Annotated in this window: 38 protein-coding genes; 27 read left to right on the top strand and 11 right to left on the bottom strand. The window is 40.7% G+C overall.

The features are described from left to right. Window positions 1-388 precede the first annotated feature (388 nt). Window positions 389-562 (bottom strand): hypothetical protein, encoded by a 174-nt coding sequence (locus ACFIM6_RS03435; RefSeq protein ID WP_375611660.1) that lies wholly within the window; start codon window positions 560-562, stop codon window positions 389-391. Further along, entirely contained in the window at window positions 555-929 is a 375-nt protein-coding gene (locus ACFIM6_RS03440; RefSeq protein ID WP_375611661.1) for a hypothetical protein, read from the bottom strand. The genes ACFIM6_RS03435 and ACFIM6_RS03440 overlap by 8 nt, the downstream gene beginning before the upstream one ends. Before the next feature lie 837 nt (window positions 930-1,766). Between ACFIM6_RS03440 and ACFIM6_RS03445 the strand changes: the two genes are divergently transcribed. After that, on the top strand, window positions 1,767-1,970 hold the full coding sequence (locus ACFIM6_RS03445; RefSeq protein ID WP_375611662.1) for a hypothetical protein: 204 nt from the start codon (window positions 1,767-1,769) through the stop codon (window positions 1,968-1,970). 220 nt (window positions 1,971-2,190) lie between these two features. Here the strand turns inward: ACFIM6_RS03445 and ACFIM6_RS03450 are convergent, their stop codons facing one another. Together ACFIM6_RS03450 and purE are read right to left on the bottom strand one after the other, a co-directional pair. Continuing rightward, window positions 2,191-3,396 (bottom strand): 5-(carboxyamino)imidazole ribonucleotide synthase, encoded by a 1,206-nt coding sequence (locus ACFIM6_RS03450; protein ID WP_375611663.1) that lies wholly within the window; start codon window positions 3,394-3,396, stop codon window positions 2,191-2,193. Between the two features lies 1 nt (window position 3,397). After that, complete coding sequence (gene purE / locus ACFIM6_RS03455; RefSeq protein ID WP_375610656.1) at window positions 3,398-3,895, bottom strand: 5-(carboxyamino)imidazole ribonucleotide mutase; 498 nt, start codon at window positions 3,893-3,895, stop codon at window positions 3,398-3,400. An 819-nt stretch (window positions 3,896-4,714) separates the two neighbouring features. Here purE and ACFIM6_RS03460 point away from each other — a divergent pair. Both ACFIM6_RS03460 and ACFIM6_RS03465 read left to right on the top strand, forming a co-directional pair. Beyond that, entirely contained in the window at window positions 4,715-4,867 is a 153-nt protein-coding gene (locus tag ACFIM6_RS03460; protein WP_375611664.1) for a DUF5993 family protein, read from the top strand. A 10-nt stretch (window positions 4,868-4,877) separates the two neighbouring features. Further along, window positions 4,878-5,459, top strand: coding sequence for a disulfide bond formation protein B (locus tag ACFIM6_RS03465; protein ID WP_375610657.1), 582 nt, complete (start codon window positions 4,878-4,880; stop codon window positions 5,457-5,459). Window positions 5,460-6,213: 754 nt separating this feature from the next. Here ACFIM6_RS03465 and ACFIM6_RS03470 read toward each other — a convergent pair. Continuing rightward, window positions 6,214-6,456 (bottom strand): hypothetical protein, encoded by a 243-nt coding sequence (locus ACFIM6_RS03470; protein WP_375611665.1) that lies wholly within the window; start codon window positions 6,454-6,456, stop codon window positions 6,214-6,216. A gap of 421 nt (window positions 6,457-6,877) precedes the next feature. Between ACFIM6_RS03470 and ACFIM6_RS03475 the strand changes: the two genes are divergently transcribed. After that, window positions 6,878-7,096, top strand: a complete 219-nt coding sequence (locus ACFIM6_RS03475) for a hypothetical protein (RefSeq protein WP_375611666.1) — start codon at window positions 6,878-6,880, stop codon at window positions 7,094-7,096. Window positions 7,097-7,372: 276 nt separating this feature from the next. Here the strand turns inward: ACFIM6_RS03475 and ACFIM6_RS03480 are convergent, their stop codons facing one another. After that, window positions 7,373-7,738: a helix-turn-helix domain-containing protein gene (locus ACFIM6_RS03480; protein ID WP_375611667.1), complete on the bottom strand. Its 366-nt coding sequence runs from the start codon at window positions 7,736-7,738 to the stop codon at window positions 7,373-7,375. 745 nt (window positions 7,739-8,483) lie between these two features. Continuing rightward, the gene (locus tag ACFIM6_RS03485) at window positions 8,484-8,855 is read right to left on the bottom strand and encodes a helix-turn-helix domain-containing protein (protein WP_375611695.1); all 372 of its coding nucleotides are present in this window, start codon (window positions 8,853-8,855) and stop codon (window positions 8,484-8,486) included. A gap of 849 nt (window positions 8,856-9,704) precedes the next feature. Between ACFIM6_RS03485 and ACFIM6_RS03490 the strand changes: the two genes are divergently transcribed. The 5 genes from ACFIM6_RS03490 (at window position 9,705) to ACFIM6_RS03510 (ending at window position 14,364) form a co-directional block, all read left to right on the top strand. Then, window positions 9,705-9,902 carry a hypothetical protein gene (locus ACFIM6_RS03490; protein WP_375611668.1) on the top strand — a complete coding sequence of 66 codons (198 nt, stop codon included), beginning with the start codon at window positions 9,705-9,707 and terminating at the stop codon, window positions 9,900-9,902. Between the two features lie 768 nt (window positions 9,903-10,670). After that, window positions 10,671-10,889, top strand: a complete 219-nt coding sequence (infA, locus tag ACFIM6_RS03495) for a translation initiation factor IF-1 (protein ID WP_004857577.1) — start codon at window positions 10,671-10,673, stop codon at window positions 10,887-10,889. A 230-nt stretch (window positions 10,890-11,119) separates the two neighbouring features. After that, entirely contained in the window at window positions 11,120-11,833 is a 714-nt protein-coding gene (locus tag ACFIM6_RS03500; protein WP_375611669.1) for a Maf family nucleotide pyrophosphatase, read from the top strand. Window positions 11,834-11,854: 21 nt separating this feature from the next. Then, window positions 11,855-12,139 carry a DNA gyrase inhibitor YacG gene (gene yacG / locus ACFIM6_RS03505; RefSeq protein WP_375611670.1) on the top strand — a complete coding sequence of 95 codons (285 nt, stop codon included), beginning with the start codon at window positions 11,855-11,857 and terminating at the stop codon, window positions 12,137-12,139. A gap of 1,016 nt (window positions 12,140-13,155) precedes the next feature. Further along, a complete protein-coding gene (locus tag ACFIM6_RS03510) occupies window positions 13,156-14,364 on the top strand; it encodes an MFS transporter (RefSeq protein WP_375611696.1) in 1,209 nt (402 codons plus the stop codon). 427 nt (window positions 14,365-14,791) lie between these two features. Here ACFIM6_RS03510 and ACFIM6_RS03515 read toward each other — a convergent pair whose 3' ends face one another. Then, a complete protein-coding gene (locus ACFIM6_RS03515) occupies window positions 14,792-15,163 on the bottom strand; it encodes a helix-turn-helix domain-containing protein (RefSeq protein ID WP_375611671.1) in 372 nt (123 codons plus the stop codon). Between the two features lie 1,380 nt (window positions 15,164-16,543). Beyond that, window positions 16,544-17,575, bottom strand: a complete 1,032-nt coding sequence (locus ACFIM6_RS03520) for a DUF3472 domain-containing protein (RefSeq protein ID WP_375611672.1) — start codon at window positions 17,573-17,575, stop codon at window positions 16,544-16,546. 456 nt (window positions 17,576-18,031) lie between these two features. Between ACFIM6_RS03520 and clpB the strand changes: the two genes are divergently transcribed. Then, on the top strand, window positions 18,032-20,611 hold the full coding sequence (gene clpB / locus ACFIM6_RS03525; protein WP_375611673.1) for an ATP-dependent chaperone ClpB: 2,580 nt from the start codon (window positions 18,032-18,034) through the stop codon (window positions 20,609-20,611). 404 nt (window positions 20,612-21,015) lie between these two features. Here the strand turns inward: clpB and ACFIM6_RS03530 are convergent, their stop codons facing one another. Next, window positions 21,016-21,387, bottom strand: coding sequence for a helix-turn-helix domain-containing protein (locus tag ACFIM6_RS03530; RefSeq protein ID WP_375611674.1), 372 nt, complete (start codon window positions 21,385-21,387; stop codon window positions 21,016-21,018). A 1,017-nt stretch (window positions 21,388-22,404) separates the two neighbouring features. Between ACFIM6_RS03530 and ACFIM6_RS03535 the strand changes: the two genes are divergently transcribed. From ACFIM6_RS03535 to ACFIM6_RS03545, 3 genes are all read left to right on the top strand, one after another. Continuing rightward, window positions 22,405-22,617: a hypothetical protein gene (locus tag ACFIM6_RS03535; protein WP_375611675.1), complete on the top strand. Its 213-nt coding sequence runs from the start codon at window positions 22,405-22,407 to the stop codon at window positions 22,615-22,617. A 406-nt stretch (window positions 22,618-23,023) separates the two neighbouring features. Next, on the top strand, window positions 23,024-24,259 hold the full coding sequence (locus ACFIM6_RS03540) for an MFS transporter (protein WP_375611697.1): 1,236 nt from the start codon (window positions 23,024-23,026) through the stop codon (window positions 24,257-24,259). A gap of 644 nt (window positions 24,260-24,903) precedes the next feature. Further along, the gene (locus ACFIM6_RS03545; RefSeq protein ID WP_375610669.1) at window positions 24,904-25,299 is read left to right on the top strand and encodes a hypothetical protein; all 396 of its coding nucleotides are present in this window, start codon (window positions 24,904-24,906) and stop codon (window positions 25,297-25,299) included. A 2,032-nt stretch (window positions 25,300-27,331) separates the two neighbouring features. On the opposite strand, the gene ACFIM6_RS03550 is transcribed toward ACFIM6_RS03545, so the two are convergent. Further along, a complete protein-coding gene (locus ACFIM6_RS03550) occupies window positions 27,332-27,700 on the bottom strand; it encodes a helix-turn-helix domain-containing protein (protein WP_375611676.1) in 369 nt (122 codons plus the stop codon). A 791-nt stretch (window positions 27,701-28,491) separates the two neighbouring features. Here ACFIM6_RS03550 and ACFIM6_RS03555 point away from each other — a divergent pair. From ACFIM6_RS03555 to ACFIM6_RS03620, 14 genes are all read left to right on the top strand, one after another. Continuing rightward, window positions 28,492-28,821, top strand: a complete 330-nt coding sequence (locus ACFIM6_RS03555; RefSeq protein WP_375611698.1) for a hypothetical protein — start codon at window positions 28,492-28,494, stop codon at window positions 28,819-28,821. Between the two features lie 630 nt (window positions 28,822-29,451). Further along, complete coding sequence (locus tag ACFIM6_RS03560) at window positions 29,452-29,583, top strand: hypothetical protein (RefSeq protein ID WP_375611677.1); 132 nt, start codon at window positions 29,452-29,454, stop codon at window positions 29,581-29,583. Beyond that, the gene (locus ACFIM6_RS03565) at window positions 29,564-29,779 is read left to right on the top strand and encodes a hypothetical protein (RefSeq protein ID WP_375611678.1); all 216 of its coding nucleotides are present in this window, start codon (window positions 29,564-29,566) and stop codon (window positions 29,777-29,779) included. Before ACFIM6_RS03560 ends, ACFIM6_RS03565 begins: the two co-directional genes overlap by 20 nt. A gap of 646 nt (window positions 29,780-30,425) precedes the next feature. After that, window positions 30,426-31,787, top strand: coding sequence for a PBSX family phage terminase large subunit (locus ACFIM6_RS03570; protein ID WP_375611679.1), 1,362 nt, complete (start codon window positions 30,426-30,428; stop codon window positions 31,785-31,787). Next, a complete protein-coding gene (locus ACFIM6_RS03575) occupies window positions 31,772-33,622 on the top strand; it encodes a portal protein (RefSeq protein ID WP_375611680.1) in 1,851 nt (616 codons plus the stop codon). The genes ACFIM6_RS03570 and ACFIM6_RS03575 overlap by 16 nt, the downstream gene beginning before the upstream one ends. Window positions 33,623-34,204: 582 nt before the next feature. Beyond that, window positions 34,205-34,978 (top strand): hypothetical protein, encoded by a 774-nt coding sequence (locus ACFIM6_RS03580; protein ID WP_375611681.1) that lies wholly within the window; start codon window positions 34,205-34,207, stop codon window positions 34,976-34,978. Between the two features lie 241 nt (window positions 34,979-35,219). Then, complete coding sequence (locus ACFIM6_RS03585; protein ID WP_273791303.1) at window positions 35,220-36,338, top strand: N4-gp56 family major capsid protein; 1,119 nt, start codon at window positions 35,220-35,222, stop codon at window positions 36,336-36,338. 83 nt (window positions 36,339-36,421) lie between these two features. Further along, window positions 36,422-37,117 carry a hypothetical protein gene (locus ACFIM6_RS03590; protein WP_375611682.1) on the top strand — a complete coding sequence of 232 codons (696 nt, stop codon included), beginning with the start codon at window positions 36,422-36,424 and terminating at the stop codon, window positions 37,115-37,117. A 39-nt stretch (window positions 37,118-37,156) separates the two neighbouring features. Continuing rightward, window positions 37,157-37,333, top strand: a complete 177-nt coding sequence (locus ACFIM6_RS03595; RefSeq protein ID WP_375611683.1) for a hypothetical protein — start codon at window positions 37,157-37,159, stop codon at window positions 37,331-37,333. A gap of 120 nt (window positions 37,334-37,453) precedes the next feature. After that, on the top strand, window positions 37,454-37,588 hold the full coding sequence (locus ACFIM6_RS03600; protein ID WP_273791306.1) for a hypothetical protein: 135 nt from the start codon (window positions 37,454-37,456) through the stop codon (window positions 37,586-37,588). 79 nt (window positions 37,589-37,667) lie between these two features. Further along, entirely contained in the window at window positions 37,668-39,131 is a 1,464-nt protein-coding gene (locus ACFIM6_RS03605; protein WP_375611684.1) for a hypothetical protein, read from the top strand. 314 nt (window positions 39,132-39,445) lie between these two features. After that, window positions 39,446-39,928 (top strand): hypothetical protein, encoded by a 483-nt coding sequence (locus tag ACFIM6_RS03610; RefSeq protein ID WP_375611685.1) that lies wholly within the window; start codon window positions 39,446-39,448, stop codon window positions 39,926-39,928. Continuing rightward, window positions 39,925-41,064 carry a tail fiber domain-containing protein gene (locus tag ACFIM6_RS03615; RefSeq protein ID WP_375609349.1) on the top strand — a complete coding sequence of 380 codons (1,140 nt, stop codon included), beginning with the start codon at window positions 39,925-39,927 and terminating at the stop codon, window positions 41,062-41,064. The genes ACFIM6_RS03610 and ACFIM6_RS03615 overlap by 4 nt, the downstream gene beginning before the upstream one ends. Beyond that, entirely contained in the window at window positions 41,061-42,065 is a 1,005-nt protein-coding gene (locus ACFIM6_RS03620) for a phage tail protein (RefSeq protein ID WP_375611686.1), read from the top strand. Before ACFIM6_RS03615 ends, ACFIM6_RS03620 begins: the two co-directional genes overlap by 4 nt. The last annotated feature ends 1,367 nt before the right edge of the window (window positions 42,066-43,432 follow it).

The following is a 43,432-nucleotide window of genomic DNA, read 5'->3' on the forward strand; positions in this document are numbered from 1 at the left end:
TATCAGGTGCATGCGCCGGCTGAAATGCTTGAAGTGGGGGGAAGAGGGGACGCCGTTGGATTGTTGAAGTGGTGTGGTTTTTGTCGTTAAGGGCAAAGGGGGACTTCTTAAAACGCAAGAGGCTTGTTTGTTGCGGGCTCGTGAAGCCCTGTCAAGTGCGTGCGCCGGCTGAAATGCTTGAAGTGGGGGGAAGAGGGGACGCCGTTGGAATTGTTTCTTGTATTGGCTGTACGCACATAATATCATGCCTATAGTTTCAAACGTCCCCTTATGAAAAATCTCATACCCTCAATATGGGTCATCAATAACTGGTAATCACATTAAATACGTCTAGAAATATGAAAATAAGGATTATGGTATTTTAATACCACGTTTTTCACGACTTTTTTTATTTATTAATTTCTTTATTACATTTTTGAATTGCTAAGTTTAGTCCTGTAAGCGCTTTACGGTACAGTTTTCGATATTTAATGGTAGAATAAACAAGCCAAACGGATAATGTTATTATTGCACAACCGACAATGATCCCTAGAATGCGCCCTAATATTATAGCTTCAGTCATTTTCTCTCCTTATTATATTTTGATTAGCAACCGCTTCGTCTAGTTGTTTCATTACTTTTTTCAGTTTCTTCTTTACTATGATCCGTAGCACCAAAAAGATTGGTATCGAACCATACAGAATTAATGCGCATATCAGCCCGATTGCAGTTACTACATTCATCTGAGGTTTATCCGCACTGCCTAATATTGAGAGAAAAATGTATAAACAGACGCTTATAAAAATTATGAATATAAACTCTCTCAGGGAAACAACACCAGCCTTTAATGTTTCCTTAACTTCTTTTTGGATATCGAGGACTAAGTCCCATTGAGAAGATGTATCATTTTGTTCTTTTGGTGATGCATTTGATAGGTTTGGTTTTGTCATGTGGATATTCGTTTGTTTCTTGAAGGTTTTGTCTTTTGATAAAGCGAATAACTCAGTTTCTCAGACTATGTTTATGAAATGAAAAAAGATTTCTGTAGTTGTTAAAATGATAATACGAATGACTTGCTACGTCTGTAGCGCATCTTCCCTTTATTATTATGAGGCATGTACAATTTTTCGTGCCGCTGTATAAAAGATTCGTTTTGTGAGTACAATTATATTTTATCACTAAACTATAGGCGAAGAGGCATTTAATATTGAAGTGTTTATGCCGGTTGAATTTACTTAAGAAAAGCTTGATTGTTGATTGATCGGCACAGAAATCTTCGTCCTTGAGCGCGGTTAGGCGCGCAAATTTGAATAATGTAACTTTATAGGGGAAAGAACGAAGGCGATAGACATAACGGAGGTCACAAATATTACAAATGTTAAAGTGAGTGATATTTTAAGCGGTTGGTGTTTTAGCGTGTAAGCTAAATTTACGGTTTTCTTTCAGTGTGGAGTGTATGTACATCTGCTCTTTTAAGCCTTATCGCGAAATGAAATAAGGAGAGACGCTTCAAGCCCTAGAAAATACAACACAGGTAATATCGCCTTATGAGGGGAGAGAGGATATTGCTATGATGGATAAGCTTAGTACTGTAATTATATCTTTGACATGAAACTCAAGGGGTGGTGCGGAGCGGCGCTTGGCACTTTTGTGAAAGAATGAACACAAGAAGGGAGACTAGAGGCAATGAGAACGCATTGTTAGAATGCTCTCTATAGGCCGCAAGAGGTAAGTTTATCCTCTAAAGGTTGGAATTAAAAGGCTTAAAGATTGGCATTAAAAGAAAAATGAAGGGGCTGCGTATGTTATGGGGGAATATTTATGCTGTGGGAGGTGGAGGGGTAGTGAAGTTGGGGGCTGGTGGATTATTTTTAGCCGGGGGGATATTTTTGAGAAAAGGAAGGGGAGAAGAGCTAGGGGGTGGAGTTGAAGGGTTGGGAGCGCTTGTTGTACTGCTTGGATATTGGTGTGGAGTGAAGCTTTGTTTTTGAGGGCGGATGAGATGTTCGTGTAGGATGAAGCGGTTTGGAGGGGGAAGAGGTGATGTTTTTAAGAGAGAAGGAGCTTGTAGGAGGGCTTCACGCCCTTTCAGGGGAGAATTAAAAGGTTAGGGGCGCTTTTGAAGCCGATGGATATCGGTGTGGGGGGAGAGGTTGTTTTTTCAGTTCATTTGGGGGAAAAGTGTGAAAAAGTATTTGTATATATGTGGGCTTAAGATTTGTTGGCTGGTCCCAGTAATTGGATGATATGCCCCATTTTGCGGTTGGGGTGAACAGTGCTTTTGCCATATAAATGGATCGAGGTGCGCTCTTGCTTCAGAAAATATTTTAACGTGCTAAAATTGTTACCAATAAGATTGGTCATTTGGCAATCGCTATGGCGATAGGGACTGCCTAAGGGAAGTCCGCAAATAGCACGGATATGCTGTTCAAATTGTGAAGTTATGCATGCCTTTTGTGTCCAATGACCAGAATTATGGACACGCGGTGCTAATTCATTCACTAAAAGATGACCATTCGTTAAGACAAAAAGTTCAATACAAAGAACACCAACATAATCGAGGGCATCCATGACTGTTACACTGATTTCTTGAGCTGCTTTTTGCACGTCAAGTGGAATATGTGATGGAACAAAGGATTTATGAAGAATTCCATTTTTGTGTTGATTTTCAGGGCAGTCATAAAAAATATGTTCTCCTTGTTTTGTACGTGCCGAAAGAACCGAAATTTCCGATAAAAAAGGGACTATTTCTTCTAAAATACAAGGCTGTTCCTGAAAAGTCCTTAAGGCTTCGTCAAGGGTTTGTTCATCTGGGTGATCAAGCTTGATCTGGTTTTTTCCGTCATAACCAAAACGACGCGTCTTTAAAAGACCACGTCCGCCTAAGGTATCAAGAGCGGAAAGAAGAGAAGAAGAATTGTCAACAGCGTGCCATAACGCGGTGCCAATCCCTTGATCACGCAAAAATTGCTTCTCAAAAAGTCGATCTTGCGTGATCTCTAATGCTTTGGAAGAAGGATAAACAGGCTTACTCTTTTCTACATATTGAACCGTTTGAAGCGAAAGATTTTCAAATTCATAGCTGACAACATCACACTGAGAAATAAAATGATCTAAAGCTGATATATCGTCATAGGAGGAAACAATATGGTTGTTTGCTGTTTGAGCGGCTGGGCAATCGGCTTCAGGGCAAAAAATAACGGTTCGAAATCCTAATTCTGCGGCCGCTATGGCGAGCATCCGCGCTAATTGTCCCCCCCCGATTAAACCAATGACGCTGCCTGGAGGTAACATGGTGAAGGGAGTGGTGTTGGACGAGGTGGTGTTGGAGGGAGTGGTGTTGGAGGGAGTGGTGTTGGAGGGAGTGGTGTTGGAGGGGGTGGCGTTGGATGAGGGGGGGGTGGAAAACGGTGCCATTTTAAACCTCCGTTACAGGCGTTTGGGCGACATTGGCTGTTTGTTGTTGACGCCAATCTTCTAATCGTTGGGCGAGATCATGGTCATAAACGGCCATAACGGCTGCGGCTAAAAGGGCTGCATTAATTGCGCCTGCTTTGCCAATTGCTAATGTGCCGACGGGTATCCCTGCTGGCATTTGTACGATTGAAAGCAAAGAATCTTGACCAGAAAGAGAGTGAGAATGCACTGGAACGCCAAAAACAGGAAGAGGAGTAAGGGCTGCTAACATACCTGGAAGATGCGCTGCCCCCCCCGCACCGGCAATTAAAACTTTAAACCCTGCTTCTTTTGCTTCTTTGGCAAATTGATAAAGGCGTTCAGGAGTTCGGTGTGCTGAGACAATATGCGAACTATGAGAAATACCAAGATTCGTCAAAATATCTGCACTATGGCACATCGTTTGCCAATCCGATTGGCTCCCCATTAAAATCGCCACATCACATGATTTTTTCATCATTCTCTATCCTTTTCAAAGGTTCAATGCGATTCTTTATCATTATTTTTTTAAAGTTTTATATTCTTTTTGCAAAGCCAATTGATGACAGAGAAACAGTTATTTTTCAAATAAGGCGGAAAGCTAAAAATTTAAAGGGGATCTCGAGAGATGAAAAACTAAAGTATTGAAGGCATGAAGCACTTCTTGTGAGGGGGAGGGCAATGTCACGGGGTGGCATGGGACCCATGAGGCTGTTGAGCTTGCGGTATTGTCTTTTATTTAAGATAAGAGGGAAAACTGTATTGGGGAAAAGCCATTGATTATAAGTTTTTTTTAAAAAATGTCTTATTTTTTATTTGCTAAAATAAACAAGATCACCATATGATATAAAATCTGTTGCAATTTGAAACATTGCTTATGAGAAAAAGAGATTTTTATGTCAAAAATGTGTTGCAAAATGAGGATATTCTTTTGAGAAAAAAAGAGATGTATATCTCTCAATTTCAAAGCCTATTTATTTTGTTGTTCAAGTGATTCTTTTGTGAGTGGGGGATATAATCTTTATAGGGGATATAATCTTTATAATTGTCGATATATCTTTAACAATGGCTGATATAAGGGGAAGCGAATAATCAACGCTTTTGTGCTTTTAACGCTTTTGTTGAGATGTGCTTCTGAGCGATTATATCGTTTTTTCACTTAAATATAATGGCAATATCAATCGCGAGTGACGAATTGTGAATAATAAATCCATGGTCTCTTTTTTGCCCAATTTTGTAATATGGTGAACGCTGAAATAAATAAGAGTTAAACAACGGATGTAAAGGAGATTTAAAAGCTATGTTTCTTCCATTTTTAATCGCTTTAGGTACTGCAGTAACGACTATGTGTGGTAAAAAAAATATAAGTTATGCTTTGTGGGTAATTTTATTCGTTGTCATTCTTCTCACTTTCAATCATCACGCAACTTCTACTTTAAATTTATCTTTTTGAGAGAATAGCCATGGAACATGTTGAACAAAAAAATCCTCACTTCGTCATCTTTATGAATACGCTAGGACTCTTTGGGTTATCTATTGTCTTGGTGGTGGCTTTTTATTATCAATTGGTAAAGTTTGAGTTACCTTGTCCCCTTTGTTTGCTGCAGCGCGTTGGATTGATGCTGGCAGGTTGTGGGTTCTTACTCAATATTCACCATAAGGTGAAAAATACCCATTATGGTATGGTTATTCTTGGTTGTATGGTAACCAGTGCTGTGGCAGCACGGCAAGTGTTTTTGCATATCACACCCGATGATTTAGGATATGGTTCAACGTTCTTTGGATTGCATTTTTATACTTGGGCTTTCATTATTTCTGTCCTTTGTATCTTTGCTGTCTCATTTGTCATGATTTTAGGCGAATTGGCACACAAGTTCAAAGAATTTTCTCCTTTTCCAGCCTTGAGTAAAACGGCAAGTTTCTTATTTGTGTTTTTGATTGCGGCAAATTTGATTTCTACCATACTGGAATGTGGTGGTGGACAGTGTGCCGATGATCCTGTAAGGTATGAATTGTTATCAAATTGGTTCCCTTCACAGTCTTGAAATTTTTTAATAATCCCTCATCATAATTTTTATTGTTAAAGAGGCGGAAATATTTAAGAATCCGCTTCTTTTTTATTTATTGGGAAGACATTTCAGCAAGATTGTTCGATAATCTGATCTTTTATACCAACGCTGGCTTTTATGAGCGCTGGCGATTGATATTTTTTTAGCGAAGACTTGTACTGTGAACCTTTTATGCTGTCTTTTGAGAGAGATGAAGGGATTGATTGGCTTGGAGGCGTTTGTAGAAGAAGCCCCGGACTTTTGAACCGCGTAGGTTAAGAAGCCTCGTTTTTTAAAGGTGTATTAACGATAAAAATTTTTTGTTCTTGATTTTTCTTAACATTGTGTTAAATTGATCTTTGTATTCATTTTGGTGCTTCTAAAGCGTTTTTATTGCTTCTAGAGGGATTAATTTAAAATTTTGAAAGTTATGTGAATAATTTTCTGCAGAGGTTTGTTTATTAGAGGCAAACCTTTTTTTTTATCTAAGTTTTAGATGTTTTCTTTCAGTGTGAAGCCTTTTTTAGAAAAAGGTAAGCGTCTTGATGATGACTCTCTTCTTTATTAATATATTGATTTATAATAATAAATAACCATTTTTTTACCGTGAAGCGCGTTGCTGAATATAATAAAATTTTTCATCACCAGTTCTCTCATATTAAATCAATTAAAATTACTTGGCTTATACATCATAAGTGGTGGGGCGTGCATGTGGGTCAAAACTGTACAAGAAAGGCATGCCTTTAATGAATTATCTCTTGAACCGAAGGCTGTCTGCAACATTGGGAGCTGGCAGAGTTTTTGTGATGATGCCGGCCTTGCTCTTCCATAAGCGTAAACGTGTTTTTCCATAAGCGTAAAGATAGGGGAGGGCTGAAAGGATTTTATATCCTTCATGGGGGCTTACCATTTCTTTACGGGCGGCGTTTTGCAAAATGGGTGTGATGAGCGTTGAGAGATCTTTCTTTAAAACAAGCGCGTGAATATGCAACACAAGTCTATTCCTTTTGGTGCGTTTTGTATTACGAAAAAAATTGATTTATAAGAAGGAGTTATCGTTGTGGATGTTGAACGAGAAAAACGAAAAGCTTCTCTCATTTCAAACTTTCTTATAGTCAATTAATTAAATGTGCTCTTCTACGTTACAAAAAAGCACTGGGTGTAAATAAAAATTCTTTTAAAAGTCGTAAAATGCTTCTTATGCACTCTTTTGATCGCTAGAATTTGTCGAAAAATTTTATGCTGCTCAATACGATAATAGGGCGGTTTATATCTATGATTTAAGTGAAAATAGGGGGAGTTAGATGAAAAGGGAGGTGAGATTTTAATGACAGTTGTTGAAAACGTTATTGTGTAATGCATTTTTTACAGATTTTCTGCTTTCTGTAAATATGTAAAAGCGTAAAAACGGAAATGTGCAAAAAAGGAAGCTGGGACTTTATGCGTGGTGTATGATTTTATCATGGCATGGAATGTGGAGAGAAGATTGGGGTGTGGGGATGAAGAGTTTTATGAAGGGGGGAAGCTTGGATGAAGAGGCGGGTGTGTTGACGAGAGAGGAGAGAGGGGTGGGGAAAGTTGTTTTTGAAGTGGGATTGACCGGTGCTTTGCGTGATCTTACTTTAGGGTGGTGAAGGGGCAAGAATATTTTAAAATAGGACGTATCTGTCGCGTTTGATGCAACATTATCCTTTGTGGTGTCGTGATCTGAAATCAGCAGGGGAATTGGCTAGAGTAAGAAGCTGTATTGTTGACAAACCTATGTTTACAAAGTGGTGTGGGGGGGAATTTGAAAGTTTCATTTGGCTGCTTTCTGTAAATGTGGAGAAGCATCAAAACGTTGATCCGTAAAATAAAAACGTATATCCGTAAAATGATGCGGAGGATTTATGCTTTGTGTGCTCTTTTGCTTAATCAGAAATCAACCATAAGATTGCTTTTTGTTTTTTCGGCTGGAGCTCTCTAAAATTTTTCAAAAGGGAATGTTCTTTTTCGCTGTATGTTTCTTGATCATAGTGTGCGGCATGTGTTGAAAGATTTTCTTTTGTGGCAATATCTGCATAAAAAAAGCTTATGGGAACATCCAGTTTTTGGGCGATTTTGAGTAAACACCCTGCGCTTACACGATTGAAGCCTTTTTCATATTTTTGGATTTGTTGGAAACTGACACCTAAATAGCTTCCTAATTCTTTTTGGGAAAGTCCCATGGAAATGCGTCTATGACGAATTCTTTTGCCTATCAGAATATCGATAAAATTTGGATTTTTGGTTTGCACTTCAAGCCCCCCTCCGGTTGCGAGCGCCCTCGCATTGGTATTCCGGGAGTCAAAAATACTGAACCTAAATCAGCTTTTTGCTTTTAGTGCTCATCGCACCTGGACATAGCAAAAACTCCCGGAATTCCGGGATACCCACAAAAGTGGGATAAATTCATGTTTTAGGTTTCGGGTTTTTGATCCCCTATTGATCGTTGCGTAGACGACCAAAATTACAGTATTCATTTATAAGGCAATTTCAGAAAATTGGCAAGAGAAATCAAAATAATCTCAAAGTCTATAAGATTGGGTACTTTTTAAAAAAGTGCGAAATATGGATTATAAATCGCGTCTTTTGCTTAATCAGAAATGTCGATAAAATTTGGATTTTTAGTTTGCACTTCAAGCCCCCCTCCGGTTGCGAGCGCCCTCGCATTGGTATTCCGGGAGGTTGGATTCACTGAACTTAAACAGTCTCTTGTTTTTAGTGCTTAAAGCACTTGGACATAACAAAAGCCCCCGGAATTTCCGGGATACCCGCAATGCGGGATAAATTTATGTATTAAGCTTTCGGGCTTTTAGCTCCCTATTTGATCGTTGCGTGGACGATCAAAAACACGTGCTTATCAATAAAGTAATTTCAGGAGATTGGCAAGAAAAATCAATATCCCATAAAATGGCGTGATTTGGAGGGGTATGGAGTGCTGGTTTGAATTTGACTTAAGGGGGTATATGAATGGAATAATATTAATTGTTACTCTTTTGCTTAATCAGAAATCAGCCACAAGATTGCTTTTTGTTTTTTCGGCTGGAGCTCTCTAAAATTTTTCAAAAGAGTGTGTTCTTTTTCGCTGTATGTTTCTTGATTGTGGTGTAAGAGAGTGTCTTTTGTGGGAAGATTTTCTTTTGTGGCAATGTCTGCATAAAAAAAGCTTATGGGAACTTCCAGTTTTTGGGCGATTTTGAGTAAACACCCTGCGCTTACACGATTGAAGCCTTTTTCATATTTTTGGATTTGTTGGAAACTGACACCTAAATAGCTTCCTAATTCTTTTTGGGAAAGTCCCATGGAAATGCGTCTATGACGAATTCTTTTGCCTATCAGAATATCGATAAAATTTGGATTTTTGGTTTGCACTTCAAGCCCCCCTCCGGTTGCGAGCGCCCTCGCATTGGTATTCCGGGAGTCAAAATACTGAGCTCTAGTCAGTTTTTTTGCTTTTAGTGCGGAAACGCACCTGGACATGGCAAAAACTCCCGGAATTCCGGGACACCCACAAGAGTGGGCTCATTTTACGCTAGAGCTTAGGGTTTTTGAATCCCTCTTGATCGCTGCGTAGACGATCAAAATATCTTTTAAGTGATAAAGTAATTTCAGAAGATTGGCAAATGAAAATAGTTTTTATTTATAAACTTTATTTTTTAATGAGAGGCTTTCCGCCTCTCAAACTCTCCGGAACGCTCACCAAAATCATGAGATCAGACCCGCGTTTAATGAGGGGACTAACAATCCTAGGTTCTTAAGGTCAAGGAGACCATTACATGGCGCCTAACGGCGTCCTTGACCCCCAGAACTTAACGGCTTGTTTTGTCCCTCTCACGCGGCTCCGAAATCATGATTAGAAGGGGAGCTTATAGGGGGAGTGATATCAGGCATATCAATTTATCAAGGTGTTTTTAGAGTGTATGATGAGTATTTTAGGCTGGATTTTTTTGTCGCGTTTGATGAAATAATCTCGTTTGAGGGGTGATCTGAAGTGCTTGGGGGAGATTGGCTAGGCAAGAAGCTGGGGTAATACTATTGTTTATAGAGTGGTGCGGTGTGGAAGTTTCATTTGGCTTTATTCTGTAAATATGTAAAAGCGTAAAAACGTATATTCGTGAAAAGGAGTAGAGGATTTGTGCATTGTGTATGCTTTTGGCATGGCATGGAATGTGGTGAGATAAATGGGGGAAAGAGTTTTTGTGAATGGAGTGGTAAGCTGGGATGAAGCGGAGGGAGATTGAAGGGAGAAGAGAGTGTGGGGGCGGAATAGGAATGAACAGACTAGAGGGGGGTAAGAGGCGGTGGTGCGAAGGGATGCGTAAAGGATGGTGTGAAGGAGATAGCGCTTTGTTTTTATGGTACTTGATGAAGTGGTGTCATTTGAGGGGGGCTGAAGTCCGTGAATGTGGGGTGATCTGAAGTGCTTGGGGAGATTGGCTAGGCAAGAAGCTGGGGTAATACTATTGTTTATAGAGTGGTGCGGTGTGGAAGTTTCATTTGGCTTTATTCGGTAAATACGTAAAAGCGTGAAAACGGAAATGTGTAAAAAAGGAAAAGGCTTTATGTCGTTAGAGGCGTTGTGGTTAATGATACGCAATGTATAGGGATCGTGTTTTCGAAGGTAGGAAGAACAACATAAATGGAAAGAGTGGCTTAGAGGAAGCGTGTGAAGAGAGAGAAAATGGGGAAGGCTGTATGGGAAATGCGTAGAGTATGAAGTGTGGGGCAGTGAAGCATGTTGTGAATGGTGTGTGAAGAATGGAGAAGGTTTTTGAGAAAAGGAAGGGCTTCTGGCGTGGGGGGAGTGGTGTTTATCTGAAGGGCACATGTTTAAGGTGTGGAAGGTGAGGAAAAGTTGGAGAGAGGATGATTGTGAGTAAGTTGTGGAGGGATTAGTCAGAGGTGTTGGGAAAATGCTTTAGGGGAAAAAATTAGCGTAATTTCTTGTCACACTGAAACCAAAATCATCATAAAAATTGAAGGAAATTAGCGGGTAAAATTGGTGGAAAAAAAGTTTTGATTCTTAAGGTGTGGGATGACGTTTTTTGAGAACATGAGAGAGTAAACTTGAAAAACCTTTCCCTTTTTGTGGAATTTTTATTCACAAACTTAAGAAAATAGGATATGAACGCTGGAAATAACGCGCAGCTTAACAAAATATGTGCACTGTAAAGGAAATGTTTGTTTATGTCAAAAGAAGAAGTTTTAGAATTTTCTGGTATCGTTACTGAACTCTTACCTAACGCGATGTTTCGTGTGAAACTGGAAAATGATCATGAAATTATTGCTCATACCGCTGGTAGAATGCGGAAAAATCGTATACGGGTGTTGGCCGGTGATAAAATCATGGTGGAAATGACACCTTATGATTTGACAAAAGGGCGTATTACATATCGCTATAAGTAGCCTCGTGGGTGGCTTGCACTTTTTTCTAAAAGCTATCATATTATTTCTATTATTTTTTAACAGTTTTTTAGTTTGCTTTTCATGAGTGAAAAAAGGGGAGTGTTTGAAGAGCCTTGAAAAACTGTAAAATCGATGCGGAAAAAGGATAAGGAGATCAATAGCGCTTAAAAGGGAGGCTAAAGGGGCGCTTAAAAGGGGGTGAGAGGGAAGTCAATTGTGAAGGGGTGGAAATGAGAAATATAAGAGAGTGGGGGGAAAAACGTTTGGCAGATACTCTTACAGAAGAAATTCATTTGGTGCTTGCCTCCGCTTCGCCAAGGCGTTTAGCGCTCTTGGCACAAATAGGGATTGATCCCCAGCAGGTTTATGCAAGCGATATTGATGAAACGCCAAAATTAAAAGAACATCCTGCAAACCTTGCCAAACGTTTGGCAAAAGAAAAAGCACTGAAAGCCCAAAAAATTTTGCGCTGGTACAGTCAGAATGGTCAAGACGAGTTGCAGAATGGTCAAGAAAAATTACCTGGACAGAAAATGATTATCTTGGCGGCTGATACGGTGGTGGCTGTTGGGCGGACCATTTTCCCCAAACCAGAAAGCGAGGATGAGGCTTATGAATGTTTACGATACCTTTCTGGGCGTTCGCATAAGGTCTATGGTGCCATTTGTGCGCTCAATGAACGTGGAAAAATAACCGTAAAATTGGTTGAAAGTCGTGTTCGCTTTAGACGCTTAACCTCTGCCATGATGAAGGCTTACCTTGCTTCAGGAGAGTGGCAAGGGAAAGCTGGTGGCTACGCTATCCAAGGAAAAGCAGGGGCTTTTGTTGTCCATATCACGGGTTCTTATTCTAATGTTGTGGGATTGCCTTTGGCTGAAACAGCCGATCTCTTGACCGCTTATCACTATCCACTTTTCACTCACTGGGCTGAACAAACGCATTAGAAAAACTTTAAGGTAAGATCAATGCAAGGTGAAAAGCAACAAAAAGAGAAAAGCAAAAATGAAAAAAAAGCAACAGAAGAAAAGTTAATGAAGAAGCCAATGACAAAGGTGTGCCAAGAACAAAAAGAGCTAAATTTGCAAAAAGAGACCCGTCCTCCACATCCTTGTCCTATTTGTGGTCAGATGTCACAAAAATCTTCTTATCCTTTTTGTTCCACACGGTGCCGAGCTATTGATCTTAATCGTTGGCTTTCAGGCTCTTATATTTTACCACCCCCACCACAAGTAAGTGATGAAGAAGAATAAAGAGTTCTCTTGAGAAAAGAACGCTAAAGCGTTTTTTGTGTGGAAACTGAAGGGGAGGCGCGCGGGATTATCGTAAATGTATTTAAGAGCTGGATTAACGGCTTGCTTATTATCGTCATTCGCAAAGACGCAGATTAAGTTCAATCAACGATGGAAGTTTTAATACATATCTAAGACTTATCTCCAGAGGTTTTGTTTACCATGGATAATTATAAATTGCTTTGTTGCATGAAGGTCGATGGAGCTTTGTTGCGTGAAAGTTGTTGGTGCCTTTAGGGTGTGAGGAAAAATTGATAGTCCAATCAGTATTGCTAACGAAAAAAGAGGGGTGCGTGTTTTGGTGCAAAGAGACGTGGTAATAAAAAGTTGCTTGTTGGTGCTTTGTTGCGTGAAAGTTGTTGGTGCCTTTAGGGTGTGAGGAAAAATTGATAGTCCAATCAGTATTGCTAACGAAAAAAGAGGGGTGCGTGTTTTGGTGCAAAGAGACGTGGTAATAAAAAGTTGCTTGTTGGTGCTTTGTTGCGTGAAAGCTGTTGGTGCCTTTAGGGTGTGAGGAAAAATTGATAGTTCAATCAGTATTGCTAACAAAAAAGAAGGGGTGCGTGTTTTTGTGCAAAGAGACGGGGCAGTAAAAAATCGCTTGTTAGTGCTTTGTTGCGTGAAAGTTGTTGGTGCCTTTAGGGTGTGAGGAAAAATTGGTCATCTAATCAGTATTGCTAACGAAAAAGAAGGGGTGCGTGTTTTGGTGCAAAGAGACGGGGTAACAAAAAATAGCTTGTTGGTGCTTTGTTGCGTGAAAGTTGTTGGTGCCTTTAGGGTGTGAGAGAAAAATTGGTCATCTAATCAGTATTGCTAACGAAAAAGAAGGGGTGCGTGTTTTGGTGCAAAGAGATGGGGCAGTAAAAAATCGCTTGTTAGTGCTTTGTTGCGTGAAAGTTGTTGGTGCCTTTAGGGTGTGAGGAAAAATTGATAGTTCAATCAGTATTGCTAACGAAAAAGAAGGGGTGCGTGTTTTGGTGCAAAGAGACGGGGCAGTAAAAAATCGCTTGTTGGTGCTTTTGCTGGGTAATGGCGTGGTGTCATTTGGCGGTTGGATTGATTATATCGTGATTTTGACCGTATCTGTGTTCACGTGGAAAGCTGATCAATATGACGTCGCTTTTATTGGAGCGGCAACATTATTACCTGGTATCGTTCTGTCTAAGCCAATTGGAATGTTGGTAAGTCACCGTTCTATGATCCATTGGTTGCGGGCGTCACTGCTGTTACGGGCACTCTGTACTGTCGGTTTATTGATGGCGACGAGTCTGCAAGGATTTATTATACTGGCAGTTATTCGAGCGACATTCAACAGTCTAGCCATGCCTGCAATTTCCGTTCTTAGTGCAAATTCGGTGCCTGAAAACGGACGGACTCGTTACTATTCTGTGCTTAACATGATTAATAGCGCAGCAAAGATGATCGGACCTGCTTTGGGGAGTGCTCTGTCCATACTTTTATCAGATACCTATACTTTATTGTTTTCGGGATTTTTGACATTCCTAGGCTTTATGGTGTTTTGTTGTCTTGGTGCACAACCTGTCTCGTCGCTCATGATAAAAACAGCGAATACCATAAAATCAAAGCAGAGGCTTTATGGGACAACTTGGTATGCCTATGTGGCGGTGATGTTTGTGTATTTTGCCATGATCTTTATGGTGAATAATCAGTTGCCGGTTATTCTTAGTGCAATGAAAATGAATAAACAGGCTCTTGGGATGCTGGTATCGGCTTCGGCAATCGGTAATTTTCTCTATGGATTTTGGAGTGTGAAACAATCAAAGCATAAACCCCTTACAGGCAAAATATCAGAGTTGTTAATGCCGGCAATGTCAACAATGATTGGTTTTGTCATGATCTCAGTGTGCTTTTTTTACTTTGATTTACTCCGTATTGAGACTTTGTTGCTCTGTTTTTTCCTTATTGGAATGGTTAGCGCTTACTTTTCCATATCTTCTAATGTTTATCTGGTAAGCAATTTCAATGAACAGATTGGATTGGCTTCCGGATGGGTGCAGTCTATACAAAATTTAGCTATGTTGGTGGCGCCGTTTGTTGGAGCGTTTGTTTTAGGTCACACTTCGGCTGGAAAATTGTTCCTTCTTTCTGGATTGAGTGGATTATGCTGTTTATTGGCTATCAGGATATTGCTGAACCGTTCTTTGTTAATTGTTCGATCTCAATGATTGGCTCATCAATAAAACAAATGTTTTAAATCATTTTTCTGAGATTTAGAGGACGTGGAGATAATCCAACATAGAGCAGCTTTTTTGACGTTATAGGTTTAATCTTTGATTTTTACTTAACCGCTCATATTTTTTTTCGGGGCTTTGCCTTCTTGACGCTGTTCTACCGTCTCGTAAACGCAATAGGGGGCATGGTTTTGAGTAACAATGTCATTTTTGTTTAACTCCGCTTTGCTACGAATAGCCAAACTTAAAAAACTCAGCTGCCAATCCTTAATCAGCTTGACTTGAAGCAATAATGGAAACAGAAAACGAGGAGCTATAGTGTGAATTATCTTATATGCCGTAAAATATCATTCTTGGAGGTATGGTGATATCAGGTATGGGAAACTTTAGGCAGGGGGTATGTTAATTGTTGTGCTTTTGCTTAATCAGAAATCAACCACAAGATTGCTTTTTGTTTTTTCGGTTGGAGGTCTCTAAAATTTTTCAAAAGAGTGTGTTCTTTTTCGCTGTATGTTTCTTGATCACGGTGTGGGGTATTTTCTTTTGTTGAGAGATCTTCTTTTGTGGCAATGTCTGCATAAAAAAAGCTTATAGGAACTTCCAGTTTTTGAGCGATTTCCAGTAAACATTTGGCACTTACACGATTTAAGCCTTTTTCGTATTTTTGGATTTGTTGGAAACTGACACCTAAATGGCTTCCTAATTCTTTTTGGGAAAGCCCTATTGAAATGCGTCTGTGACGGATTCTTTTGCCTATCAGAATGTCGATAAAATGTGGATTTTTAGTTGGCACTTCAAGCCCCCCTCCGGTTGCGAGCGCCCTCGCATTGGTATTCCGGGAGTCTGAAAACACTGACTTGACTCAGCTTTTTGCTTTTAGTGCGGAAACGCACCTGGACATAACAAAAACTCCCGGAATTCTAAGGATATTCGCAAAAGTGGGCTCAATTGTACGTTAGGGTTTAGGGCTTTTAGTTCCCTGTTGATCGCTGCGTAGACGATCAAACTTACGATATTTATTCATAAGGCAGTTTCAGAAGGTTGGCAAGAAAAATGAAAAATTTTCTATTCTGTTATACCGTAAAACGGCGCTATTTGAAGGAGGAGTGAAGAGCTTGAATATTCAGGGTAGGGCTTGATTTGTTGAGCCTGATGAAGTGCTGTCGTTTGAGGAGGGTAGTCTGAAGACTGTAAGGGGACTAGGCAAAAAGCTGGGTTCGTTTTCAGAACAGTGTTTACAGAGCGGTGCGGGGTGGTGATGTGGAAATTTTATTTGGCTGACTTCTGTAATAACGTAAAAGCGTTAAAACGTATATCCGTAAAATGATGCGGAGGATTTGTACTGTGTGTATGCTTTTATCATGGCGTGGAATGTGGTCAGAAAACTAGGGGACGCATTTGTGAATGGAGCGGGGAAAGCTGGGATGAAAAGGGGTGTTAAATGCATTTTCTGGAGAAGAGTATGTGGAGAATATTTGGAGGAAGGGCTTATTTGTCTTGTCTGATAAAGCGCGTCTTTTGAGGGGTGGTGATAATTATATGAAGTGATCAGTAGTCCTTCCCTAGATAAGAAGCTGGATTGTTTACGGACCAGTGTTTATCGAGCGGTGTGGGGTGGTGAATCTTTCGTTGGCTGTTTTCTGTGAATGTGTAAAAGCGTAAAAATGTGAATCTGTAAAAGTGAAGAGGAGGATTTATGGATTTATGCATTGTGCGTGTTTTGGGGTCACGTTGGGCTTTTGCATGGATGGGGTGAGATAAATGGGGAGAGAACGAGAGCTTGTTAATCGAGGAGGGAAGCTGGAATGAAGAGTGCTGTAAGTCGTGAATGTGTGATGGGAGAGAAAAAGGAGTGCGTGGAATGGGAGAGTGCCTATGGACAAGGGGGAGGGTGTGGATAAGAGGCGGGGTAGTGCAGAGGGATGCGTGAAGGGATGGTGTGAGGGTGATAGAAGAGGGAGGTGAGGATTTTATTAAAGGGTGTTGTGGTTTTGAAAGAGGATGAGAATGGAGAAAATGCGCTGGAAAGTATGATGATGAGGTGAGCTAAAGGGATGAGAGCAGGGCTCGAAAAAATAACTGGGAAAGGGAGCCGTGGTGGGGAAATGAAAAAAACTTCCTCACCCCCATTTATTTTTAAAGGGGAGTGAGGGGCTTATCAAGAAGAAAAAAATTAGTTTCTTTTCATAATTTTCCAAGTTTTTCCATCAGACATATACATAATCTTTTGACCCGTGGTTATCTTTTGTGTGCCGTGAGTGGTGTGAAGCGTAGAACTGAAAGCCGCTAGATGATCTATAAAGATTGATTTCCACTTAAATGAAGCAGGAGATGGAAAAAAGATATTGGGTGCCCAAGAACGATCTTTTGAACGAATAACGACAAGCTCTTTTTGTTTCAAAACGTTAGAAATTGTTTCTGCAGACAGATCTTTCCCATTGGAAATGGGGACTTCTGGTTTAGCTGTAGGCGAGGCTAAACCTCCAAAGTTGCTTATACTTGTCATACAAAAAGTGAACGTACATGATGTTTGGATGAGGTCAGAATCTCGACACTTTCCTTGATTAGAAACTTTCAGACTCCCTTCGTGTAGCTTGTTTTGTTTTAAGCCATTAGGATCAAAAAAAATCGAACTTTGCGGACTTAAATCATAACAGGAGGAAAGATGTCTCTTCCAACGAGAATGGTCTTCAACAAAACTTGAAGATTTACGGAGTTTGCCAAATGTATTTGGTACTTCTATGGTCCCAATATTCACTTTTTTACCCGTTGTAAAATCGACTACTTTCGCTGTAACTAGATTCTCATTTTTTTCAACATATAATCGATATCTGCGTCCCATCTCCCATGGAAAGTTAATTTCACATCGTACTCCTGAACCTTCCTGAGTAAAATGCTTACATTTATCACCCTTCCATCCCGTTGCATTCCAGATAGAAAAATGAATGGTACGGCTGCTCCTGTTGAAAAAACCAATTTGTCCACTTTTTCCGTTTTGGAATTCAAATTTATTTCCCCAGAAATAGATGGAGTTAGGCCCACCATCGTAATTTACTTGCTGGGTGAACACAAATAGATCAAATAATGCATTTTCAGGCCATTCATGCTCTATTGTAATAACTTTGCCGGCAAAAACGGCATAGCTTGGTTTACTTATTAGAAGGAATAAAAGTATCAAAATAACCTTTTTTACAGTATGGTACATACTCAAATCCTCTATCTTAATAAAAATAGTGTAACTTTATAAGTATTAAAGCACATATTCAATGTTTTGTTAAGTAAAATTAGAGAAAATACTTTAATGTTTACTCTAAACTATATGCTGTAAAGACTACTTTGTTTAAAGTGTTTTTGCATGCTCCTTTTCTGCTGTTCAAATTTAAGTTTTAATGGTGGAATTTAGGGGTGATGGTTTAAAAGGGGGAGTGATGATGGGGGTATAAGAAAAGTTGCGGTTTTTATTTAAATGATAGCGTATTTTTTTTCTCCCTCTTGCTATGAGGCTTGTAGAAACCCATATTCTTTTTAGCACTATGGTTCTTCTTCTTGCTGCTTTTTTCGCGGTGTTTTTTAGAGGCTGGAAAATCCTTTCTGGATGTTTCTTTTGTGGAATATTGGAGAGGTTAAAGTGTGGTGATGGCTTGAGATTTAAGGAAAAAAAATGAACTTGGAAAAATATAGCGAACGCGTGCAGGGTTTTTTACAATCAGCACAAAATAGCGCTCTTGCTTCTGATCATCAGCAGTTTATGCCGGAGCATTTCCTGAAAGTGTTGTTAGACGATTCTCAAGGATTGGCTGCATCGCTTATCCAAAACGCTGGTGGTGATCTTACTCTTATTCAAAAGGCGCTAAAAGAAGCACTTGATGCTTTGCCTAAAGTGCAGGGGGGAAATGGACAGCTCTATCTTTCGCAGCCATTGGCAAAAGTTTTCGCACTGGCTGAGGATATTGCGAAAAAAGCCGGTGATCAGTTTGTGACCGTGGAGCGCATGTTGCAAGCGCTGATCATGGAAAAGACCGCAAAAACAGCCGATATTTTAACAAGTGGAGGATTGACCCCGCAAGCGCTTAATCGGGCAATTAATGCGCTGCGGAAAGGAAAAACAGCAACAAGCCCCCATGCTGAAGGACAATATGATGCCTTGCAAAAATATGCCCGGGATCTCACAAAAGATGCCCGTGAAGGAAAACTCGACCCTGTGATTGGGCGGGAAGAGGAAATCCGCCGCACTATTCAGGTGCTTTCACGGCGGACCAAAAATAATCCCGTGTTGATTGGTGAGCCTGGGGTGGGGAAAACAGCTATTGTGGAAGGGTTGGCATTGCGCATTGTTAATGGCGATGTGCCTGAAACTTTGCGGGATAAACAGCTTCATGCGTTGGATATGGGAGCGCTTATCGCTGGTGCAAAATATCGTGGGGAATTCGAAGAGCGCCTTAAAGCGGTGCTGGCAGAGGTGCAAGCCGAAAATGGACAAATTATCCTCTTTATTGATGAATTGCACAATCTTGTTGGCGCTGGAAAATCTGATGGTCCTATGGATGCTTCTAACTTGTTAAAACCTGCTCTTGCACGCGGAGAACTCCATTGTGTGGGCGCTACTACGCTCGATGAATATCGAAAATATGTCGAAAAAGATGCTGCTCTTGCACGCCGCTTCCAACCTGTCTTTGTACCTGAACCCTCTTTGGAAGATACTATTTCTATTTTGCGCGGTATTAAGGAAAAATATGAACAACATCACAAAGTGCGCTTGGCTGATAGTGCTTTGATTGCGGCGGCGCGTTTGTCTAACCGCTATATTACAGATCGTTTCTTGCCGGATAAAGCTATTGACCTTATCGATGAAGCGGCGGCGCGTTTGCGCATGCAGGTCGATTCAAAGCCGGAAGAACTCGATGCTGTTGATCGGCGTATTTTACAGTTGAAGATCGAACGGGAAGCTTTGAAAACAGATGTCGAGCCAACAGCAAAAGAACGGTTGGAAAATGTGCAGGAGGAACTCAAAACATTGGAACAACAGTCCGCTGAGATGACAAGTGCTTGGCAGGCTGAGAAACAAAAATTAGGGCATGCTGCTGATTTGAAAAAACAACTCGAAGAAGCTCGTAATGCTTTGGCTATTGCACAACGTGATGGACAATTCCAACGCGCTGGAGAGCTCGCTTATAGCGTTATCCCTGAACTCGAAAAACAATTGAGTATTGCGGAAAATGATGACCAACAAAATCATCTCGTTGAAGAGACTGTTACTGCTGAACATGTGGCGCGGATTGTTTCACGCTGGACCGGTATTCCTGTTGATCGAATGCTGGAGGCAGAACGGGAGGCGCTGTTGCGGATGGAAGATGAAATTAGCAAACGTGTGATTGGGCAGGGAGAGGCTGTGCAAGCTGTTTCTCGTGCTGTACGCCGCGCGCGTGCAGGGTTGCAAGATCCCAATCGTCCGCTTGGCTCTTTCATGTTTTTGGGTCCTACTGGTGTGGGGAAAACCGAATTAACCAAAGCTCTTGCCGCTTTTCTTTTCCAAGACTCCAATGCCATGTTGCGCATCGATATGTCGGAATATATGGAAAAACATGCTGGGGCGCGGCTGATTGGGGCACCTCCTGGATATGTTGGATATGAAGAGGGGGGGGTGCTGACCGAAGCTGTACGTAGAAGACCTTACCAGGTCATTCTGTTTGACGAAATTGAAAAAGCACACCCTGATATTTTTAATCTCTTGTTGCAAGTGTTGGATGAGGGACGCTTGACTGATAGTCAAGGACGTACCGTCGATTTTCGCAATACCTTGCTGATTATGACTTCTAATCTTGGTGCTGAGTTTTTAACTGCTTTGCCTGAAGGGCAAACAACCGATCAGGCAAAAAATGATGTTATGAATGTCGTTAAAGCGGCTTTCCGTCCTGAATTTTTAAACCGTATTGATGAGATTATTCTCTTTCAAAGGCTGCAACGTCACGATATGGAAGCTATCGTCGATATTCAGATAGAACATTTGCAAAATTTGCTCAATGAACGCAAAATAACTTTGCAAATCGAGCCAGAGGTGAGAAAGTTTCTTGCCGATAAGGGCTATGATCCCCTTTATGGTGCGCGTCCCCTTAAACGGATTATTCAAAAAGAAATTCAAGATCCATTGGCGGAAAACATCTTATTTGGAAAAATTCACGATGAGACGACGGTGAAAATTACAAAACAAGGAGATCGGTTGGAATTTTTGCCTGAAGATTAAGTTTGGAAAAATTCATGGTATAAAGGGCGGTGATAATCCTATTATGTGATAAACACCGCTCTTTGAGGCGTGCTGATTTAGAAAAATTCACGATGAGACAGCGGTATTTTATTGCAAAGCAAAGGGAGTGGCTGGTGTTTTTGCATGTTAAATCAGCGTTTTCGAATATCGTAGGATTCTTTTACTTCTGTTTGTCGTGAAAACTATTTTCTTGCAATTTTATAAGTGAAGTCACAAGCGGGATTGCTTTATTGCTTTGTGCGTAAAAACGTTAGAGAGAAATGCCGTTTATCCGCCGTAAAACATTGCTCTTTGAAGGGGTGTGGGGAGCTGATCTGAATTTGACTTAAGGATGTTTCGTTGTTTGATATATTAACAAATAATGTTGATCGTTGTGCTGTTGCTTAATCAGAAATTAGCCACAAGATTGCTTTTTGTTTTTTCGGCTGGAGTTCTCTAAAATTTTTCAAAAGGGTGTGTTCTTTTTCGTTATAGGTTTCTTGATTGTGGTGTAAGAGAGTTTCTTTTGTTGAGAGATCTTCTTTTGTGGCAATGTCTGCATAAAAAAAGTTCATAGGAACTTCTAGTTTTTGAGCGATTTCTAGTAAACATTTGGCACTTACACGGTTTAAGCCTTTTTCGTATTTTTGGATTTGTTGGAAACTGACACCTAAATGGCTTCCTAATTCTTTTTGGGAAAGCCCCATGGAAATGCGTCTATGACGGATTCTTTTACCTATTAAAATGTCGATAAAATGTGGATTTCTAGTTGGCACTTCAAGCCCCCCTCCGGTTGCGAGCGCCCTCGCATTAGTATTCCGGGAGCCTGAAAGCACTGACCTCGAATCAGCATTTTGCTTTTAGTGCTCATCGCACCTGGACATAGCAAAATCTCCCGGAATCCCGGGACACCCACAAAAGTGGGTTCATTCTTATGTATCGAGGTTTCGGGCTTTCAGTTCCCTATTGATCGTCGCGTATACGACCAAACTCACCCTTTAAGTAATAAAGTAGTTTCAGAAAATTGGCAAGAAAAATCAAAAATTTTCTATTCTATTATGCCGTAAAACACTGCTCTTTTAGGTGGAGTGAAGAGCTAGAATATTTGAGGGCAGGGCTTGATTTATTGAGCCTGATGAAGTGTTGTCGTTTGAGGGGGGGGGCTGAAGATTGTAAGGGTACTGGGCAAAAAGCTTTGTTCGTTTACAGACCCGTGTTTGCAGAGCAGTGCGGAGTGGTGGTTTGGAAGTTTCGTTTGGCTTTGTTCTGTGAATATGTAAAAGCGTGAAAACGTATATCCGTAAAATGATGCGGAGGATTTGTGGATTTATATATTGTGCGTGTTTTTGGTCACTTTGGGCTTTTGGGGGCGTGGAATGTGGTGCGAGAATTGGGGGGAAGTGTCTTCGTGAATGGAAGTTTAGAGGAAGAGTGCTGTTAAGTTGTTAAGTGTGTGACGGGAGAGAAAAAGGGGAATGGAGGATGAAGAGAGTGCGCATGGATAGGAGGAGATGTGGGTAAGGCGGTGGTGCAAAGAGATGCGTGAAGGATGGCGGTTTTTAAGGAGATAGGGCTTGATTTGTCGAGCCTGATGACGTGCTGTCGTTTGAGGGGCGGGTCTGAAGACTGTAAGGGTACTAGGCAAAAAGCTGGGTTCGTTTATAGACTATTGTTTATAGAGCGGTGCGGAGTGGTGGTTTGGAAGGTTCGTTTGGCTTTGTTCTGTAAAGATGTAAAAGCGTAAAAATGTGAATCTGTAAAAGTGAAGTGGGGGGATTTGTGGATTATATATTGTGCGTGTTTTTGGTCACTTTGGGCTTTTGGGGGCGTGGAATGTGGTGCGAGAATTGGGGGGAAGTGTCTTCGTGAATGGAAGTTTAGAGGAAGAGGGGTGTTCAGTTGTTAAGTGTGTGATGGGAGAGAAAAAGGAGGAATGGAGGATGAAGAGAGTGCGCATGGATAGGAGGAGAGTGTGGGTAAGGCGGGTGTTGCAAAGAGATGCGTGAAGGATGGCGGCTTAAGAAGATAGGGCTTGATTTGTCGAGCCTGACGAAGTGCTGTCGTTTGAGGCGTGGGTGGGTGTAAGCTTTATTTTGTGGGGAAAGCTGCTTTTTGACGTGGGATTGTAGATTAGTGCTGGTTGGGAATTTTCATTCTTTGAAACGTGGGGCGGAGGTCAATGTACTAATATAGCAGATTGTGATCTCATAATTTTTACATTCTTTCTTTTTTAAAGATATTACTTGATATTAGAGTAAATGCTTATATCAAGAGGAGTATTTCTTTAAAAATTTTCACTTAACTTATTAAGCGATTTATTAGAATAAAAGACTCTTCTGAAGTTCATATCACCAATTGTATCGAAGGAAGTATAACTTTAAGTGTAGAAAAGTTTAATATCGGATGGTTGATATGAATTTGTTTTTAAAAAAGAGTCCATTAGCTCTTTTTTGCTCTCTCTTTATTTCCAAAGTTGGTGATTATGCTTATGAAGTTGTTTTTATTTTACTGGTCTTAGAATTAACAGATAACACCTTTTTTACAGGTCTTGTGTATTTTTTTCGATTTATCCCTTTTCTCTTTTTTGGCCCTATAGGAGGTTGGTTAGCGGATAATTTTTCTTTGAAGAAAAATATGATCTTAAGTGAAGTTGTTAGATTATTAGCTTCATTGTTTGTTTTTATAACTTATATAACAGGTACGGCACATATCATTGTTCTTATTTTTGCAGCAATATGTACAACGATAGGAAGAAGTATTTTCCAACCAAGTTTTCAAGCTGCTATTCCCAGAATGTTTTCAATAAAAGATCTTACAAAGGCCAATAGCATTGCTCAAATTATCATGGAAACGGCAGCCGTCATTGGCCCTTTGGTTTGTTCCATACTGCTTTTTTTAGCAAATAAATCGGCAGTACTCATTTTTGATTTTTTTACCTATTTTATATCTATTATCATGTTATTTAATCTCATGAATTTAAATTCAAGCGAGAATAAATCATTCAATTTTATAAAAATTTATCGAGAAACAGCTTCATATCTTAAATATATTTCTACAGAACATAATAATTTATTTATTACGCTCGTTGGCTCGTCGTTTGCTATTCTCTTTACGGGTGCAATTTTAAGATTTTTAATTCCAGCTTTTGTTCTCTCTATAGGGGGAGAGGAAAGCTTTGTGAGTTATATTTTTTCTCTCATGGCTGTTGGAACTATTGTTGGTGGTTTGTTATATAGTAAAATTATATTAAATATTACTTCGTTGAAGCTCATGATATTTTGGCTTCTTTATGGGGTTATTCTGTTTGTTATGCCCTTAGCTGCGGAAATTTATTTAAAATTCCTTCTCGTGTTAGCATTTGTTCTAGGATTTATTGGTGCCTTTGTGGATATTGGTTTAGTTTCAGCTATTCAATTATATTCTCGTCGTGAAGATTTTGGTAAGAGTTTTGGAACCTTTTCAACTTTAGCAAACTCTGCGGAAGCAATGTCTGGCTTTATTGCTGGACTTTTGGCACTCGTGGGATTGTTAAGCTCTTTTTTAGCTATGTCCGCATTAATTATTTCCACCGGAATTATTGGCGTTGTAAAAATTAAGAAAAATAAAGAGTTAACACCTCTTAACACGACAGTCGATGACGACCATTGATATATTTGATATCTCCATGCCGTTTCTTTTTTCTAAAGACGGTTCGCTCATTATCTTATTCATGAGGTAAAAACACCGCTCTTTGAAGGGGGTGATCTGAAACGAATGAGTGGTCAGTGGTGGAAATTTGCTAGGCAAGCATTTGAATTCTTTACAGACCGTTGTTTATAGAGTGGTACGGGGTGGATGAAGCTTTCCTTGGCTTTGTTCTGTAAATGTGGAGAAGCGTAAAAATGTGAATCTGTAAAAGTGAAGCGGAGGATTTATGGGGTCATATATTGTGCGTGTTTTTTGTCATGATATGGAGGGGTGAGAAGGATTGGGGGAAAGTGTCTTCGTGAATGGAGGGGAAATGAAGGGTGCTATGCGTTGGTTTATGTAATGCAACACACCATGAAAGTAAGTATACATATACTATATGCTTTACATGTGTTTTTTCGTACTTTTAACATATATATTTTGTGTCTTAAACATAAGCTTTGAGTACTATGAGAGATGGTGGTCGTTTTTTAAACAAGCGAGAAAGTGATTAACTAATGCTTGATAGTAAAGCAGTATGTTGTTAAGGCTATTCTTTGAAAGGAGGCTCTTATTTCTGGTGTAGGAGCTTCTCAGAAGAGAATGCAATTAATAGGGGAGTTAAGATGTCAAAATATTTATTTCCGTTACCGCTTGTATTGGTGGCTGGTTGTGCATCTATCAGTAATTATTCATCAAGTTATGTCAGTCCAAATATTACGAAAGATGATGTAAAATTAATTGCTAACGATTTTGTTCGTAATCTTAAAAAACCTTTACCGCCCGCTACAACAACACTTATTGTGAAAAAAAATAAAACAGAAGACAACTTTACTCCTGTATTTATTGATCTCTTGCGACGGAATGGATATAACGTAATCTATACAGATCAACCAAACAAACAGCAAAATGGTGTAATCTTGACTTATCAAATAACGCCAATAAAGACAGGTATCATGTCTATGGTTTCTTATGATGAGGTTGGAGTAACGCGTTATTATATCCGCACTTATAATCGATGAAACCCCTTTGCCGGTTTGTCTCAAAAAAGTAGATAATGAAGAAATGTGTTTCAGGGGAAGTGTTGGGATTAAATTAATCAATAAAAATTTGCAGATATGAAAATTGCATATTCAGATGACAGTTATTCGTCGTCTCGTTTACAATTTCGGTGTTGTAACGAAGAAAGATGTCGTTTTATCTGTTTGCAATTCTTCATGTTCTATCTCAGTTATATAGCGCTTTTATCGTTTCTGTCTTATAGAAAATTACTTTCTGTTCTACGGCTCTATATGCCAATCTAATAGTCAGATCTAAACAATCAAATTCATATGAACTCTTTACAGAAATCTGTTGTTTGAGATTGTTGGAAAGGTGTTTTGTTTTTATCAAATTGTCGCGTGGTGGTTTGGGAGTTTCCTTTGGCTGCATTCTGTGAAGATGTAAAAGCGTAAAAATGTGAATCTGTAAAATGAAGTGAGGGATTTGTGCTTTGTGTGGGCTTTTATCATGGCATGGAATGTGGTGCGAGGATTGGGGGATGTATTTGTGAATGGAGCGGGGAACGCTGGGATGAAGAGTGCTGTTAAGTTGTGAGTGTGTGATGGGAGAGAAAAAGGGGGAATGGAGGATGAAGAGAGTGTGCGCATGGATAGGGGGGAGAGTGTGGGTAAGGCGTTGGTGCAAAGAGATGCGTGAAGGATGGCGATTTTTAAGGAGATAGGGCTTGATTTGTCAAGCCTGACGAAGTGCTGTCGTTTGAGGAGGGCGTCTGAAGACTGTAAGGGGGGTACTAGGCAAAAAGCTGGGTTGGTTTATAGACTATTGTTTATAGAGTGGTGCGGGGTGGTGAACCTTTCCTTGGCTTACGTTCTGTAAAGATGTAAAAGCGTAAAAACGGTGATCTGTAAAATGATGCGGAGGATTTGTGCTTTGTGTATTGTGCATTTTTTTGTCATGGTATAATGATAAATCCATTGAGCACCCCTATCTTTACGCTTCATAAAAGAGCAAGCCGGCACACTATCATTATATTTGTGCTAGCTCGTGGGTGTTGGCTACAGCCCTTGGCACTTGAGACGGTTCATAAGAGCCATTTTATTCCTTTCTTAATCGTTTTTTATCCATACGGGCTCTCCCCTGCTTTTGACGTGCAAGCGAGTGATTTTGATTGATTCAACATGGGAGGGATTTGAAATGAGAGAATCTTACGATGTTTGGAACTCTTAATCAGTATCAATAATGCTAAATTATTTCTTATAAATCAATATATTGTCATGGTGTCGAGGGGTGAGAAGGATTGGGGAGGTGAAGAGTGTGTGAATGGAGGGAAATGAAGAGTGCTGTTCGTGTGTTGGCTAGAGAGAAGAGTTTTGGAATAGCTGTGAACAGATTGCAGAGCTGATGTGTAAAGAGATGTGAAGAGATAAAAACTGTGGTTGGCTTTTATATTCTATGCGAAATTTAACAATTATATTTGCGTCTATATTTGTATGGGGGATATCCGTGAAATGGGTGTGAGAAGCATTGAGAGATGTTTTTTTAATAAGTGGGTGAATGAGAAATACAATAATAATCCTATTTAGGGGGAATTCTATTTAGGCGGAAGCCCATTTAGAGGGATGCCTATTTAGGAAAAATCCTATTTTAGCTCTTGTTGTTTTAGACATTGTGTTTTGTATGAGGGGCATTTTGCAGGAAAGGTGTTTTGAGGGATGTGGCTCCCTTAAAGAAAAACACAAAAGTATCAAAAGAAAAATATAAAAACTTGACAAGGTAAATGTAAAAAGGTATCATAATGATACAATCGGAATTGTGCGTTTAAATCAGAAGAGATCTCTTGATAAAATTCTGTGAGAGGGGTGGGGATGTCTTTCCAAGATTTTGGTGTTTGTTATCCTATTTTGAAGTTTGATCCTATGATGTCGTAAACCGGTGCCGTAAACCGTTTTTTTGAGATGTGGTGATATCAGGCGGCAAGGCTTTAGGCAGAGGGGAATATTGGCAAAGGATGTCGATTGATGCGCTTTTGCCTAATCAGAAATTAACCACTGTCTAATCTGAAATTAACCACAAAATTGCTTTTTGTTTTTTCGCTTCGAGCTCTCTAAAGTTTTTCAAAAGTGCGTGTTCTTTTTCGCTGTATGTGTCTTGATCGTGGTGTAAGGCATGTTCTTTTGTGGGAATATCTGCTGTTAAAAGGTCCGCATAAAAAAAGTTCATAGGAACTGCTAGTTTTTTAGCAATTTCGAGCAAACACCCCGCGCTTACACGATTTAAACCTTTTTCATATTTTTGGATTTGTTGGAAACTGACACCTAAATGGCTTCCTAATTCCTTTTGAGAAAGTCCCATTGAAATTCTTCTATGACGGATTCTTTTACCTATTGAAATGTCATTAAAATGTGAATTTTTAGTTTGCACTTCAAGCTCCCCTCCGGTTGCGAGCGCCCTCGCATGAGTATTCCGGGAGTAGTAAAGTACTGAGCTCTAGTCAGCATTTTTGCTTTTAGTGCTTATCACACCTGGACATAGCAAAAACTCCCGGAATCCCGGGACACCCACAAAGTGGGTTCATTCTTACGCTAGAGCTTAGGGCTTTACTATCCCTTATTGATCGTTGCGTGGACGATCAAAATATCCTTTGAGTGATAAAGTAATTTCAAGGGATTGGCAAGAACAATTAAAAGATTTGCTATACGGTTATAGTGTAAAATAGGGATGTTTGGGGGCGGTAATCTGATGTTAGTAGGGGAATTTATTGGGTAATAGGTTGGATTATAGTTTAAAACCGGTGCGGGGTGGAAGCTTTATTTAGCAGAGGAAAATTTGCTTTCTGAAGTCGAATTGTAGATCAGAGTTTATCTGGCGTGTTTGATGAAACACCATTCTTTGAAGTGTGGGATAGCCATATGAAATAATCAGCAGGGAAATCTGATAGACGAGAAATCAGCTTGTTGACAGACCCGTGTTTACAGAACGGTGCGGGGTAGTAATTTGAGCGTTTCGTTTGGCTTTTTTCTGTAAAGATGGAAAAGCGTAAAAACGTGTATCTGTAAAATTATGCGGAGGATTTGGGCTTTATGTGGGTTCTTGTCTTTTAGGGTGTGGTCTCATTTTTTATTGTTGATGGCTTGTTAAATTTTGTTGCTGATTTTCATGTCATTTTTTGTGTTTGAAGTATTGGTTTTTCTTTAGTTGGAAGGAACATGATGATGGTAGATGAACATTGTCTTCCCTTACGTCGAAAAGGGCGGAAAAAAACAACTTTGAATAAAACAACAAAGCGATTTAATGAAGCTCTTTTGACAGCCGCTGAGCAGGCTGGATATCACTATGGTGAGGATGGGCTGGTGTCTTATCTTCAATATCATGCGTTGAATAATCCTGTTCCTTTTTTTTCGCTGCTGGCAAAAGTCTTGCCTCTTCAAGTTACGGGAGAAGCAGGGGGAGATGTTAAAACAGTTTCGCGTATTGAGATTGTACCAGTGAAGCCCAAAAATACTGAACCGAAGAAGCTTGATCCTTTGGTCACTGAGGCTTGAAGTTATGAGAAAATATTGGGTTGGGCATATGATGTTTAAGGGATATTGTCTTTGAACGGGAATGCTAGGTGTTTGTCTGAAAGCTTATGATTGAAATTGCGTTGAGGGGTGTGTGCTTTAGGCGTGTGAGCTGTGAAGTTGTTGGGCTTTGGTGGGGGATGCATGAGGACGTGGACTGGAGGAGACTTCGGTGCATATGGTGTTTTTGGGGGTATATGGTGTCTGGGGTGGTCTGTGTGAAGCGGGCAAGATGCTTTTATGGCGATGTGTGAGGGGCGCGATACCTGAAAGATGTTGGGGAGTGCTTGATGATATTTGCTGTTTTGGATTTCTGGTGAAGGTTTGGTCTTTTCTCGTTATTGAAATGGGGGAGATGTTAAAACAGTTTCGCGTATTGAGATTGTATCAGTGAAGCCCAAAAATAGCGAACCGAAGAAGCTTGATCCTTTGGTCACTGAGGCTTGAAGTTATGAGAAAATATTGGGTTGGGCATATGATGTTTAAGGGATATTGTCTTTGAACGGGAATACTAGGTGTTTGTCTGAAAGCTTATGATTGAAATTGCGGTGAGGGGCTGAGTGCTTTAGGCATGTGAGCTGTGAAGTTGTTGGGCTTTGGTTGGGGGGATGCATGAGGACGTGGACTGGAGGAGACTTCGGTGCATATGGTGTTTTTTGGGGGTACATGGCGTCTGGGGTGGTCTGTTTGAAGAGGGGCCGGCAAGATGCTTTTATGGCGATGCGTGAGGGGCGCGATACCTGAAAGATGTTGGGGAGTGCTTGATGATATTTGCTGTTTTGGACCTCTGGTGAAGATTTGGTTTTTTCTCGTTATTGAAGGTGTGGAGATATCAAAAACAGTTTCGCGTATTGAGATTGTACCAGTGAATGCAAAAAATAGTGAACCAGAGAAGCATGATACCTCGATAACTGAGGCTTGTGATATTGAAAAATGTTAGGCTGAGGTGGGTGATGTGGGGTGATGTCTTGCAAGGGGGCTGCTTTGGTGATTGCCTATCTTGAGGGGATTGAAGCGGAGGCTATCGTGCTTGTAGGCGCTCGTGATATTGGGAAGGGGCTTTGGTGAATGATGCCGTAAGGGCCCCCGTGTGCTGGAGGGAATTTGGTGCAGGGTATTTGTGTGGTGGATATGGAACAGTGTTTTGATGGGGGAGGGGCATGAAACTTGAGAGAAGTGTTATGCTTGCGGGATGCATGTGTTTTGGTGGGGGTATCTTGGGGGATAAAGTGTGAGGATTGGTGATGCTTGAGAGGCATGATATTGGAGGATGTTGGGCTTTGGATATGCCTGAGAGCCATGTGCTGAGGCTATGATTTGGTTGGGGGGATACCTTGCTTGTGGTTGGGGGATGACAGGCGCGGTGTTTGAGGGGGTGGGGCTTTTGTGCCTTGGGGGCTTGGGGCGCATAGGTGGGGTCAAGGGGATCTCATGCAAAAAAGTGAAATTTATTGAATATTAGGATGAAGAAAAGATAAAGCGCTGCTTTTGAGAAGGGCGTTTTTCGTTCAATTGCTCTGGGATCATTAAACTTGGGATAAGCAAAAGGGTGCAGCGCAATTATTGCTAAAGTATGAAAATTTATAATGACAACTGTTCAGAAAATTTCTCAAAAAATTGAGCAGAAAACGGCTCAAGTGGCTCTTATTCCAAAGCTTATTCCTGTTTTTACTGGAAAAGCAGATGTGCGAGCCGCTTGGGGAGGACGGGGTTCTGGAAAAACACGTTCTTTTGCTTTGATGTCGGCTGTGGTGGGATATCGCCATGGAATGGCTGGAGAACGCGGGATTATTCTTTGTGCAAGGCAATTTCAAAATTCTCTTAATGAAAGTTCTTTGGAGGAAATTAAACGCGCTATCGAGTCTTATCCTTTTTTACAAGACTATTATGAAATCGGCGATAAATATATTAAGTCAAAAGATGGACGGATTCTCTATGTGTTTGCTGGGCTTGATCGCAATATCGCAAGTATTAAATCAATGGGACGCGTTTTCCTTTGTTGGGTCGATGAAGCCGAGCCCGTGACAGAAACTGCTTGGCAAACACTTATTCCAACTTTGCGCGAAGAAGGAAAAGATTGGAATGCAGAATTATGGGTCACATGGAACCCATGCCATGAAAATGCAGCCGTGGAAAAACGTTTCCGAAATGTCGATAATCCTCATATCAAAGGGGTGGAAATCAATTGGCGTGATAATCCGCAATTTCCTGAAAAACTCAATCGTGATCGAATGGACGATTTGCAGCAAAGACCAGAGCAGTATAACCATATTTGGGAAGGCGAATATCTCCAAGCTGTCCAAGGGGCTTATTATCAGAAATGCCTGCTGGAAGCCGAAATGGAAGGGCGGATTACCACTGTTCCACGGGATCCTTTGATGCAGGTGAGAATCTTTTGGGATATCGGGGGAACAGGAGCAAAGGCCGATGCTACCGCATTGTGGGTGGCGCAATTTGTTGGACGTGAAATCCGAGTGCTCGATTATTATGAAGCCCAAGGACAACCTCTCTCAGAGCATGTGGGCTGGGTTTTTCAAAGGGGATATGAAAAGGCTCTTATGGTTTTGCCTCATGATGGCGCAACAAAAGATCGTGTCTATAATGTGAGTTTTGAAAGTGCCCTTCAACAAGCCGGTTTTCAAACCAAAATAATTCCTAACCAAGGAACAGGCGCTGTGAAAATGCGTATCGAAGCCGTAAGGCGGTTGTTTCCTGCACTATGGTTTAATCGTGAAACGACATGTGCGGGCAGAAAAGCGCTTGCTTGGTATCATGAAAAGCGCGACGAACAGCGCAATATCGGACTAGGGGCTGAACATGATTGGGCTAGCCATGGGGCCGATGCCTTTGGACTGATGTGTGTGGCTTATGAACAACCAAATGCTAAAGCGCGAAAAAAACCTTATCGCTCGTTTCACCATTCTCAAACTTCATGGATGGCTTTTTAATGAATAGTTCTACAGATTCTTCTTTTAATCAAATCGAAACGCTTGAAAATCAAGCTCTCTTTAAAAAACTCGTGGGTTGGTATCAGGATGATATTGATCATGTCGAAAAATGGCGAAAAAATGCCCAGGAAGATTACGATTTTTATAATGGGCGGCAATGGAATGAGCAAGACTTGGCTGTCTTGCACGAACAAAACAGACCGGTGATGACTTTTAACCGTATTGCGCCTTTAATTAATGCCGTGATTGGGGCTGAGCGCAATAATAAAAGGCAAGTGCAATTTATTCCACGACAAGAAGGGGCTGCCTTTGCAAACCAGATTTTGACAGGAGCAGCCGAATGGTTTCGCGATGAAGCCGACGGGGAATACGAAGATTCCGATGCTTTTCAAGATGCAATTATTTGCGGAATGGGCTGGACAGATACACGCCTTGATTATGAACAAGATCCCCAAGGAAAACCAATCATTGCACGTTTAGACCCGATGAAAATGGTGTGGGATGCAAGTGCTGTTAAGTCTAATCTTATTGATGCACAACGCTTATGGTATATTGATGAAAAACCTCTTGCCGTAGCGCAGGAAATGTTTCCAAATGTTCATTGGAGTGATCTTCATGCGGATTGGGTGAAACATCAGAGCTTTTTACAGCCAACCAGCAATGGGATGACACAAAGTTATCAGTCCGAGAGGGGGGATCAAGGAGAAGAGGGGAGCGGCTATCAACGTCCTAAAATGGTGACATTGGCAGAATGTCGCTGGTTTGAACGCGAGGTGGTTTATAAAGTCCTTGAGCCTCAAAGTGGAAGGTTTGTCGATTATTCAGAGCAGGATTTCCAAAATTTAAGCAAAACCTTTCCGCATGTTCAAGCAACAAGGTTGAACAGAAAAATTGTCAAACGGGCATTTTTAGGTAGAAAGCTGCTTGAAGCGCCTGATAAGCCTTTGGTTCCACCCAATCAATTGGGATGGGAGTGTATTACCGGTACTTTTGATAAGTTAAGCCGGCAATTTTATGGAATTGTGCGCCCTACAAAAGATCCGCAACGGTGGGCAAACAAATATTTTAGTCAAGTGATGCATTTGCTCAATAGCCAATCAAAAGGCGGAATTATGGCAGAGCGCGATGCTTTTGATGATGATCGACAAGCCCTCGAGAGTTGGGCTAGAGCCGATAGTATTACTTGGTTGAAAAGTGGGGCGGTGTCTGGGGGAAGAATCCAGCCTAAACCCATGGCACAATTTCCGCAAGGGTTTTTCCAATTGTTTAATGAAGCAAAGAGCGCTCTCGAACAGGTGACGGGGTTGTCTTCTGAATTTATTGGAACGCGAGCTGTCAATCAGCCCGGCATTCTTGAGCAACAACGGCGACAATCGTCACTTAATCTTTTGGCTTCCTTTTTTGATGGGTTGCGTCGATATCGGCAACGACAGGGAAAAATTATTCTCTATCTTATTCAAAATTATCTGTCCGATGGGCGGTTGGTGCGTATTGCTGGTGATGAAAATGCCCAGTATGTGCCGCTGACACGCGAAATGGTGACAAGTTTGGAATATGATATTGTCGTGGATGATGCACCAACAAGTCTTAATGAAAAAGAGCGTACTTTTGCACTGATCATGCAATTGCTGCCTTTGATGCAAAATTTTACAACGCCTGAGATTATGCTCGATCTCTTACGCTATTCGCCTTTACCAGCTTCACTTATTCATAAAATTGCGATAAAGGCGCAAAACTCTTTTCAAGAAGAGCAAAATGCCTCAGCGCAGATGGGGGATAATGTGGGGACAGAGCAGATAATGCAGATGTTGCAGACACTAAAGGCTCAACAATAGGGTGCTTTGTCATGCGTGACTTCTGATAAACGCCATATATCATAAATTGCTTATCGATACAATTTCCATAGCGTAATGTCGTCTTCCTTTATCTTCGAAGAGCTGTTTTATGAGACTATCCCTGTTGGGGGAAAACAGGAGAACGAGGGAGTCTTGCCGTTATGTGGGGTGAAAACATGGTGGGGATGGTGAGCGCAGAATGGGCTTATCGATTTTTGTAGTGCATGGGCTCCCTTTTCTTAAAAGACCTGTTTTATAGGGCAGTGTTGTTGGGGGAACGCAAGGTAGAGAGGGAGTCTTGCCCGTCATGTGGGGTGAACATGGTGGGGAATGGTGGGCGCAGAATGGGCTTATCGATTTCCATAGTGCATGGGCTTCCTTTTCCCAAAAGAACTGTTTTATAGGGCTGGATTGTTGGGAAAAGTAGGGTGGAGAGGGAGTCTTGCCGTTATGTGGGGTGGAGAGCATTGGGGAGAATGCTGGTGCTAAATGATGAGAGAGCATTGAGGGGATAAGTGCTTATGGGGCTGTTTTATCTGAAAAATTTGATTTTATTGTTTAAAAAAAGAGAAGGCTAATGTCATGGATCAAGAACACTTAACGCCGGCAGAACAAAACCAATTGAAACAAGATTTTCTGGTCTCAACACAAGAGGGAGAAAATGGTGAAATTGCAAGAGAAGAAAAAACTCTTGAAGATAATTTTCAAGGGCAAGTGCATCAACAACAGTACTCTTCGCAAAAGGCTGGAAAAGAGGTTCAAGGGGGAGAAGATGTTCCACCAGATCCGCAAAAAGACTTTATGGGCTATATGCAATGGTTGGGAAAAACACTCCAAAAACAAGGGCTTGTACATGAAAAACAACAGCCTTCTCTTGCTCGCGAAGCAGAACAGTTGCATGCATTTTTTCAGCAGTCTGTTGCCAGTGTTAAACAAAAGCATCATGATTTTGATCAAGCAGCTGATTTTATTTATGAAACGCGGGCTAAACAGTTGGCAGCTTGTGCTTCGCTCTATCCTGAGATGGCAGATCCCCAAAATATTGATGCGATAATTGGTGATGAGTTGAAGCAGATCTTGCGCGATTGTGCGCAAAAAAATCAAAATCCGGCTGAAGTGATTTACTCTATTGCACAAAAAATTGGCTACACAAATGTTCCCAATAACATGGGTGAAAATTTACAGGAAAGACACAATTCTGCACGTACTCTTGCTGCTTATAACGGCTTGACGCCAAATGGGCCGATTTCTTTGGATATGCTTGATAAAATGTCAGAAGCAGAGTTTAGCGCTTGGGTTACTGATCCTAAAAATAAAGCCGCTTTTAATCGTTTAATGGGGGGAAGAGAATTTTAAAAACAAGAATGTGGCAGGTGTTTTTTGCGGGAATGTTAAGAGGCTTTTGGCGCAGAAGAATGCGGGGGGATTTCTCAAACACGGATGTGGTGAAGAGAGCTCTTATAAGGAGGAGGCAGACGCTAACAGAAATTAGATAAAACTCACAAACAACCTATTCACCATTTGAAATGAAATGTGGTGTTTTAACAACCGGCGCTTTGCCGGGTTTTTTATGTCAATAAAACTTTTAGAGGACAAAATGACTGTAACTTATATCGGACTTAATGACCCAATGGCAGTGCGCACATGGTCTAAATTACTAAACCAAGAAGTCTCAAAAGCACTTCCAATTGCGCCGTTGATTGGAAATGATTCAAACAGTATCGTACAATTAAAAGATGAAACTACGAAAGCAAGTGGGGATGCTATTAGCTTTAATTTGCGTGTGCAGTTGCTAGGCGATGGGGTAAGCGAAGGGCAGACATTGGAAGGCAATGAAGAAGCTTTACAGTTTCTCAATGATCGCTTGGCAATTAATGAACTCGTTCATGCTGTGCGTGTCAAAAATGAGGGAACGATTGATCAACAACGAATTCTCCATGATTTGCGCACCGAGGCAAAAAATGGTTTGGTTGATTGGTATGCAGATCGTCTGAGTATGATGTTCTTCATTCAAGTTTGCGGGTATACCGCAAAAACAATTAACTTTGAAGGACGCACGATTACCCTTAAACCAGTTCATTATGGGTTTAATGCGCCAACGGCACCAACCAATAAACGTGTGGTACGTCCTAATGATAAAGCAAAAGATGAGGACTTAAAAGAAGACGATGTTTTTGATCTCAGCTTGATTGATAAAGCAGTTGAACGGGCTAAATTGGCAAATCCTAAAATTAGACCTGTGCGGATCGATGGGGAAAATGTTTATGTGCTTTATCTTCATCCAACCCAAGTGACACAATTGCGAACCAATACTGATGCGGGGCAATGGCTCGACATTACTAAGGCAATCTATAGTGGAAGTCGTATCAAAAATCCGCTCTATGATGGGTCTTTGGGCATGTATAATGGTGTGGTTTTGCGCGAAGCTGAACATATTACCGAAGGGGTCGAAGCTGGAACCGCTAACAAAGCTGTACCAAATGTGCGGCGGGCTGTTCTGCTTGGTGCGCAGAGTGCTGTGATTGCTTTTGGTAAAGATCGAGGGGCGACACGCTATAAATTGGTGGAGGAACTCTTCGACTATGAAAGAGAATTCGGGGTTGCGGCAAAAACCATTATTGGGATGAAAAAAACTTGCTTTACCTTGCCAGGAAGTACGCAAGGGGCTCAGGATTTTGGCACTATTGTCATTCCAACTTATGGAGCACCCGCTTAAAGCGAACGCTTGCTCTCTTCCCCCAACAAGAGGGATCTGTTGGGGGAAAAATTTAAAATGCTTCCAGAAACAAGGACAGGCTTATGACCACTTTATCCACTGATCCCCAAAATCTAAACCTTACACATTCAGACCATTCTAAAACTTTTGCTTATATGGTCGCGCTTATTCAAGATGAAATTGACGATACAACAGCGGAATATTCCCTGCAAATTCAAGATTCAATTTTTACGGCTTTGCGTTTGTGTGAACGCGAACCCTTTTTCTTTAATGAAAAAAGAGAAAGGACGTTTAAAACACAAAGTGGTAAAACATGGTATGGGCAAGAAGAAGGGGTTTTTATTGAAGCAGAAAAGAGTTTGGAGGGCGTCTTTTTAGTAACAAAGAGTGCAACACCAACAAAGTTGTTCTTTAAGCCCTTGGAAGTGTTGCATCAACAATATGGTATGCATCCTGCGCTAGGAACGCCATTCTTTTATACCTACCTTGATCAAAAAATAGGACTCTTTCCAACACCAGAACATCTGGAAGCTGTACAGCTTTCTTATGCTCCTGTTCATTTTGCCGATGAACAGCTGAAAGAGGATGATAACCCTTGGTTGATTTATGCTTTTGATCTTATTAAAGCACGGGCAAAATATGAATTGTATAAAAATATCCTTAAAGATCCTGAATATGCCGCCGTTTCTTTCAGAGATTTTCAAGAACAGCTTCAAGCTTTGCGTATTGAAACATCGCGCCGAAAAGGTTCTTCAAAAATTCGTCCAATGCGTTTTTAAAAGGCTTTTTTCGAAATCGTTTATGGCGGGCGTTGAAGGTTGGTTTGGCACTGGTGGCTGGTTTGTCACTTATGGCTGGATTTGCGCGTTGGTGTTGATGGTGAAGGGCTGGTGGATGGCGTTGGGGTGGCTATTATTGATGGTATCGTTTTTTTTGGTGCGTTAAACAACCTAAGGTTGTTTATTTTGTTGAATTTTATGCCTTTAGAGTTTTAAGAGCTTTTGTGGTTTTTTATCCATAAACCTTGGTGTTTTGAATGGCACTGAGCTTTTCAAAGATTTTATGGGGGGGGCTCTTGATGGCTCTTTCCCCCGTCATTGTGGGGGTTGATGTGATTGCGGGCAGTTGATTTTGGTTTGGCGCTGGTGGATGGCGTTGGGGTGGCCATTATTTATGGTATCGTTTTTTTTGGTGCTTTAAACAATCTAAGGTTGTTTATTTTGTTGAATTTTATGCCTTTAGAGTTTTAAGGGCTTTTGTGGTTTTTTATCAATAAGCCTTGGTGTTTTGAATGGCACTGGGCTCTTCAAAGATTTTATGGGGGTCTTGATGGCTTTTTTCCCAATCGCTGATTATCGACCCGATGTGGCGGATATCAATGGAATTTTTACCGATGAACTTGTTAATGTGCTCCCGGCTGATGGCTCCTATATCCCTATGCCAAGTTTTGAACCTTTATCAGAGCCTTGTCCGGAGCCAATTTTAGGCACTCTTGCGGTTAAAACAAAAAATGGGGTTTCTATTATTGTCGGGACAAGAGAAAAAATCTACTTACTTGATAATACAACAATGAACTGGAAAGATATTAGCCAAAAAGGAAAACCTTATCTGGCTAATGTTGATGCTCCGTGGTCTTTTGCTTTGTTTGGTGATTTTATCATTGCTGTGAATGCCAATGATAAACCACAAGTGATCGATATTAACCATGATAAAACATTTAGAAATTTAGGAGGAAATCCACCACAGGCAGGGATTGTTCGAATCTGGGGAGATTTCGTTTGTTTGATGAAATTAACCGAGTATCCAAGAAGGGTTCATTGGTCTGGATTAAATGATGCTGAATTTTGGACCGTGGGGAAAAAAAGTTGTGATTATCAAGATTTTCCTGATGGCGGATTCGTCCAAGGGGCAACGGAGACAACAAATCCAATTATCTTTATGCGTTCTGCAATCTATGCCGGTTCTTTTATCCCTGGCTCTAAGATTATTTTTAGTTTCCAAAAAATCCACGATAAACGAGGCGCAAAAAATGCTGAATCAATTGTTTGTAGAGGCGATTTAGCATTCTTTGCTGATGAAGGCGGTTTTTATCAAATAACAAATGAGGGACAGATTATACCCATTGGGTTCGAAAAAGTCGATCGAACGATGACCGCAAAATCAAGGAAGGATAATCTGTACACTCTGTCTGCTGCTATCGATGGGGTGTATAATCGTGTTTATTGGATGGTTGATTCTGATGAGAACCTTCATAAACGTATCTTGCTCATTTATGATTGGGGATTGCAAAAATGGACAAAAGCTCTCGTCGATATCAAAATGATATTGCCTATTTTCTTAGCCGGAACAACCCTAGAAGGTCTTGATTTTGTGACTAAGAATATTGACGATTTGTCCTTTTCTCTCGATAGTAAAGCTTGGAAAAATGAATCGCCTATTCTGGGGGCATTTGATCAACAGGGGAGACTGGGTTCGTTTTCTGGGGGTCCTATGGCTTGTGTCGTGACATCACAAGAAATGGGGCAGACAAATGGCATGATAACACGGGTGAAAAATATTATGCCTCAAGTCAATAGTGGAAAGTTTTATTTGTCTGTGGGAATGCGCTTTCGACAATCTCTTGAAGAGGAAACTGTTTGGTTGCCAGAAAAACAGCCCTCTTATAATACTGGACAAATTCACTGTCGTGCAAGGGCACGGTTTTATCGCTTTAAATTGCGTATTCCTGAAGGGGTGAATTGGACTCATGTCACTGGATTTGATGTGGAATTGACGCGGGCCGGCATGCGATAGGCATGCCCTTTTGTAATACCATGCGATAGGCTCAAGCCTCTATTATTAAAGAACAAATGCCCCATAGGCTTCCCAAACCTTTATAAACAAAGGCACAATGCGATAAGCTGTGTCTTTATAATATGAAGAACAAGGTGGTGCGTTATGTTTCATGCTTTTCTGCGATAAAGGAAAATAGGCTGCACCATGGTTTATTTTTATAAAGAAGAAAGTTCCCTCTTTGTTGTGACAAAAGGATGATGGGGCTTTTTTTCTTTTATTGTGCGGGGGCATGGAATGCGTGAAATGCGTAGGGGGATGTTATTTGAGGGGAGATGAGTGACAAAGCTAAAAGAGCTAAAATTATGATGCTTGAGAGTCAAGGTTTATATTCTGCTCATCTGACAGAGCAGTGGCCATGGGGAAAAATAGCTCCCTATCAAGAGGCACTCAATGCTGCATTGAAAAAATATGCGCAGCGCTTTCCGGATGATGTTTGTCTGGAAAAAATTGCTGAAGAAATCGCTACAGGACAAGCACAATTGTGGCTGGTCTTAAAAAATAAAATCCAATTTAGTGCTTTTGCAATTACCAAAGTTGAAATAACCCATACGGGAAAAAAATGCGTCGTTCTCTCAGATCTTGCGGGAGAGGGAGGGCTGAAATTGGTCAAGTTGATTGATGAAGTCGAAAAATGGGCGCGAACAATCAATGCGGACGAAATGCACATGTTTGGAAGAACTGGATGGGCGAAAAAGCTCGCTCATCACGGATATTCTCGTAATCTTATTCAATATAGAAAGGTTCTGGGTTCATGAGTAGAAAAAAAACACCTCAAGTGCAGACAACAACACAAACAAATGCACCACCCGCTTGGGCTGCTGATATTCTTAAACAAGCCAGTGCTAACGCGCTTGGACTTTATAATAAAGGAATTGGCGGAAACGTTTATCAGGGAGAGAGAGTTGCCGGTCTTAGCGATATGACAAAAAATGCGCTAACTGGTTTACAACAAGCAGCTGGGCTCTATAATAATCCAACGGTAACGCAATGGTTGAATGCACCAACCAACAGCGCTACAAATCTTTCCGGTATGGCTAAGGGAAGCTGGATTGGAAGCAATAGTAAATTTAATACTGCATTGCAAAATGCTCTGAATAAAACTTCTGATGCGATTAATCAATCTATGTCTGGGGCAGGACGTTATGGTTCTGGCGCTCATACTGGTGTGCTGGCCGATGAGTTAGGCGCCTTGGCAACAAATGCTGCGGTACAGCAGTATAATCAAGATATTAATAATATGATGAACGCGAACCAGATGATTGATCGCTCTCAGCAGGATCAGGTTAATGCAGCAAATAGCTATTATCAAGGACAGAGTAATGCGCAAAGCAATGCTTTGAAAGGAGGAATGATTCAAGATATGAATCGTCAAAATGTCTTAGATGCGGAGCGCCAAAAATGGTCAGAAAAAGATAATCAAGATTGGAATCGCTTAGAACGCTTGTTACAGGTAGGAACACAGGCTGCTGGAAATTACGGAACAACTTCAGGAAAATCTACAACAATACCTTCTGTTACAAAAGATCCGTTGCGTGATGCGCAGCAAGTGCTTGGATTGGTCGGAGGAATTTTAGGGCTTTGTGACGTGAGAGCAAAAGAAAATATTATCCCTGTGGGGCAGAAAAAGGGATATCCACTTTATACCTTTAATTATAAAGGAAATCCACAACGTTATCAGGGCGTTATGGCGCAAGATGTGTTGCGTGTGAAGCCTGAAGCTGTTTATGTCAATGCAAAAACAAAGTTATTGCATGTTGATTATGACAAAATAGGTTTGAAAATGGAAAAAGTGAAAATGGAAAAAATACCGGCATCTAAAAATAAAGTTGCGGCTTTCTTTTCTTCATTTTTTGCTCGTTTTCCCTTTTTGAAAAAAGAGTATCTTCTATGAGTTCAATTTATGATTGGTCAATTGTTGCATCAGAAAATGCTTATGCCGATGAAAGTATAAACTGGGCAGAAGGGCAACCGCCAAGCACAGTCAATGATAGTGCTCGCGCTATGATGCAACGCATCAAAGAATATTTGTTGGATAATGGGGGCGGGATTGAAACACAGTTTACTGTCGATGTGGAAAACGAGAGAACGTCACTTCGTTTGGCAACAAAGTCTTTTTTTGAGACTTATATGGATGGCATTGTTGTGCGCTTTAAAGCACAAGGCGTCAATAGAGGAAAGACAAATATTTCTTTAAATCAATTGCTACCACGACCAACTTATATGGCAACGCCAGAGGGTATTATGCCTTTAAAGGGCGGAGAAATTCAAAAGGGGGGGCTTTATGAAGTCGTCTATACGCGTGATATTGCCGGAAAAAATGCTGATGGCTGGTTTTTAACCAATCCTACTATAAAACTTCCTGAAATTCCGCCCTTTCCTCCTTTGCCTGAAACTTTTTCTTCTGGATTTATCGGGACTTTTGCTACAGAAAAAATACCCTCTGGATGGTTACTGTGTGATGGTAAAGAATATTCGCGAAGGAACTATGCCAATCTCTTTGCTGTTCTGGGAGAAACATGGGGAAAAGGAAACGGGAGAACAACATTCAATGTTCCCGATTTGCGTGGAATGTTTTTACGGGGGCTCGATAGTGGAAAAGAAATTGATAAAGGACGTCGCTTGGGAAGCCGACAAGAAGAGTCTTTTCAATCCCATACCCATGAGGGAAAAACAGATTCAACAGGTAACCACCAGCATAGTTATCCAATGATTGAAGAGGTAGTTTGGGATATGAATCACGGTGAATATTATAGAAATCTGGCTCAAATTTACAATAAAAATTTGTTGACAGGTCCTGCGGGAGAGCATGAACATAAGGTCTTGTTGCAAAAAACAGGGGGAGATGAAACACGTCCTGTCAATGTGGCGGTGGTTTATGCTGTCAAAGCCTGAGAATGAAAGCTGTGTGAGAGAAAGATAAAAATGCTTGCAAAATGTTTGTTATGAAAAAAAGTCTTATTGAATATAAAGTCTTATAGAATATATTGTGCAGAAAGTTTTGAGGCGCTTTAGAAAAAAAACTCAACTCTCTTTATTCTTTTATTTTTTGTGCTGCCTTTGTTGGATGCCTAAAGGTGAGTTTACCTATTGTTCTTTAGAGGATCAAGACAGTGATTATTAAAGGTAGGGAAAGAACAAAAAAAATTTCTTTATTCATGGCGTTTTTTGCTGAGGAATAAAGATTTTATCCCAAATGCCTCTCTCTTGTGGTATCGTGATCCATTGTTTCAAGTGCTGGGTTTAAACCGCTGCTGTGCGATGACAAAAAGCCCCTAGATAATTTTATCCTATTATAGCGTAAATACCGTCATTAAAACACTATTATTGAAGCTGGTGATATCAGTAAGATAGCTTAAAGTATTTAATACATTAGCAACTGTTCTGGGGAGGATTTGCTTGGTTAAGTATTATGCAAGTGAATCATATAAATAATGAGCAGATATGGAGCTCCTTCAGAGGAGTTGGATTGTTTACAAACCGATGTGGGGCTAAAACCTTTGTCCTTTGAGGGTGGTGGAAAGAGGTCAACGGATATGTTTATTTAAAGCGAGAAAAAGCAAAATGGAGCACTCCCTTTTTTGGCAAAGCGTGTAGGAAAAAAGCCACTCTTTGTTTTCAAAATGGGTGCACTGTTGGCAAGAGCAGCAGGTTGGCGATGCGTTGTAGTACATGGTGAGGCATTGAACTCTCTGAGATGGCATTTTGTGCTTATCAGGCAACTTCTTGAAACGGGATGAGAGTGATACGAGAAAAATCTATAAGACAATAGTTTGTTCCGTTGTGTTGTAAAATACCATTGTTTGAGATGTGGTTAAAATTTTATGCATGGGGTGTTTTTCATCTGTGCGTATTCCTAACGCAGCATTTTTTTGTAGAATAACTCTGGACAGGGGATACATTACAAGGATGCATTTGAAGGGGGAAGCCAAGTCAAATCTGTTAGATAAGAAGCCAGATTGTTTACAAACCATTGTTTATTGATTGCCATTATTTAAAGACCGGTGTGGGCTTTGTCCTTTTGGGGAAAGCTGACACAGCATGCAAGGTGACATGCTTTTCTCTTTGGTTTTAGGTGGTAAAATCATCATTTTAGGTGGAAAACAGAGTATAATCTAAAAAAATACCTTGTAAAAATTTTCGATGAGGAATTTTTTTTCAAAAGCTTTTCATATGGTTGTCTGAGGTTGTCTGAGGTTGTCTGAGGTTGTCTGAGGTTGTCTGAGGTTGTCTGAGGTTGTCTGAGGTTGTCTGAGGTTGTC

The organism is Bartonella sp. AA9NXGY, from assembly GCF_042196845.1.
Classification (GTDB): Bacteria; Pseudomonadota; Alphaproteobacteria; order Rhizobiales; family Rhizobiaceae; genus Bartonella.

Coding starts and splice junctions, on each gene's coding strand:
- ACFIM6_RS03435 (WP_375611660.1), bottom strand. CDS start 562: ATGACTGAAGCTATAATATTAGGGCGCATTCTAGGGATCATTGTCGGT.
- ACFIM6_RS03440 (WP_375611661.1), bottom strand. CDS start 929: ATGACAAAACCAAACCTATCAAATGCATCACCAAAAGAACAAAATGAT.
- ACFIM6_RS03445 (WP_375611662.1), top strand. CDS start 1,767: ATGAAGGGGCTGCGTATGTTATGGGGGAATATTTATGCTGTGGGAGGT.
- ACFIM6_RS03450 (WP_375611663.1), bottom strand. CDS start 3,396: ATGGCACCGTTTTCCACCCCCCCCTCATCCAACGCCACCCCCTCCAAC.
- purE (WP_375610656.1), bottom strand. CDS start 3,895: ATGATGAAAAAATCATGTGATGTGGCGATTTTAATGGGGAGCCAATCG.
- ACFIM6_RS03460 (WP_375611664.1), top strand. CDS start 4,715: ATGTTTCTTCCATTTTTAATCGCTTTAGGTACTGCAGTAACGACTATG.
- ACFIM6_RS03465 (WP_375610657.1), top strand. CDS start 4,878: ATGGAACATGTTGAACAAAAAAATCCTCACTTCGTCATCTTTATGAAT.
- ACFIM6_RS03490 (WP_375611668.1), top strand. CDS start 9,705: ATGAAGCGGAGGGAGATTGAAGGGAGAAGAGAGTGTGGGGGCGGAATA.
- infA (WP_004857577.1), top strand. CDS start 10,671: ATGTCAAAAGAAGAAGTTTTAGAATTTTCTGGTATCGTTACTGAACTC.
- ACFIM6_RS03500 (WP_375611669.1), top strand. CDS start 11,120: ATGAGAAATATAAGAGAGTGGGGGGAAAAACGTTTGGCAGATACTCTT.
- yacG (WP_375611670.1), top strand. CDS start 11,855: ATGCAAGGTGAAAAGCAACAAAAAGAGAAAAGCAAAAATGAAAAAAAA.
- ACFIM6_RS03520 (WP_375611672.1), bottom strand. CDS start 17,575: ATGTACCATACTGTAAAAAAGGTTATTTTGATACTTTTATTCCTTCTA.
- clpB (WP_375611673.1), top strand. CDS start 18,032: ATGAACTTGGAAAAATATAGCGAACGCGTGCAGGGTTTTTTACAATCA.
- ACFIM6_RS03540 (WP_375611697.1), top strand. CDS start 23,024: ATGAATTTGTTTTTAAAAAAGAGTCCATTAGCTCTTTTTTGCTCTCTC.
- ACFIM6_RS03545 (WP_375610669.1), top strand. CDS start 24,904: ATGTCAAAATATTTATTTCCGTTACCGCTTGTATTGGTGGCTGGTTGT.
- ACFIM6_RS03555 (WP_375611698.1), top strand. CDS start 28,492: ATGGTAGATGAACATTGTCTTCCCTTACGTCGAAAAGGGCGGAAAAAA.
- ACFIM6_RS03560 (WP_375611677.1), top strand. CDS start 29,452: ATGAGGACGTGGACTGGAGGAGACTTCGGTGCATATGGTGTTTTTTGG.
- ACFIM6_RS03570 (WP_375611679.1), top strand. CDS start 30,426: ATGACAACTGTTCAGAAAATTTCTCAAAAAATTGAGCAGAAAACGGCT.
- ACFIM6_RS03575 (WP_375611680.1), top strand. CDS start 31,772: ATGGATGGCTTTTTAATGAATAGTTCTACAGATTCTTCTTTTAATCAA.
- ACFIM6_RS03580 (WP_375611681.1), top strand. CDS start 34,205: ATGGATCAAGAACACTTAACGCCGGCAGAACAAAACCAATTGAAACAA.
- ACFIM6_RS03585 (WP_273791303.1), top strand. CDS start 35,220: ATGACTGTAACTTATATCGGACTTAATGACCCAATGGCAGTGCGCACA.
- ACFIM6_RS03590 (WP_375611682.1), top strand. CDS start 36,422: ATGACCACTTTATCCACTGATCCCCAAAATCTAAACCTTACACATTCA.
- ACFIM6_RS03605 (WP_375611684.1), top strand. CDS start 37,668: ATGGCTTTTTTCCCAATCGCTGATTATCGACCCGATGTGGCGGATATC.
- ACFIM6_RS03610 (WP_375611685.1), top strand. CDS start 39,446: ATGAGTGACAAAGCTAAAAGAGCTAAAATTATGATGCTTGAGAGTCAA.
- ACFIM6_RS03615 (WP_375609349.1), top strand. CDS start 39,925: ATGAGTAGAAAAAAAACACCTCAAGTGCAGACAACAACACAAACAAAT.
- ACFIM6_RS03620 (WP_375611686.1), top strand. CDS start 41,061: ATGAGTTCAATTTATGATTGGTCAATTGTTGCATCAGAAAATGCTTAT.